The organism is Stenotrophomonas sp. Steno-Z10-BAI (assembly GCF_056393115.1).
This window is the reverse complement of the sequence record NZ_JBWJOZ010000006.1, coordinates 57,672-113,518: the sequence shown is the minus strand read 5'-3', so window position 1 is coordinate 113,518 and position 55,847 is coordinate 57,672. Positions and strand designations below refer to the sequence as shown.

The following is a 55,847-nucleotide window of genomic DNA, read 5'->3' as shown; positions in this document are numbered from 1 at the left end:
GACCGCAACGCGCTGCCGGGCACCGAATCGCTGGCCACCACGCTGGACCGCGTGTTGCCGTACTGGTTCGATGCGATCGCCCCCCAGCTCAAGGACGGCAAGACCGTACTGGTCACCGCGCACGGCAATTCGCTGCGCGCGCTGTACAAGTACCTCAACAATGTTTCGCAGGAAGCGATCCTGGAGCTCAACATCCCGACCGGCATCCCGCTGCTGTTCGAACTCAACGACGACCTGACGGTGCAGTCGTTCCGCTACCTGGGCGACCCGGAAGCGGCACGCAAGGCCGCCGAGGCCGTGGCGAACCAGGGTAAAGCGAAGTAAGAGCGAAAGGCCGGCAAATGCCGGCCTTTCGTTTTGTTCGCCCTTTGATATCGGGCGCTCCACCACAGGTTCGCTCCCTGTGTTCCGGTGGGGCTTCACGGTTCTCGTGGCATCAGTGCAACAATAAACTCTGTGCCAATGGGGAGGGCATCCCGATAATCAGCTTTGATTGCGGAGACGTTCTTGCTGGTGTTGTGCCATGGGTCCATCCAGCCTTGGGGCGTCATCAGCAAATAGTGATCAGATTGGTAGGGCGCTTCGCCTCGGATGCAGACGATCGATCCTACTGGGAACTGCGCAGGTCTACGCCAATCTGCGATGTACCAGAGATCGTGGTCTGCAAGGGACCAGATGATTTCATGAACATCTAGTCCAAGCGGCGCTTCGTCCAGTTTCCCGTCCTTATGGTGCTCAAGCCGTTTGAGGGCTGCGTCGTACTCAATTCCAAGAAGAGAAGCCACGCAAGCGACGCCGCATCCCCACTCATTCTCTTGTTTTACAAGCCTGTATTTATTCATTGCACCTCACATTTTTCACGATTTCTCACCATAGAGCTCCTGCTGCTCTACGAGCAAGGCGTCTCGTCGCTCCCGGTGTGTGACCTTTGGCCGGTCCGCACCGGCCCCTCCCGCGCTACGCTGCCCGATTGCCCGTGGTCCGGGTGATGCATCCATCTGTAGCCGGAGAGTCGAATGAAGTTTTCCAAGCTGGTCCCGCTGGGTCTGACCGCCGCCATCGCCGTGTCGCTGGCCTCCTGTGGCAAGACCGATACCGCGCCTGCCGCCACCGCCGATGCCACGCCGGCGTTTGATCAGTCGCAGATCAAGACCGCGCTGATCTCGCTCAACACTGCCGATCTGGACACCGCCATCGCCGCCTGTACCGACCTCAACGGGTTCGTGAACAGCAAGTGGCTCAAGGCCAACCCGGTCCCGAACGACCAGACCACCTGGGGCAGCTTCGAAATCCTGCGCGAGCGCTCGCTGGAAGTGCAGCACGCGCTGGTCCAGCAGGCCGCCGCCAGCCAGGCCAAGGCCGGCACGGTGGAAGCCAAGATCGGCGATATCTGGAAGACCGGCTCGGATGAAGCCAAGATCGAGGCGGCTGGCATCACCCCGCTGCAGCCGCAGCTGGACAAGATCGCCGCGCTGAACGACACCGCCGCGATCACCCAGTACCTGCGCGACAGCCAGGCGGTGGGCCAGGGCGTGCTGTTCTCGCTGTTCGCCAATGCCGATTACAAAGATTCGGCCAACGTCATCGCCTATGTCGGCCAGGGCGGCCTCGGCCTGCCGGAGAAGGGCTACTACTTCGACGATTCGCAGGCCAAGATCCGCGACGCGTACGTTGCCTACATCGCCCAGGTGCTGACCCTGTCCGGCGTCGATGCCGAGCAGGCCAAGTCCCAGGCCAAGGCCGTGATGGAGTTCGAAACGCGGCTGGCCCAGGCCTCGATGTCGCGCATCGAAATGCGTGACCCGGCCAAGCGTTACAACCCGGTCAGCGCTGCTGATGCGGACAAGCTGACCCCGAACTTCAGCTGGACGGCCCTGTTCGATACCCTGAAGGTGCCGGCCGCGCAGAAGTTCTCGATGGCCCAGCCGGGCTTCTTCGGCGAAGTGGACAAGATGCTGGCCGACGTGCCGGCCGCCACCTGGCAGGCCTACCTGCGCTTCCACACCATCGATGACGCTTCGCCGTACCTGAGCAGCGCCTTCGAAAAGGCCAACTTCGATTTCTACAGCACCACCCTGCGTGGCCAGAAGGAAATGCAGCCGCGCTGGAAGCGCGTGCTGGAGTCGGTCAACGGCGCCATCGGTGAAGGCCTGGGCCAGATGTATGTCGACGCCGTGTTCCCGGCCGACTCCAAGGTGCAGATGCAGCACCTGGTGGAGAACCTCTCGGTGGCGCTGAAGGCGCGCCTGGAGAAGCTGGAGTGGATGAGCGAAGACACCCGCAAGAAGGCACTGGAGAAGTGGGCCAGCTTCACCCCGAAGATCGGCTACCCGGACAAGTGGCGTGACTGGTCGGGCCTGGAAACCAACGGCGACAGCTACCTGGGCAACATGCAGGCCGCGCGCACGTTCAACTACCGCTTCATGCTCAACAAGATCGGCAAGCCGGTCGACAAGACCGAGTGGGGCATGACCCCGCAGACCGTCAACGCCTACTACAACGCCACCAAGAACGAGATCGTCTTCCCGGCGGCGATCCTGCAAGCGCCGTTCTTCGACGCCAAGGCCGATCCGGCGCTGAACTACGGCGGCATCGGCGCGGTCATCGGCCACGAAATGATGCACGGCTATGACGACTCGGGCAGCCAGTTCGCCGCCAACGGCAACTTCGACAACTGGTGGACCGACAGCGACCGTGCGGCCTTCACCCAGCGGACCGACCAGCTGGTCGCGCAGTTCGACGGCTATGAGTCGCTGCCGGGCGTGAACGTGAAGGGCAAGCTGACCTTGGGCGAGAACATCGGCGACCTCGGTGGCCTGACCGTGGCCTACGACGCGCTGCAGATGGCGCTGAAGGAAGACCCGAAGGCCAACGTAGCGGTGGACGGCCACACGCAGGACCAGCGCTTCTTCATGAACTGGGCCACCGTGTGGCGCCGCAACTTCAACGAAGGCGAGTTGCGCGTGCGCCTGAACACCGATCCGCACGCTCCGGCCAACTTCCGTGCCAATGGCGCGCCCTCGAACATGCCCGCGTACGCGCAGGCGTTCGAGTGCAAGGCCGGCGATGCGATGGTGCGGGCCGACGACAAGCGCGTTGTGATCTGGTGATCGCACGCGGTTGAGTGACATGAAAAACCCGGCGAACGCCGGGTTTTTCTTTTCCAGCACGCTCGCGGCAAACCCAAGCGGAGACTACGTAGCGGAGGCCATCATCCGGGTGAACAGGCCGAACACCTCCGGGTCGACCAGGCCACCCTGCTGCTCGGCGAGGATGCCCATCGCCTTGGCATGCGGCATCGGGCCGCGGTACGGGCGGGTGGTGGTCATGGCGTCGTACCCATCGACGATGGTGAGCACGCGTGCGCCCAGCGGAATGTCGCTGCCTTTCAGGCCATCCGGATAACCACTGCCATCGAAGGCCTCGTGATGGCTGCGGATCAACCGCGCCACCTCGGCGGCATCACTGCGCCCGGTGGTGGCGAAGATACGCTCACCACGTTCGGGGTGGGTGCGCATGATCGCGCGCTGAGCGTCGTCCAGGCGCGCGGGATACAACAGCACGTTGTCCGGAATGCCGATCTTGCCGATGTCATGGAAGCGCGCGGCCAGCGCCAGATGCGCGCGCTGCGTGTCGTCCAGATCGCACAGGCGCCCCAGCTGATCGCCGAGCAGGCCGACCCGGTCGCAGTGGAAACGGGTGTACTGGTCGCGCATCTGCAACGACATCGACAGCGCATCGATGGAGCAGACCTGCGAAGGGGCATCGTCGAACATGGGGGCGGTCACGTGGGGTCGGATGGCCGGCCGTCAGTGCCGGGGTCGGGCAGGCCGCCACGTGGCGCCTGCCCCTTGAACGATAGCGCCTGGCGACCGACGCCAGGCGTGAAATCAGCGCGGGGAGAGGGTCAGCAACAGGGCCTTGGCGGCGCTGAAGCGGTCTTCCGGCAGCGGCAACGGGTGCTTGATGCGCAGCTTGTCCGGCCCGTCCATCGCGTACAGCTTGGGCTGCTTCTGGATCAGCTGGATCACCGCCATGGGGTCGATCTCCGGCTTGGGATTGAACACGATGCGGCCGCCGTTCTCGCCCAGCTCCAGCTTGCGGATGCCCAGCACATTGGCCTGCAGCTTGAGCTCGGCGATCGCGAACAGATGCTTGGCCGGGTCCGGCAGCAGGCCGAAGCGGTCGATCATCTCCACCTGCAGTTCGCGCAGCTCAGCGCTGTCACGCGCGCTGCTGATGCGCTTGTACAGGGTCAGGCGGGTATGCACGTCGGGCAGGTAGTCGTCCGGGATCAAGGCCGGCACATGCAGTTCGACCTCGGCACCGCGCGCCTCTTCGCCCGCATCCAGGTCCGGCAGTTTGCCCAGGCGGATGCTGCGCACCGCGCGTTCGAGCAGCTCGGTGTACAGGCTGAAGCCGACCTCGGCCATCTGGCCGCTCTGGTCCTCGCCAAGCAGCTCGCCGGCACCGCGGATTTCCAGATCGTGGGTGGCCAGGGTGAAGCCGGCCCCGAGTTCGTCCATCGAGGCGATGGCCTCCAGACGCTTCTCGGCATCGGGCGTCATCGCGCGCTTGTCCGGCACCACCAGGTAGGCGTACGCCCGGTGGTGCGAGCGACCCACGCGGCCACGCAGCTGGTGCAGCTGGGCCAGGCCGAAGCGGTCGGCGCGGTTGATAATGATGGTATTGGCGTTGGGGATGTCGATGCCCGATTCGATGATCGTGGTCGACAGCAGCACGTTGAAGCGCTGCTTCTGGAAGTCCAGCATCACCCGCTCCAGCTCGCGCTCGGGCATCTGCCCATGGGCGATGCCGATACGTGCTTCGGGTACCAGCTCGGCCAGCTCGCGCTGCATGCGGCCGATGCTCTCCACGTCGTTGTGCAGGAAGTACAGCTGGCCACCACGCGCCAGTTCGCGCTGGAAGGCTTCGCGCAGCAGCGCGTTGTCCCAGGCGGTGATGAAGGTCTTGACCGCCAGCCGGTTCGGCGGCGGGGTGGCGATGATCGACAGATCACGCAGCCCGGCCATGGCCATGTTGAGCGTGCGGGGAATCGGCGTGGCGGTCAGGGTCAACAGGTGCACGTTGGCGCGCATCGCCTTGAGCGCTTCCTTCTGGCGCACACCGAAGCGCTGTTCCTCATCGACCACGACTAGACCGAGGTCCTTGAACTTCACGTCCGGCTGCAGCAGGCGATGGGTACCGATGATGACGTCGATGGTGCCGGCGGCGACCTTCTCCAGTTCGGCCTTGATCTCCTTGGTGGATTTGAAGCGCGACAGCACCTCCACCCTGAGCGGCCAATCGGCGAAGCGATCGCGGAAATTGCGGTAATGCTGTTCGGCCAGCAGGGTGGTCGGCACCAGCACGGCGACCTGCTTGCCGGCGCTGGCGGCGGCGAACGCGGCGCGCACGGCGACCTCGGTCTTGCCGAAGCCGACGTCACCGCAGACCACACGGTCCATCGGCTGGCTGCTGGCCAGATCACGCAGGGTCGCGTCGATCGCGGCCAGCTGATCAGGGGTTTCCTCGAACGGGAACCCGGCCGCGAACGGCTCGTACATCGCGCGGTCCACGTGCAGCGCCAGGCCGGCACGGGCACGGCGACGCGCCTGGATTTCCAGCAGCTCGGCGGCGACGTCGCGGACCTTTTCGGCCGCCTTGCGCTTGGCCTTGGTCCACTGCTCGCCACCGAGCGAATGCAGCGGCGCGGTTTCCGGCGAGGCGCCCGAATAGCGGCTGATCAGGTGCAGCTGGGCAACCGGCACATACAGGCGGTCGCCCTTGGCGTATTCGATTTCCAGGAACTCGCCGGGCATGCCGCCGGCATCGAGCACGATCAGGCCGCGGTAGCGACCGACACCGTGGTCTTCATGCACGATCGGCGAACCTTCGCTGAGCTCGCCGAGGTCGCGGATGATCGCTTCCGGCTCGCGCCCGGCCCGGCGGCTGCGGCGCTGCTGGCCGGCGCGTTCGGGGAACAGCTGACGTTCGGTCAGCACCGCGATCGGCGGGCTTTCCAGCGCGAAACCGTCTTCCAACGGCGCCACGGTGATGCCGAAGCGCACGCTGTCGTCGGCCAGGAAGCCAGGCAGATCGGCGACCACCGGCGGCTTCAGCTCAGCGGCGAGCAGCACTTCCAGCAGGGCTTCGCGGCGGCCGGCGGAATCGGCGGCGATCAGCACCCGGCCCGGGTAATGACCGATGAAGGATTTCAGTGCCTCGGCAGCCGGCGCATCGCGGGCGGCCACCGGCAGTGGCGGCAGTGGCTGGTCGCCCAGCGGCTGTGCATCGCCGATGCGGTCGTGATCCAGCGGCCAGACTTCGACGCGGGCCAGGCCGTTGAGCGTGGCGCGCAGTTGTTCGGGGCTGGCGTACAGCTCTTCCGGCGCCAGCAGCGGGCGCTCGACATCATGACGGCGCTGCTCGTAGCGGTTCTGCGTCTGCGCCCAGAAGGCGGCTGCAGCATCGAACACGTTCGGCGCCAGCACCGGCAGCACGTTGGGCTGCAGGTAATCGAGCAGGGTCGCGGTCTTGTCGAAGAACAGCGGCAGGTAGTACTCGATGCCGGCCGGCGCGATACCGGCCTTGAGATCCTGGTAAAGCGCGCTGCGCCGGGTATCCACATCGAAGCGCTCGCGCAGCGTGTTGAGCACGCGCGAGACGCTGAGATCATCCAGCGGCACTTCACGGCCGGGCAGCATGTGCACCGCCTCGACCTTGTCCAGCGAGCGCTGGGACTCCGGATCGAAGGCGCGGATCGAATCGATATCCTCGTCGAGCAGTTCTACCCGCAGCGGCGCCTCGGCTCCCATCGGGTAGACGTCGAGCAGGCCGCCACGCACGGCGAAATCACCCGGGTCCATCACCTGCGGCACGTTGCGGTAGCCGGCCGATTCCAGGCGGCGCTTTTCCGCGTCCAGATCCAGGCGCTGGCCGACCGTCAGGTCGAAGCTGCCGCCGATGACGTATTTGAGTGGTGCCAACTGCTGCAGCAGCGTCTGCACCGGCACCACCACGATGCCGCGCTTGAGCGCAGGCAGGGCATGCAGCGCGGCCAGCCGCTGGGAAATGATGTCCGGGTGCGGGCTGAAGGCGTCGTAGGGCAGGGTTTCCCAGTCCGGGAAGGCCACGATCGGCACGTCGCCGGCACTGCCGAGCAGGGTGTGCAGATCGGCTTCGATCTGGTTCGCGCCATGGTTGTCGCGCGCGACCACCAGCAACGGCCCGTCGTGCGACTGCGCCGCGCGGGCGATGTACCACGCCAGCGCTGTGGCCGAAGCGGGAGCGCGCCACCAGGCGCGGAGCTGTCCAGGACGTGGCAGCGGCGGAACGGGATAGGAAGTGCGTGACATGAACCGTCGATTTTAGCAGACCGCAGCCTGGCGGCCGCGTCATCCGGCGGCGGCCGGGCAGCGCCCGGCCGCCCGTCATCAGCTGTCGAGTTCAAGCACCATGCGCACCAGGCCCGGCGTACCGTTCGGGTGCGGGATCGGCTGGAAGCCCAGCGAGGCGGCCAGCTGCTTCATCGGCTCGTTCTCTTCGGCAACATCGCCGTACAGACGATCCAGGTACTTGCCGCGCGCCCACTTGACCAGCTTGCGCATCAATTGCCGGCCCAGGCCCTGGCCGACCAGGAAGCGGCTGACCAGGATCGCGTACTCGGCCTCGCGGGTGCCGGGGATGATCGAGGCACGCGCGACCGCACCCACCACGGCTTCACCGGCAGGCAGCGACTCGGCTGCGACCAGGGTGATTTCGCTCTTGGGATTGGGATGGGTCAGGCGCTGCGTCGTTTCCGGCGACAGTTCGGTCACCGACTGCAGGAAGCGGTCGCGGATTTCTTCGGGACCGAACAGACTGAAGGCGGCATGCAGCGGCGGGCCGTCTTCCGGCCGGATGGGGCGGATCAGCAGCTCGTGGCCACTGGGTGCCTTGAAAATCTCGTGCCAGGGCGGCATGCGGTTACGGGTAGCCATACCGGTGATTCCTTGGTGGTCTTCGGATTCTCGCATCCCGGGGGCAGCGTTCCGTGAACGGATCACTCACGCCGCGCCGGACGGGAGGCGCCGGCCAGGCCGGGGTTCCGGCCTGGATTCAGGGGGTCATTCGGCCTGCTTGAGCCACTGCAGGCGGGTCGAGGCGCCGGCCTCGCCCAGGTGCTGCTTGAGCGCCGGCATGGCCGGGGCCAGGACCTGGTCGAACTGCCACGGCGGGTTCAGCAGCAGCATGCCGCTGCCGTTGAGCCGCAGCGGGGAGTCGTCCGGGCGGATCAGCAGCTCGGCCGTCAGTACCGATTTCACCGGCAGGGCACACGCCTTGCGCAGGAAGTGCAGGATGGTCCGGCGCTGCTTGATCGGGAACCAGATCGCAAAGCTGGCCTGCGGCCAACGGCCCAGGATCTCGGTCACCGAGGCCAGGATGGCCTGGTATTCGGCGTCCTGCCCCTCGTAGGGCGGGTCGATCAGGACCAGCCCACGGCCGATCTTCACGCCGTTGGCCTTGGGCGGCAGCAGCTTCCTGTTCTGGGCATAGCCATCGGCGTGATACACGGCCACCCGGCTGTCATGGGCGAACAGTGCCTTCAGCGCCGTGGCTTCGGCATCCTGCACTTCGCACACGGCCATGCGGTCCTGCTCGCGCAGGGTCTGGGCGGTCAGCAGCGGCGAGCCGGGGTAGCTGATCATCGCCCCGACCGGGTTGTCGGCCTGGACCGCCTTGAGGTAGCGCTCCACCACCGCGGGCAGCTGCGGCTGGGCCATCAGGCGCATCACGCCGTCTTCGGCCTCCAGCGTCTTGCGGCTTTCCTCGCTGGCCAGCAGGTAGCGGCCAGCGCCGCCGTGGGTGTCCAGCACGAAGAACGGGCTGTCCTTGCGCTTGAAGGTGTCGAGCAGGGCAAGCTGCACGATGTGCTTGAGCACGTCGGCATGGTTGCCGGCATGGAAGGCGTGGCGGTAATTCATCGGCGCAGTGTACGGGGCGGCGGGCCCAGCGGCTATGCTGCGCGCATGAGCCACCCCCTGCACAACGTCCTGGTGGTCGAGGACGAAACCGCCATCGCCGATACCGTTCTGTATGCACTGCGCAGTGAAGGCTACGGCGCCCAGCATTGCCTGCTCGGCGGTGAGGCGCTGGCCCGGCTGCGCCAGCACGCCTTCGATGTGGTGGTGCTGGATGTGGGCCTGCCGGACATGAGCGGCTTCGAGGTCTGTCGCACGCTGCGCACCTTCAGCGAGGTGCCGGTGATCTTCCTGACCGCCCGCAATGACGAGTTCGACCGGGTGCTCGGCCTGGAGCTGGGGGCGGACGACTATATGGCCAAACCCTTCTCGCCGCGCGAGCTGGTGGCGCGGGTGCGCGCGCGCCTGCGCCGGTCCGCGGCCCCTGCCGACACCACCGGCTGGCAGCAGCTCGGGCGCTTCTCGATCGACCGCGAGGGCAGCCGGATCCGCTTCGGTGACCAGCCGCTGGACCTGACCCGCTACGAATACGCGCTGATGGCGGCCCTGCTGCAGCGCCCCGGCGCGATCCTCAGCCGCGCCCAGCTGATGGACCGCGGCTGGGACAGTGACGCCGACAGCGCCGACCGCACCGTCGATACCCACGTCAAAACCCTGCGCGCCAAGCTGCGTGCCGCCGGTGCCGAGACCGACCCGATCCGTACCCACCGTGGCCTGGGCTACGCACTGGAGGTGTAGGCATGCGGCTGGGCCTGAAACTGTTCCTGGGCTTCTTCCTGATCGTGGGTATCGCCGCGTTCTTCGTGATGCGCATTTTCGTCAACGAAGTGAAGCCCGGCGTGCGCCAGGCGATGGAGTCCACGCTGGTCGATGCAGCCAACGTGCTGGCGGAAATGGCCGCGGCCGACCTCAAGGCCGGGCACATCCGCGACGGCCGCTTCGTCGCCGATCTGGCGCGTGCCAAGCGCCGCGACCCGAAAGCGATGGTGTGGCGTTTTCCCAAGCGCACGCTGGATTACCAGGTCACCATCACCGATGCCAAGGGCATCGTGGTGTACGACTCGACCGGCCGCGATGTGGGGCGCGACAACTCACGCTGGAACGATGTCTACCGGACGCTGCGCGGCGAGTACGGCGCGCGCTCCAGTCCGGAAACCCCCGGTGACGACACCCACTCGGTGATGCACGTGGCCGCGCCGATCTTCGATCCGGCCGATGGGCGCCGCTTGATCGGTGTGCTCAGCCTGGCCCAACCCAACCGCAGCATCGATCCCTTCATCGCCGCCAGCCAGCGCGCCATCATGAAGCGCGGTGCCTGGCTGATCGGTCTCTCGGCGCTGATCGGCCTGCTGATGACCGCGTGGCTGATGCACGGCGTGAACCGGCTCAATCGCTATGCCAAGGCGGTCAGCGCCGGTGAGCCGGTGCCGCCGCCGAAGCCGCGCCGCGATGAGATCGGCGATCTGGGCCAGGCGCTGGAAACCATGCGTCGCAAGCTGGAAGGCAAGGCCTACGTCGAGCAGTATGTGCAGTCGTTGACCCATGAAATGAAGAGCCCGCTGGCCGCGATCCGCGGCGCGGCCGAACTGCTGCAGGAACCGTTGCCGGACGCGGATCGGGCGCATTTCGCCCGCAGTATCGAAGGCCAGGCGCAGCGCCTCACCGAAACCATCGACAAGCTGTTGGCGCTGGCCGAGGTGGAGCAGTACGGCTGGCTGCAGAAGCACGAGCGGCTTGCACTGGCGGCGTTGCTGGAGTCCGCCGCCGACGCGGTGGCGGTGCGTGCGCAGGCCGCCGGGGTCACGATCGCGGTGGAGGCGCAGGCCGAGAGCGTGCAGGGCGATGGCTATCTGCTGCGCCAGGCACTCAACAATCTGCTGGAGAATGCCGTGGCCTTCTCACCGGCCGGCAGCACTATCACGCTCGGTGCTGGTGCGGAAGGTGAGGGCATCGCACTGACCGTGGCCGACCGCGGCAGTGGCGTGCCGGACTACGCGCTTGATCGCGTGTTCGAGCGCTTCTATTCGCTGGCACGGCCCGGCACCGGCCAGCGCAGCTCCGGCCTGGGCCTGTCGTTCGTGCAGGAAGTGGCCCGCCTGCACGGCGGCCGTGTGAGCCTGCGCAACCGCGATGGCGGCGGTGCGCAGGCGGTGTTGTGGCTGCCGTTGCGGCTGCCTTCGGTACCGCCGCGGCGCTGACCGCCGCCGCACTTCACACAGACTTCAAACTCGGCACAAACCCCGCACACCGGCGCGCGGGAAGCTGGCCCCCTCCCAACCGAGGACGGGTCATGAAATCCCTGAAGATGCTGTTGCGGTTCGCCATTGTCGGCGGGCTGATCCTGTTGCTGCTGATTCCGCTGAGCCTGATCAAGGGCGTGATCCGCGAGCGTGAGGCGTACCGCGACGAGGCTTACCAGCGCGTGGCGCAGAGCCGCGCCGGCGCGCAGATTCTGACCGGCCCGATCCGGGTGGTGCCGTGGACCGAGACCCGCGAGGTCGAGGTGGTGGATGCGGCCGGCACCAAGAAGAAGGAAAAGCAGGTCGAGCAGGGCCAGTGGCTGCAGATGCCGGCCACGCTCACGGTGGACGGCGTGATGCAGCCGGACGAGCGCCGTGTCGGCCTGTTCCGCGTGCCGGTCTATAGCTGGAAGGCCACGATCAGCGCCGCGTTCGCCGATGACGACTACCCGGTGAAAGCAGGCCGCGTGTATGGCACGCCCTTCCTGACCGTGGGCATCGCCGATGTGCGCGGCCTGGTCGGTTCGCCGAACCTGCGCGTGGATGGCAACGCGGTGACGCTGTTGCCCGATGCCGGCGGCGTCAGTGGCATCGGCACCGGCCTGCATGTCGGCTTGCCGGGCCTGGCGGATGAACGGGGTGGCGTGCTCAATGGCAGCAAGGTCGAACTGGAGCTGGTGCTGGATGGCACCCGGTCGCTGTCGGTGGTGCCGGTGGGCGATGACAGCCGCATCGCGCTGCGCTCGCCGTGGCCGCACCCGCTGTTCGGTGGCAGCTTCCTGCCCAACGAACGCAAGGTGGACGCGCAGGGTTTCGACGCCCAGTGGGCGGTGTCTTCGCTGGCCTCGCGTGCCCAGCACCAGCTGCGCAACCGCCCGGACATCGACGCTGAAGCGGTGAGCGTGGAGCTGGTCAATCCGGTCGATGTGTATACCCAGGCCGACCGCGCCAGCAAGTACGGCATCCTCTTCATCCTGCTCACCTTCGTCGGCTTCATCCTGTTCGAGCTGATCAAGCAGCTGCGCATCCACCCGCTGCAGTACCTGATGGTCGGCCTGGCGCTGGCGATCTTCTTCCTGCTGCTGCTCAGCCTCTCCGAGCACATCGCGTTCTGGCAGGCCTATGCGCTCTCGGCACTGGCGTGCATCGGCATCCAGACCGTGTATCTGTCCGGCGTATTGAAGAGCTGGAAACGCGGGCTGGGCTTCGCGGTGATGCTCAGTGCCCTGTATGGCGCGCTGTATGGGCTGCTGATCTCGGAGAACAACGCGCTGCTGATGGGCTCGCTGCTGCTGTTCGGCGTGCTGGCCGCGGTGATGTGGGTGACCCGCCGGGTCGATTGGTATGAACTCGGCGCGCGGCTGAGCTGAGGAACGGACATGAGCTTGCACCGCTGTCTGCACGAACGTGTGCGCCGGGCGCTGCCCGCCCGGCTGGAGGTGGCCTCGCTGCTGGAGGGCGAGGCCTCGGGATGGCCGTCACCGCTGAGGGCACTGCCTGGGGTGCCGGCAGCGCCGGGGCTGCTGCGTTTCGGCTTGGCACCGGCCACCTGCGAGGCGATCACCGTGCACGGGCTGCGCTTTCTGGAACAGGCACGGCAGGCGCGCGGACGCCTGCCGCTGCCGCACTGGTGTGGCGACTATCGGCCGTGGCGTGAGGGTGCACAGGCGTTGCGTGAGGTCGGCATCCGCGGGTTGCCTGCGGGCTGGCCGGCGCATGCAGCGGTCTACGCCAGCGCCTCGGAAGACCGCAGCCGCTGGTTGCTGATCCTGCCTGGCCGTGGCCAGCTCTGGTACGGCTGGATGGCGTGACCATGACTCTTGGCCCGGGGGCACCGGGACAACGCCCGATAGACTCGGGGATTGTTCGTGGTCTGGCCGAGAGGCAGGGGTAATCGTGTTCAAGTGGGGCATGTTGAGCGTGGCATTGGCATTGAGCGGCGTCGCCGATGCACAGACGAAGGAAACGGTGGACCTGGACATGGTCAGCCGCATCCGCCAGGAAGCCTTCCACCGGTCGCAGGTGATGGCGACCTTCAGCCACCTGACCGAGCAGATCGGCCCGCGCCTGACCAATTCGCCCGCGATGGGCGAGGCCAACGCCTGGACCCGCAGCAAGTTCAATGAGTGGGGCCTGGTCAACGTCCATGACGAAGCCTTCGATGCGTTCGGCCGCGGCTGGGAGTTCAGCAACGCCAGCGTGGAACTGCTGAGCCCGCGCGTGGCGCCGCTGTATGCGCTGCCGAAGGCCTGGACCCCGGGCACCAACGGCCCGGTCGAGGGCGAGGTGATCAAGGTCGAGATCAAGAAGCTCGCCGACCTGGATCAGTACAAGGGCAAGCTCGCCGGCAGGATCCTGCTGCTCAACGATGCACGCGATTACGAACGGGCCACCAAGTCCGATTCGCATCGCCACGATGATGCCGGCCTGGCCGAGCTGCAGGTGTTCGCGGTGCCCAAGGACGTCGCCGATGCCAAGGCCGACCGTGCCAAGAAGGCCAAGGAATACCTGGAGAAGCAGGAACTGACCCGCGCCACCAACGCCTTCTTCGCCGAGCAGGGCGTGCTGGCCACGATCAGCATCAGCGGCTGGGACAACGGCATCATCCGTGTCGGTGGCGGTGGCTCGCGCAAGGCCGGTGAACCGGTCGGCGTGCCCGAGCTGGCGATGATGGCCGAGCACTACAACCAGCTGGTGCGGGCGGTCGACCAGAAGCAGGCGGTCAAGCTGCGCGTGAATGTCGAAGCCCGCTTCACCGATACGCAGGACCAGCCCGGCTACAACACGCTGGCCGAGATCCGCGGCAGTGGCAAGGCCGATGAGATCGTGATGCTCGGCGCGCACATGGATTCCTGGCACACCGGCACCGGTGCGGCCGACAACGCTGCCGGCGTGGCGGTGATGATGGAAGCCATGCGCATCCTCAAGGCGGTGGGTGCCAAGCCCAAGCGCACCATCCGCGTGGCGCTGTGGAGTGGCGAGGAGCAGGGGCTGATCGGCTCGCAGGACTACGTGTCCAAGCACTTTGCGCGCTACCCCGAGCCGACCGACCCGGCGCAGCTCACGTTGCCGGCCTCGATGCGTGAACCCACCGGCGCTTTGCAGCGCCAGCGTGATTACGACAAGTTCTCGGCGTACTTCAACATGGACAACGGCTCGGGCCGCTTCCGCGGCATCTACGCGCAGGAGAACCTGGCCGTGGTGCCGATCTTCGAAGCGTGGCTGGCCCCATTCCACGATGTGGGCGCCACCACCGTGGCCACCCGCAACACCGGCAGCACCGACCATATCGCATTCGATCGCGTCGGCCTGCCCGGGTTCCAGTTCATCCAGGACCGCCTGGACTACTTCACCAACGTCCACCACAGCAACCTGGACACCTGGGACCACGCCGAGCCGGAAGACCTGAAGCAGGCCGCCGCCATCGTGGCCTCGTTCGTCTACAACGCGGCCATGCGCGATGAAAAGCTGCCGCGCAAGCCGTTGCTGACGCCCTGAGGGCTACCGCGTGGGCGGCCTGGAAAGGGCTGCCCACGCCATGCCGGGCAGGGAGTGCCCGGTTTGCGGCCGGGGCGGGGTAAAATTGCCGGGATTCCGTTTCCCGCCCTGAGCCCTCCATGACCTGCCGCACCCGTTTTGCCCCCAGTCCCACCGGCTACCTGCACATTGGTGGCGCCCGCACGGCGCTGTACTGCTGGCTGGAGGCCCGTCACCGTGGCGGCGAATTCGTGCTGCGCATCGAAGACACCGACCGCGAGCGCAGCACCCAGGGCGCGATCGACGCGATCCTGGAGGCGATGGAGTGGCTGGGCCTGGGCTACGACGAAGGCCCGATCTACCAGACCCAGCGCGTGGCCCGTTACCTGGAAGTGGCCGAGCAGCTGGTCGCCGATGGCAAGGCCTACTACGCCTACGAGACCCGCGAAGAACTGGATGCGATGCGCGAGGCCGCCATGGCCAAGCAGGAAAAGCCGCGTTACAACGGTGCCGCGCGCGATCTGGGCCTGCCGTACAAGGATGACCCGAACCGCGTGATCCGCTTCAAGAACCCGCTGGAGGGCACGGTCGTGTTCGACGACCTGATCAAGGGCCGTATCGAGATCGCCAACAGCGAACTGGACGATATGGTCATCTTCCGCCCGGACGGGTTCCCCACCTACAACTTCGCGGTGGTGGTGGACGATTGGGACATGCGCATCAGCGAGGTCATCCGCGGCGACGACCACATCAACAACACCCCGCGCCAGATCAATCTGTATGAGGGCATCGGCGCCCCCGTGCCGAAGTTCGGCCATATGCCGATGATCCTGGACGAGCAGGGCGCGAAGCTGTCCAAGCGCACCGGCGCGGCCGACGTGATGCAGTACAAGGACGCCGGCTACCTGCCTGACGCACTGCTCAGCTATCTGGCCCGCCTGGGCTGGTCGCATGGCGACCAGGAGCTGTTCAGCCGCCAGGAGCTGATCGATCTGTTCGATGTGACCCACTGCAACTCCAAGGCCGCGCGCCTGGACATGGCCAAGCTGGGCTGGGTCAACCAGCACTTCCTGAAGACGGAAGCGCCGGCCGACATCGCCCCGCACCTGGTCTACCAGCTGAACAAGCTGGGCCTGGACCTGAACGCTGGTCCTGCGCCGGCGGACGTGGTGGTGGCGCTGCGCGACCGCGTGCAGACGCTGAAGGAAATGGCCGAGAAGGCGGTGGTCTGGTACCAGCCGCTGACCGAGTACGACGAAGCCGCGGTGGCCAAGCACTTCAAGCCCGGCGCGGAACTGGCGCTGGGCAAGGCCCGCGAGCTGTTGGGCGCGGCCGGCGAGTGGACGGTGGAGAGCGTGTCGGCGGCGCTGCATGACGTGGCCACGGCGCTGGAGATCGGCATGGGCAAGGTGGCGCAGCCGCTGCGCGTGGCCATCACCGGCACCCAGGTCAGCCCGGACATCTCGCAGACGGTCTTCCTGGCCGGGCGTGAAGAGGCCTTGAAACGCATCGAGGTCGCACTCACTAAAGTACCGACGGCCTGACCACAGGAGACCGCGCATGTCCGCAAAAACCGCTTGTACCGCTCCGCACCATCACGTTCACGACGCTTCAGACTTCGTGAAGGTGGTCGAGCGCGTGTGCTCGGAACGCGGGCTGCGGCTGACCCCGATCCGCGCGAACGTACTGCGCCTGATTGCCGAGGCCGGCAAGCCGGTGAAGGCGTATGAATTGCTGGAGTGGGTGCGCAACGGCAAGGGCGTCGGTGCCGACGCCCCGCCGACGGTGTACCGCGCGCTGGATTTCCTGATGGCCAATGGCTTCGTGCACAAGCTGGAATCGGTGAATGCGTTCGTGGCGTGCCACCATCCGAGCAGTGCGCAGCATTCGGTGCCATTCCTGATCTGCAACAGTTGCCACAGTGCGGTGGAGCTGGAGGACAAGGAGATTGTCAGCCAGCTGGAGAAGCGGGCGAAGGAGCTCGGTTTCCAGCCGCAGGCGCAGACGCTGGAAGTGCATGGGTTGTGCGCGCGGTGTGCGGGGTAGGTACCGACCGTTGGTCGGTACGCTGTTGATGTTGAAAAGCCGCGCATCTGCGCGGCTTTTTCGTTTCTGCTGCGAAAGCAGCCACTCTGTTTCCCGCTGCGGAAGCGAGCCGGGCAACCTGGAGCGGGACGCGCCGTAAACCCATCCTTGGGGGCTCGTGAGCGGCATCCATGCCGCTCCAACGGTCCCGTTCCAGGCTGCCCAACTCGCTTCCCGACGGTTCCGGACTGGGGTGGGGAAAGGCGTTGGCGTTCTGCGCGCAGACGCATCACGGCTTCGCATCGGCCGGCTCGTGCCCTTCGGCGGCGGTATCCACTTTGACGATCACCGACATGCCTGGACGCAGACGCGGTGCCAGCGGCTGATCGGGGTCTATGGAAATGCGGATCGGCAGGCGCTGGACGACCTTGGTGAAGTTGCCACTGGCGTTGTCCGGACGCAGGACACCGAACTCCGAGCCGGTCGCTGGGGCGATCTGTTCGATGTGGCCGTGCAGCTTCTGGCCATCGAAGGCATCCACGGAGAAGGTGGCCGGTTGCCCGATGCGCATCTTCCACGTCTGGCCTTCCTTGAAGTTGGCGACCACCCACAAGGCATCGGGCACCAGGAACAGCAGTTGCGAACCGGCGGTGACGTATTGGCCCAGGCGCACCGAGGCTTCGCTGACCTGACCGTCGCGCGGCGCCTGGATCACGGTGTTGGCGAGGTCGATCTTCGCCAGTTCCAGCTGCGCCTGGGCGGTCTCGACGCGGGCTTCCAGGCCTTTGCGGGCGACCTGGGTAGAGGTCAGGGTTTCTTCGGCGATGCGGATCTGGGCCTGCGACTGCAGCACGCTGGCCTGCGCCGATTGCGTGGTGGTGCGGAACTTGTCGCGGTCGTTGAGGGCGACCAGTTGCTGGTCGGCGAGTTCTTCGTAGCGCTTGAGTTCGGTCCGCGAGCGCGAGAGCTCGGCCTGGCCAGCAGACAGGTTGGCCTGCGCGGCCTGGATCTGCGCGCGGTTCTGCGCCTGGGATTGGTCGGAGTTGGCCAGCGCGGCCTTGGCGCTGTCCAGGTCGGCTTCGGCCTGGACGACCTTCTCGCGGTAGATGCGGTCGTCGATGCGCAGCAGCGGTTCGCCTTGTTTGACGTGCTGGAAGTCCTTGACCAGCACCTCGGTGACATAGCCGTTGACCTGCGGCGCGAGCACGGTGATCTGGCCGCGCACGTAGGCGTTGTCCGTGGTCACCCGGGAGGTCTCGAACGGCCACAGTGACCAGGCACGCAGGATCAGCGCGATGCCGATCAGGGCGATCACAATCATGATGATCACCGCACGCAGGCTCGGCTTGAGGTACTTGGGCACGCCAGAGGGGGCCGCCGCGGGTGGTGGCGCAGGGGCGGGCGCAGCGTCGGTCGGCGGCGGTGGGTTGACGTTTTCCGGGGCGGTATCGTCGTGCGGGGGTTGGGTCGACATGGGCGGGCTCATCGGGGCGCGACGCTGGCGGGCGTCGGCGCGGAATGGGGAGGTGTCGGCGCGTGGCGTTTGCGCCACTGCTTGAGCACGGCGGTGCGCACCGCCAGCAGCAGCAACCAGCCAAGGAAGACCAGCGCCACGCGGCCGCTGAGCGCGAACACGTCATTGAACGCGCGCACGTTGGCTTCGCGACGGGTGATCTGCGCCAGCTGCGCGGTGCCCTGCGCGCTGCGCTGCACCGGGTCGGTGATCAGCCTGGCGTAAAGCTGCTGTTGCTGTTTCAAGCGCTGGGCAACCACGTTGTCAGCCGGATCCAGCTGGCCGACCAGCGCACCGGAGTACACCTGCTCGCGGTGCAGCTGGTAGGTGCCCAGCACGGCCGAGCCGGCCAGGCCACCCAGGGTCTGGGTGATGGAGAGCGTGACCAGGAAGGTGATCATGTGGTCCACGCCCTGCTTCAGCGCCTGGGTGATGCCGAGCATGATCAGCGGCCCCATGAACATGCCGGCGCCGACGGACGCCAGGAACTGGCTGGCGAAGAAGTCGTGCGGGCGATCCAGGCTGGTGCGGCTCTGGTCGAGCAGGGCCGCGCTGCCCAGCAGCAGGATGGCCATCAACAACTGCGGAATGAGTCGCTTCGGGCCGAAGGTGAGCGAGCTGGCGGCCATGCCGGTGATCACGCCGGCCAGGATCACCGCGAACAACGGGCGCATCTGGTCCGGGCCCATCCCGAGCGTACGCATCAGGCCGACCACGCCATAGGACTGCTCGGTGGTCAGGAAGCGGATCAGGAACGCACCGATGATGAAGTGGATCACCGGCAGGCTGGCCAGCCAGCGCGTCTGCAGCAACGGGTTGCGGCGGTAGTGCTCGATGATGAAGCCGGTGGTGGACAGCGCGATCGAGGCGACCAGCGCCCAGCCCAGCCACGGCGTATCCAGCCACCAGCGGGTGTAGCCCTGCGCCAGCACGACCACCAGCAGGCCGACGGCAGGGGCGAGCAGCGCGAAGGTGAGGAAGTCGAGCGGTTCGAACGCCTTGATCTGCGCCCCCGGCGGCAGCTTGAGCACCACCACGGCGGCGAACGCGCACAGCGCCAGCCCGGCCTCGAACAGATACAGGTTGTGCCACTGCCCGGTGTCGACCAGGCCCGGCGAGACCAGCCACGCGATCGGTACCGCAAGTTGGGAGATGCCCACGCCGATCACCAGCAGGTTGCCGGTGTATTTGCGCGGCAGCGACTGCAGCATGTACAGCGTGCCCAGGGTGCTGCAGGCGGCACCGGCGAAGCCGCTGGCCGCGCGCATCAGCACGGTGGTTTCGAAGGTGCCGACGAACAGATGCAGCACCGCCAGCGCGGCGTACAGGCCCAGCCCGATCTCGGCGAACAGGCGGATGCCGTATTGCTGGCGGAACTTGAAGGCGAGCAGGTTGGCGGTCACGTTGACCATCGCATAGGCGGCCACCAGCCAGCTGCCCTGCGCCGGAGTGAGCCCGAGCTGGCCCTGCAGGAACGGCAGGTTGGCGCTGACCAGGGCATTGCCCAGGCCGCCGGTGATGCCGACCAGCAGCGCGACCAGGGCGTAGGCGAGGCGGCGGTGCGGCGGATGCCACGGCATCGACGCCGAGCCCGGCAGCGTCGGTTTTTCGTGCTCCTCCCAGTCCGGAACCGGCTTGAGGTACTGCGGCATCATCCCTCCCCGTCGGCAGGCCCCCGCAATCCGCCACGCAGCAATTGCAGGGCGCGCGTGGCCAGCCGGGCGCGTTCGTCACGCGTCTTGCCACGCAGCGCGGCTCCCAGCATGCCTGAGATGAGTGAAATGTCCGTCGTTTCCAGATCGGGGCGGCACAGGCCGGCGGCGATCGCGCGGGCGATCGGTTCGCGCAGCAGTTCGACGATCGTTTCGCGGGCGGCGCGGATCGGGATCTGATCAGGATCGACCGCGCGCCAGTAATCGGAGAGGGCAGGCGATTGGACGATGCGGTTGGCCATACCTTCGAGGACGTCGAACAATGCGTCGTCGCGGTCGCCGAGGGTCTGCACCTGCCGCGCAATGCGGTTGACCGTGCGCTGGAGCAACGCCTCGACCAGTGCGGCGCGGTCAGGGAAGTTGCGGTACAGCGTGGCCCGGCCGACCTGGGCACGCTCGACCACCAGGTCCAGCGGGGCGGTTACGCCATGCTGACCGAACACGGCATCGGCAGCGTCGAGGATCTGGGCGCGGCGGGCGGCCGCGTCGGCACGTTGGGTAGGCATACGCGCATCATCGGACAGAACTGTCCGGCGGGAAAGGGCCTGCGTCGCTTTCAGCGCACCGCGGTTGGCGCGCGCTGGGCAATGTCGAGGGCGGGTGAGCTCAGCGCGGCGCGGGCACGCCGTGACAGCCGCCCATCCGGGCTTCGCGGATGGGCAGATTGATCAACGCGGCGAGCACGGCCAGGCCCATGTCGGCGTACCACATCCACAGGTAGTTGCCGGTGTGCGCCAGCGCCAGGCGGCCGAGCCATGCACCAAAGAAACCGCCCAACTGGTGCGAGAGCAGGGTCAGGCCGAACAGGGTGCCGAGGTAGCGCGGGCCGAACAGCTTGCCGACCAGCCCGGCGGTGGGCGGAACGGTCGCCAGCCAGGTAAAGCCGAGCGCGGCGGAGAACACGTAGAAGGTGAGCGGGGTAGGCGGCGCAACGAGGTAGACCCCGATCATCACGGCGCGGCTGGCGTACATCCAGAACAGCAGGTACTTCATGCGGTAGCGCTGGCCGAGGGCGCCCACGATCAGGCTGCCGGCGACGTTGAACAGGCCAATCAGCGCGATGGAGGACGAGGCGACGGTGGGCGAGAGCCCGCACAGCGCGATTTCGCCGGGGAGATGGGTGACCAGGAAGGCGATGTGCAGGCCACAGGTGAAGAAGCCCAGATGCAGGTACCAATAGCTGCGATCGCGCACCGCGACGCGCAACTGTGCGCGCAGCCCGCCTTCATCGGTGGCGCCGGCGGTGGGCGCATGGTCGCCCGCGCGACGTCGCAGCGGCCAGGCCAGCGGCACCGAGAGCAGGGTGATGACGGCCATCGTGATCATGGCGCGGGCCCAGCCGGCGGTGCCGATGATCCATTGGACCAGTGGCGCGAACACGAACTGGCCCAGCGAGCCGCCGGCATTGATGAGGCCGGCGGCGAACGAGCGCTTTTCGGCCGGCAGGCGGTGGGCGGTCGCGCCGATCAGCACGGAGAAACTGCCGGCGCCGGCACCGGCGGCCATCAGCAGGCCGAGGGTGAAGGTCATGCCCAGCGGGCTGGTCAGCAGCGGTGCGAGCAGCAGCCCGGCCGCCAGCAGCAGGGCACCGAAGATGAGCACGGGCAACGCGCCGCGCTGGTCGGCGATGGCCCCGAACACGGGTTGCACCGCGCCCCAGACGAATTGGCCGATGGCCAGTGCGAAGCTGATCTCGACGATGCTCACGCCGGTGCCGCGGTGGATCGGGTCCACGTAGAGGCCGGAGGTCTGGCGCACGCCCATGGTGACCATGAGGATGGCGGAGGCTGCGACCAGCAGGCCCCAGTGCATTGAGGGTGCGCGGGTGGCAGTGGTTGACGTGCTCATGCGTCGGCTCCGGTGGGCAGGGCGTGGTCGAGTTGGTCGAGCAGGGCGTTGAGCCGGGCGGTCGGCGTGGGCCCGAAGGTGGTTTCCACTTCGTGTTGCGCCCGTTGCCACAGGGGGCGCGCGCGACGAAGGCAGGCCTTGCCGGCAGCGGTGATGACGATCAGGCGTTGCCGGGCATCGTCGCCGCGGCGTTGTTCAAGCCAGCCGGCGGTGAGCAGCGGTTTGAGGTTGCGGGTGAGCGTGGTGCGGTCCATGCCAAGCGCCTCGGCCAGATCGCCCAGTTGCCGCGGTGCGGGGGCGCGACGCAGGATGGAGTAGGCGTTGAGGCTGAGCCCGGCGGGGGCGAGGTGGGCGTCATAGATCTGCGAGAGCCGGCGTGCCGCGCGACGCAGGCGGAAGCAGGTGCAGGGGCTCTGGGTCAGCGGGTCCATGGGCGTGTGCCGGGGTGGGTGGCTGGATGATACGTGCATATGCACGTAGTGCGTCAAGCTCAAAAAAAGGGGGCCTTTCGGCCCCCTCGGGTCAAGCAACCACCCAGTGAATCGATCAGAAGTACGCGCGGATCCCGAATGCCACGCCGCGGCCCGGCAGCGGGGAGTAGTCGCGCAGCAGGGAGGTGTGCGGGCGGACCTCGCGGTTGGTCAGGTTGCTGCCGTCAAGGAAGACTTCGTAGCTGTTGCTGTCGGTCCGGTCCCAGCGGTAGGCGACGTGGGCATCGACCAGGGTGTAGCCGTTGCTCGGCTCTTCATTCTGGGCGACGTCCTTCTGGCTGCTGTAGCGCACGGCACCGACCGAGGCGCGCCAGCCATCCTTGGCCCAGCGCAGGTCCGCGCCGACCCGGCCCGGGGCGATGCGTGGGAGGTAGCCGGTGTTGGCCAGATCCACCGTGTAGTTGTGGTTGTGGTCGCCGTGCGGGACGGCGATGTCGACGCTGCGGCTGCCGCTGCCATCCAGTTCGGCTTTGACGTAATCGCCGAACACGCGCAGGTCCCAGTCGCCGGCGTTGCCTTCGAAGAGATGGAACAGGGCTTCGGCTTCGGCCCCCTTGAAGGTGGCGTCCTGCTGGGTCCACAGCCGGACCGGCAGCGATTCGACCACGCCGGTGTCGGCCAGGTAGATGAAGTCCTTGAACCTGGTCTGGTAGATGGAGGCGGAGAAATCGACGCGCTCGCTGTGGGTGTGGATGCCCAGCTCGACGCGCTGGCCGCGTTCGGTCTTCAGGTTCGCATCGCCGATCTCCAGCGAGCGGGTGGCGATGTGCGCGCCGGCGGCGTAGAGCTCTTCGTTGGTCGGGGCGCGCTCGGAGCTGTCGATGCCGAAGCGCAGGTCGACGGCGTCGTTGAGCGTCCAGATACCGGCGGCGGAGAGATTGGTGGCGTCGAACGTGCGGGCGCGGTAATCACCGGTCGGGTCCAGCTTGACCTGGTCATGGCGGCCGCCGAGCTCCAGCTTGAACGGGCCGAACTGCTTTTCCTGCAATACGAACAGGCCGATGTTCTTGGTCGCGGTATCCGGCACGAAGGCTTCTTCGCCCTTGGCGCCGAAGTCGCTGTTGCCGAACTGCAGGCCGAAGGCGCCATCCCAGCCGCCGATTTGTTCCTGCACGGCTTCCAGGCGGCCTTCGATGCCCCGGTTGGTGAAGCGCGTGGCGGGCGTGCCGGCTTCGAGTTCGGTGTGCTCGTAATCGGTGTAGGCGGTGCGCAGGCTGATGTTCTTCAGGAACGAGGTGGGCTGGTAGATGCCGCCCTTGGCTTCGAAGCGGTTCTGCACCATGTCGATGCGGACGTCATGCTCCTCGCCCTCTTCCTCATCGCCATGGTCGTGATCGTGGTCATGACCATGGTCGTCGTCGGCATGCACGTGCGCGCCGTTGGGAATGCCGTAGTTGGTGCGGTAGGTGCTGGCGGATACACCGAAGTAGCCTTCGTCGCCCAGCCATGTGGCACCGACGCCGCCGGCGCGGGTGCGGATCGAACTGTTGTCCAGACGGCCGCGGCGCGGTTCGTCGGTGTCGCCTTCCTCGTAATCGTGGCCGCTGTGATCTTCCAGGCCATCGATCACCGCGTAACCGGGAATGCGGTAGTCATCGCCGTTGCGGACCAGGCCGTCCACATGCAGCACCACGTTGCCGCTGACACCATCCAGGCGGAACATGCCGCTGCGCTCGTCGTTGACCGAGTTGCCGCGCAGTTCGGCGCGGCCGCTGAGCGGACGGTCCGGCAGTTCGCGGGCGATGCGGCCGTCGACCACGTTGACCGCGCCGCCGATCGCACCGCTGCCGAACAGCAGGGTGGCCGGGCCCTTCAGGACCTCGATCTGATCGGCCAGGAACGGCTCGATGCTGGTGGCATGGTCGGCGCTGACGGTGGAGGCATCCATGTTGCCCATGCCGTTGGACAGCACTGCCACGCGTGGCCCTTCCTGGCCGCGGATGATCGGGCGGCCGACGCCGGGGCCGAAGAAGGTGCTCTGCACGCCGGGCAGCTTGGCCACGGTGTCGCCGAGGGTGCCGGCCTTCTGCTCGTCCAGGCGCTCACCGGCCAGCACATCCACCGGGCGGGCCAGCGATTCGGCATCGCCCTGCAGCGGCGAGGCGGTGACCTTCACGGTGGAGAGCTCGGTCAGGTGGCGGTCGCGGTGGTTGCCGGCATCATCGGCGGCCATGGCCAGCGAGGGCAGCATCGCGGCGGCAAGGGCCAGGGACAGGGCGTGGGGTTTGAGCAGGAGGGAGCTGGAGCGCATAGGGCAAGGGCCTTCGGTCAATTGTTACAATGTATCAATGGTGGGGCGCGCGAATCCCGTAACGGGACGGGGGGAAGGGAAGTCAGGGGGGGAGGCAAGGGTGCGCGTCAGGATTGATGTTATATTATTCCATAACGCTTCGCCGACCCTGCTGGAAGTCATGCCCCTGTTCGCTCGTGTTCGCCATCTGCTGGATCGTTTCGGTGCCACCGGCTCGCTGCTGTGCGCCGTGCATTGCGCTGTGCTCCCGGTGCTGCTGGCGGCTGCGCCGTCGCTGGGTCTGTCGGTCTGGATGAGTGACGGCGTGGAGCTGGCGCTGGTGAGTTTCGTCACCCTGCTGGGCCTGTTCAGCCTGGTCTGGGGCTGGCGCCGCCATGGCGCGCTGCGCGCGCTGGGCTTCCTGATCCCGGGCCTGACCGCGTTGTGGGCGGGCCTGTTGTACGGCCCGCTGCACCACTCGGCGGTGCCGCATGCGGTGGTGATGACCTTGGGCGGCGTCCTGGTTGGCGTGGCCCATCTGGTGAATCTGCGCCTGAACCATGGCCACGTCCATGACGCCAGCTGTGCTCATTGAGAGCGCGCATGGTAGGCTTTCCGATCGTGCGCGGGGGCGCCTGAGAGGGCGGCCCCGCCGAACCCGTGTCAGTACGGGGTAATCAGATTTCGCAGCATTCAGACTAAGGAGTTACGACATGGGTAAGGGTGACCGCAAGACCGCCAAGGGCAAGCGCTTCAATGCCAGCTACGGCAATTCGCGTTCGCACGTCGTGAGCAAGGCGGCCGTGGGCGCAGCTGCGCCGGTTGCCAAGAAGACCGTGACGAAGGCGCCGGCCAAGAAGGCCGTTGCCAAGAAAGCGGTGGCCAAGGCCGGCTGATCCAGCCAGGCAGGTCATGAAAACGCGGCGCTTGCGCCGCGTTTTTTTTGCCTGCGCGACGGGATCGCCTCAGCGCAATGCGGGGAGCAGGCGGTCCGGATCGCCATCGTTGGGGGCGGCCGGGACACCCAGCAGACGGGTCAGCAGGGGATAGACATCCACGTTGTCGAACCCAGGCAGGGTCTTGCCCTGCTGGAACGACGGCCCACGGGCAATGAACACCGCGCGCATCGAGGGCAGTGCGTTGTCGTAACCGTGCGAACCGCGGTTGCCGGGTTTGCGTGTGGCGATGCGGTCGCGGGTCAACGCATCCCAGCCTTCGTGCATCTGGCACAGGATCGGCGGAATGCGCGGATGGCGGCCGTATGCCCAGCGCGCCGGCAGGGCCTCGCGGCGCCAGCAGTCGTAGTGTGCGTGCGCACCGAGCAGGATCTTCTCGGCCTGGCGCTGCTTGCCCGGCAACGGCGCGAAGCCGACTGACTGGCCGACCGATACGTCCTTGGCGATCGACGGATCGACCATGTCTTCGGTGGCGATGACCTGGCCCTCGGGCACGCTGGCCATGCCGTGGTCGGACACCACGATGAGATTGGTGCTGTCGGCCAGACCGCGTGCCTGCAGCCCGTCCAACAGGCGGCCGATCGCGGTGTCGACCTCGCCGATGGCGGCGGCGTATTCGGACGACTCCGGGCCGTGGTCATGCCCGGCGTGATCCACCTGTTCCATGTACAGGGTGACCAGGCGTGGTGCCTGCGCGTCGGTCTGGCCGAGCCAGCTCAACACCTGATCGACACGGTCAGGCAGAGTCACCGTGCTGTCGTACACCCGCCATTGGCTGGGCCGCACGCCCTGGATGGCCGCTTCGCTGCCGGGCCAGGACAGGGTCGCGGTATGCACGCCGGCTTTTTCAGCGCCCACCCAGATCGGTTCGCCCCCCCACCAACGGGCATCGGTGACGGCCTCGCGCAGATGCAGGCGGAAGCTGCCCAGTTCGGCTTCTTCCATGCTGTTGTGGATGATGCCGTGGTGGTCCGGACGCAGCCCGGTCACGATCGTGTAGTGGTTGGGGAAGGTCAGCGCCGGGTATGAGGGCGTCATCCAGTCCGCACGCACGCCGCCGGCGATGATCCGCGACAGGTTGGGGCTGAGGCCGCGGTCGAGCATGTCCGCACGCAGGCCGTCGATGGAAACCAGCAACAGTTTGGGCGTAGTGGCTGGCGCCGTCGGGACAGCAGTCGCCGCGACGGCGTCAGGTGGAGTGGAGGGTGCGGTCGCGCACGCGGCCAGCGAAAGAGCGGCGGCAAGCGCCAGTGGAAGGCGGACGGAAATCATCACGACATGATAGTGCGTGGCGGTGACGCGTCGAAGACAACCGATGGCATACGCCACCCCACGGCGTATGCCCGGTTACGCGAACAGCGAATCGTGCCGTGCTTCCAGTTGCAGCAGCGCAGCCTTGGCTTCCAGGCCACCACCGAAGCCGGTGAGCGCACCACTGCTGCCGATCACGCGGTGGCAGGGCAGCACGATCGGCAGTGGATTGCGGCCATTGGCGGCACCGACCGCGCGGCTGGCGGTGGGGTGGTTGATGTGCCGCGCCAGTGCCACGTAACTCCAGGTCTGGCCGAACGGAATATCGGCCAGCGCCTTCCACACCCGCAGCTGGAACGGCGTGCCGTATGGGGCAAGCGGGAGATCGAAGCGCACGCGCTCACCGCGCAGGTACTCCAGCAGTTGTCCGCGTGCGTCCCGCAGTGCATGGGCGTCGCGTTGCCAGTGTTCGCGCCCTTTGGCGTCGTAACGGTTGTTCTCGAACAGGATGTGGTGGATGCCCTGGCTGTCACCGGCCACGGTGAGCGCGCCGATCGGGCTGTCGAAGGTGTCGTAGAGCAGGGTCATGAGGTAACTCCCGAAGACGGTGTGGCCAGATGCCACAGATGCAGAACGGCGTAGGCACGCCACGGTCGCCACGGCTGCGAGCGGGCCTCGGTGGCGCGTTCGCTCAGTCGCGTATCACCACCGAGCACCTGCTGCAGCACCAGATCGCCGGCCGGGAACGCATCGGGCAGCGCCAGCGCACGCAGTGCCATGTAATGCGCGGTCCATGGGCCGATGCCGGGCAAGGCGACGCAGCGCGCCACGAAACCAGCCAGCGACTGGCCGGCGCGGAAATCGAGCCGCCCATCGACCACCGCCTGCGCAACCGCACGCACGGTGGCCGCGCGGGTGCGCGGCAGCCCGATGGTTTCCAGCGGTGCCTGTGCCAGCACCTCCGGCAAGGGGAACTGACGGTCCAGTCCCTCCGGCATGCCCTCCAGGGTGGCGCCGAAGCGGTCCACCACCCGGCGTGCCAGCGTGGCGGCGGCCGCCACGCTGACCTGTTGGCCAAGCACCGCGCGCACGGCCACTTCAAAGCCATCCCAGCCGCCGGGTACGCGCAGCCCGGGGCGTTGTGCGATACCCGTCGCCAGCAGTGGTTCCTGCGCCAGCGTCGCGTGCACCATGCGCAGGTCGGCATCGAGATCGAAGATGCGGCGTACGCGGCGCACGATGCCCGGAATCGCACGCGGATCGACCTGGCCCAGGTGCAGCAACAGCTCCGGGCGCCGTGGATCGGCGGTCACGCGCAGCAGTGAGGGGCGCTCGGGCGGCCCGATCACGCGCTGGTAGCTGTCCGTGTCGATCTGCTCGATGACGGGAATGGCGCGGCGGCGCAGGAAGCCGAGCATCGCGGTGAAATCCAGCGGCGGCCGGTAGCCCAGGCGCAGGGTCAGTGCGCCCTCGGTCAGCGTGCCGCGCTGGCGGCGGATCGCGGTCGGGGGCATCCCGCAGCCATCCAGAAAGGCCGCGTTGAAACGGCGCAGGCTGTTGTACCCCGAGGCCATCGCGACATCGGTGACCGGCAAGGCGGTTTCGGTGAGCAGTTGCTTGGCCAACAACAGCCGGCGGGTGGCGTGGATCTGCGCCGGCGCCGCACCGAGCCGGGCCACGAACAGGCGCTGCAGCTGGCGGGCGCTCAAGCCGACGTGGGTGGCCAGATCGGCGACCGGCTGGTCCTGCAGATAGCCATCGTGGATCAGGGCGAGCGCGCGCTGCAGCGTTTCATTGTTGAGTGCGTCCTGCGCCTCGGGGGCCAACTCGGGGCGGCAGCGCAGGCAGGGACGAAAACCCGCGGCCGCGGCTGCGGCAGCCGTGGGGTAGTAAGTGACGTTGGACGGCTTCGGCGCCGGTGCCGGGCAGACCGGTCGGCAGTAGATGCCGGTACTGCGCACGGCAGTGAAGAACACCCCATCAAAGCGCGCATCGCGGGCAAGGCGGGCGCTTTCGCAGGCGGCGTGGTCCAGGGGCAGGGCGGTCTCCATGGGGGCCAGTCTATGCCCGGTGAGCAGGGCTGGCTCGCCATTTTCGGACGCCAATGCCAGCCCCGGGTCGCCCGGTTCAGGACAGGTTGCCGCGCCGCGGCGGTCGCGCACTAGACTGTGCCTCTGCGCTGGTTTTGCCGCGCATTCCCCCTCGCAAGGATTCCGGGTTGTCCATGTTGCTCAAGTCGTGGTGGTTGCCGTTGTTGTGTCTGGGTCTGGCCGGTTGCAGCCAGCTGGAAAACCCGGGCAATGTCACCGCCGCCGACAAGGCCGTGCGGGCACAGACCGCCGATGGCGACCACATGGTCTCGATCAACGCGGCCGATGCGCCGCCACCGCCACCGCCCGCGCCCAAGCGCGGTGACCTGCGCTGGCCGGACGCGGCCCTGGAAAACGGCAAGGCGTGGATCAGCTGCGATACCGACTATGCCGGCGACGCGGGCGATGGTGCGCCGCTGGAGGCGCTTGATCGGGCCAGCATCGATGCCGCGCTGCAGCCGTGCGCCGAACGTGGCCTGCTGCGCGTGCGCTATGTGGGCAAGATCAATCCCGGTTTCTCCGAGCTGGTCGCGCGGCTGGCCGTGGTCGCCGATGCGCAGCGTATTTCCCGGCGCATCCTTGATCTGGATTCCAGTGGTGGCCAGGTCGAAGCCGCCATCGTGGCGGGGGATCGCATCGGCGAATCCAACTGGACCATCTGGGTGCGCGAAGGCTCGGTCTGCCACAGCGCCTGCGTGTTCGTGCTGGCTGCCGGCGACAACCGGCTGGTATCGGGCAAGGTCGGCATCCACCGCATGATGCGGATCAGCTCCAAGGCCACCTCGCGTGCCGAGCTCAACCGCGAACTCCATGAGGTGTACGACAACGTCAAGGATTACCTGCAGCGCAACGGCGTGGCCGTGGGCGTAGCCGATCTGATGATGACCGTGCCCAACCGCAGCCTGCGCCTGCTCACCGCCGAGGAGCTGCGTCAGTTCGGGCTGGATGGCACCAACGCGGTGCAGGATGACCTGGAACGGATCAAGCAGATGCGCAAATGCGGCGATGCGTTCGTCCGCCGCAAGGACGCGTTCCTGGTCGCTTTCGATCAGGAGTGCAAGCGCGAAGGCAGTGAATTGGAGGCCGTCAACAGCTGTGGGCAGGCTCTGAAGCAGCGCTTCGGTTTCCCGGATGAAACCTGTCCGGACGAGAGTCCGCTGTCGGAGATCGATGTCTCCACGCTGCTGCCGGCCACCACCGCGCCCGGTCAGCCGGATGCCGTGGAGCAGACGCTGGGCGATGCCCGGCCGGCGCCGGCCGAGGCGGCCGAGCGCAACTGACGGAGGACTCACGCCCTTCCCGTAGACTGGAGCGCAGTTCCTTCCAGCCAACGGTGTCCTGATGCGTGTTCCGCTGCTGCTGTTGTCCGCTCTGCTGCCTTTCGCCGCGCTGGCCCAGACGCCACCGCCGCCGGCCACGCCTGCACCGGCCCCGGCGCGCCCCGCGCCTGCCGCCCGCCCGGCACTCAGCCCGGCGCAGCAGGCGCAGGTGCAGAAGCAGGATGCGGAAATGACCGCTGCTGCATTGCAGGTCGCGAAGCTGGTCGATGCCAACCGTGCCGGCGAGGCATGGAAAGGCGCTTCGGCCGTGGCGAAGAAGTCAGTGACCGAGCAGGCCTTTGTCAGCCAGCTCACCGCCGATCGTCAGCGCCTTGGCGCGCTGGCCTCGCGTGGCCAGCCGGTGGTGACCCGGGTCAAGTACGCCGCCGGGGCGACCGTCCCGGAAGGCCTGTACATCAACGTCAGTTTCCCCACGCGCTTTGCCAACAGTGCCCAGCCGGTGCGCGAACTGGTGTCCTTCCGGTTCGACGAAGACCGCGTCTGGCGCCTGGCCGGTTACAGCGTGCGCGCCGCCACCCCCTGATCGCCGGAGACTGCGCAGATGAGTATCGAGATCCAGATGCTGGTGTGGTCGATGGTGCTCGGCCTCGTGCACGTGTTTGCACCTTCCACGTTGATCACCCGCGAGCGCGGGATCGGCTGGAATGCCTCCGCGCGCGATCAGCCGATGCCGGCGCCGAGTCCGCTGGCTGGCCGCCTGCAGCGGGCGCAGAGCAACTTCATGGAAACCTTCCCCTTCTTCGCCGCCGCGGTGCTGGCGGTGGTGCTGACCCAGCGCCAGGACGGGATGACGGCCGTGGCCGTGCAGCTGTACTTCTGGGCGCGGCTGATCTATCTGCCGCTGTACGCCGCCGGCGTGCCGTATGTGCGCAGCCTGGTGTGGCTGGTGTCGCTGCTGGGCATCGTGATGCTGCTGTGGGCGTTGCTGTGAACCCGCGCTGGCGCACCTGATCCAGATCAAGGACGGCGCCGGCGCTGCGGCGTTAAGCTGCGCTGGACACGCAACGGCAGGATGGGATCATGCAGTCAGTGGATGTGGTGGTGGTGGGCGCCGGCCCGACCGGGCTGTGCTTCGCGCGCGCGCTGGCCGATACCGGCCTGAGCGTCACCCTGATCGAACAGCAGCCGCGTGCCGCGTTGGCGCAGGCCGCCTTCGACGGCCGTGAGATGGCGCTGACCCATGCCTCCCGCCAGATCCTGGCATCGCTGGGGCTGTGGGCGCAGCTGGATCCCGCCGAGATTTCCCCGTTGCGCGATGCCAAGGTGATGGATGGCGGCTCGCCGTTCGCGCTGACCTTCGCCGCGCACCAGCGCACCGGGGACGACCTCGGCTGGCTGGTGCCCAACCATCTGATCCGTCGCGCCGCCTGGCAGAGCGTGCAGGGCCAGGCCGGTCTGGAAATCCTGGACCAGGCCAGCGTCACGGCCGTGAGCCCGGGCCCGGCCCACAGCGTGGTGACCCTGGCCGATGGCCGCCAGCTGGCCGCGCGGCTGGTGGTCGCTGCCGACAGCCGCTTCTCCTCCACCCGCCGCCTGCTGGGGATTGGCGCGCAGCTGCGTGATTTCGGCAAATCCATGCTGGTCTGCCGCATGCAGATCGAGGTGCCGCACCAGCACACCGCCTGGGAGTGGTTCGGGTATGGGCGCACGATGGCCCTGCTGCCCCTCAATGGCGACCAGGCCTCGGCCGTCATCACGCTGCCGCCGCGTCAGATCGCGGCCTTGATGGGCCAGGACGAGGCCGACTTCGGCCGCAGCATCAGTGGCTTTTTCGAGCATCGGCTGGGCGCGATGCGGCCGGTGGCCACGCCGGTGGCGTATCCCCTCGTGGGGGTGTATGCCAACGCGTTCGCCGGCGATCGCTGTGCGTTGATCGGCGATGCCGCCGTCGGCATGCATCCGGTCACCGCGCATGGCTTCAATCTGGGGTTGCAGAGCCAGCATCGACTGGCCGGGCTCCTGCGCAAGGCCGCAGGGCAGGGACGCGACATCGCCGCACCCGCCGGGCTGGCCGCTTACGAGCGCGGTCACCGGCTGGCCTCGCGGCCGCTTTATGAGGCAACCAATGCGATCGCTTCGCTGTACACCGATGACCGCCTGCCGGCGCGGCTGCTGCGCCGGGCCGGACTGCGGCTGGCGCACGGGGTGGCCCCGTTCCGCCAGCTGATCACCGCCCATCTGACCCAGCGCGATACACTGCGCTGAGTCCGGCCGGGAAGATCAGGGCGCGTCGCTGTCGGCGATCACGTGAATGACCGTGTCGGCGAACTGAACCTGCTGGCCCGCGCGGATCTTGCATGCCTTGCGCAGTTCCACTTCACCATCGACCAGCACCTGGCCGTCGCCGATCACGGTCTTGGCCTCGCCGCCGCTGGTGACCAGGTCGGCCAGCTTGAGCAGCTGCTTGAGCTCGACGTAGTCGCGGTCCAGTTCAAATTCGAGGGTCTGCATGGAGCGGGTATCCTGGGAAGAGGCGCGGACGTGGGGCCGGGCCGGGAAAGGGCGCGTATTGTGCGCCAGCCGGCGGCGCAACGGCATCCATCCGGGAATCTGTATGCGTTGTTCAGGAACGATGCGGTATCATCGCCCCCTGAGTGAGTGAATTCTCCTCCGACCGAGCAGCGCCAGGGCACGCGATAAGAAAGGGCGCCCAAAGCGCGGACCATCCCCCTTTTTTATCTCACTGCCCTCTAGAACGGCGGTGTTTCGGAGTTTCCCATGTCCCAAGAATCCCCCGCGCCGCTGCTGTTTGCAGATCTCGGCCTGTCCGACGCTGTGATGCAGGCCGTCGCCACCGTCGGTTACGAAACCCCGTCGCCGATCCAGGCCGCCACCATTCCGGCGATGCTGGAAGGCCGTGACGTGCTCGGCCAGGCCCAGACCGGTACCGGCAAGACCGCCGCCTTCGCGCTGCCGGTGCTGTCCAACCTCGATTTCAACCAGACCAAGCCGCAGGTGCTGGTGCTGGCCCCCACCCGCGAACTGGCCATCCAGGTCGCCGAGGCGTTCCAGACCTATTCCTCCGGCATCCCCGGCTTCCGCGTCCTGCCGGTGTACGGCGGCCAGCCCTATGGCCAGCAGTTGTCGGCCCTGCGTCGTGGCGTGCACGTCATCGTCGGCACCCCGGGCCGCGTGATCGATCACCTCGAGCGCGGCACCCTGGATCTGTCCGAGCTGAAGACGCTGGTGCTCGACGAAGCCGACGAAATGCTGCGCATGGGCTTCATCGACGACGTCGAAGCCGTGCTGAAGAAGCTGCCGGAGACCCGCCAGGTCGCCCTGTTCTCGGCCACCATGCCCTCGCAGATCCGCCGCATCGCGCAGACCTACCTGAAGAACCCGGCCGAAGTCACCATCGTCAGCAAGACGACGACCTCGGCCAACATCCGCCAGCGTTACTGGTGGGTGAGCGGCATGCACAAGCTGGACGCGCTGACCCGTATCCTGGAAGTGGAACCGTTCGACGCGATGATCATCTTCTCGCGTACCAAGGCAGCCACTGAAGAGTTGGCCGAGAAGCTGCAGGCGCGCGGCCTGGCCGCCGCCGCCATCAACGGCGACATGCAGCAGGCCCAGCGCGAGCGCACCATCGGCATGCTCAAGGAAGGCAAGCTGGACATCCTGGTCGCCACCGACGTGGCCGCCCGTGGTCTGGACGTGGAGCGCATCAGCCACGTGCTGAACTACGACATCCCGTACGACACCGAAAGCTATGTGCACCGCATCGGCCGTACCGGCCGTGCCGGCCGCACCGGTGACGCGATCCTGTTCGCTACCCCGCGCGAAAAGGGCATGCTGCGTGCCATCGAGCGCGCCACCCGCCAGCCCATCGAAGAGATGCAGCTGCCGAGCGTGGACGCGGTCAACGACACCCGCATCACCAAGTTCATGAGCCGCATCAGCGATGTGCTCGATGCCGGTGGCACCGAGTTCTACCGCGACCTGCTGCAGCGCCTGGAAGGCGAGAAGAACGTGCCGGCGATCGAGATCGCCGCCGCGCTGGCCAAGCTGTTGCAGGGCGATTCGCCGTTCCTGCTGACCCCGCCGGTCCGTGGTGCCCGTGAAGAGCGTGCCCCGCATCAGCGCAACGAGCGCAGCAACGACCGTGGCGAGCGCCCGGCCCGTTTCGAGCCGCGCTTCGAGCGGGGTCCGCGCCGTGAAGACGACCGTGGCCCGCGCCCGCCGCGTCCGGAAGGCGACTTCGGCAACAGCGAAGGCGGCGCCGAGCGCGCCCCGCGCCGTGACATCGCCCCGCGCGGTGCCGCCGAGCCGGGCATGGAAACCTTCCGCATCGAAGTGGGCCACGTCCACGGCGTGAAGCCGGGCAACATCGTCGGCGCGATCGCCAACGAAGCTGGCCTGGAAAGCCGTTTCATCGGCCGCATCGACATCCATGACGACTTCTCGGTGCTGGACCTGCCGGCCGAAATGCCGCAGGACCTGCTGACCCACCTGAAGAAGGTGTGGGTCTCGGGCCAGCAGCTTCAGATGCGCAAGGTCGAGCCGGGTGAAGACCTGACCCCGTCCGCGCGTCCGCCGTTCAAGCCGAAGTTCGGCCAGGGCAAGCCGCGTGGTCCGGGCGGTCCGGGTGGCCCGCGCAGCGGCCCGGGCGGCAACGACCGCCCGCCGCGTCGTGACGGCTTCAAGCCGCGCGGTCCGCGCAACTTCTGATCGCCCCAGGGTGATCAACGCGACGCCAGCCTCCGGGCTGGCGTCGTCGTATCCGGCCTGCGCGTCCCGGTCCGCCGGTTTCGCACCGTCTCAACAGTGCTGGCCCTAGCCTGCGGATTGGACCATGCTCCAATGGAATGAGTTTCCACATCCGCAGCCCCGGGGGGATCGGCGATGTCTGGAGGTCGCAGGGAGAGTGGCGGCACCGCGATACCGTATTCGATGCGGGGGCTGACCCTGCGCTTTGTGTTGTTGACCGGCATGGCCATCGGCCTGGTCGGGATTTCCGCGGTGATCCAGGAGCTGCAGGCCGCCTCCACGGCATGGATCATGGGCCAGAGCCACTGGTCGCGCGGCCAGCAGCAGGCCACTCACGCGCTGTCGCGGTACATCGCCTCGGGTGATGCCGTTGACCTGGGCGCGACCCGGCAGGCGCTGCGGGTGCCACTGGGCGACCTCACCGCCCGCCGTGCCCTCGAGCAGGCCGACCCGGACATCGCCGCAGCACGCCAGGGCTTCATTGAAGGCGGCAACGCCCGTGGCGACATCAACCGTTTGATTCTCTCGTATCGCTACCTGCGCGATCAGCCGTATTTCCGCGATGCGGTACGCCTGTGGCGCGACACCGATGACGATCTGCTGCAACTGGTGGCCATCACCGACCGGGTCCAGGCCGGGCATGCCGCCGGCACACTGACACCGGCGGTGCAGCAGGCCCTGCTGCGCCGGGTGCAGGCGCTGGATGTGGGCATGCAGAACCAGGCGCGTGCGTTCTCCAGCGCGTTGCTGCACACCGCGGCGATGGTGCGCATGACGACCTTCATCGTCGGTGGCCTGTCGGTGCTGGCGATCACCCTGGTCGCGGTGCTGCTGGCGCGCCGCGTGCGCAACGACCTGACCGAACAGGAGAGCCGCTTCCGCGCCGCGTTCTACCAGGCCACGGTGGGCATGCTCAAGCTGGATGAGGACGGCGGCATCATGGAGGCCAACCAGGCCATGGCCGATATCCTGGGCCAGCGCCGCGAGGCCCTGCTCAGTCTGTCGCTGGCCGATCTGCTGGTGGAGGGCGAGCTGATCCTGGACGAGCGCGGCCGGATCGACTGGCCGCGCCAGTTGCGCCCGGGCGAGCTGCGCTTCCTGCGCGCTGACGGCAGCCTGATGTGGGGGCGCTGGAGCGGTACCGTGGTGCACACCCGGGCGCGGGCGCCGGCGGTGTTCGCGCTGGTGGAAGATGTTTCGCAGAACCATGCCCTGGCACGCGAGGTGGAGCACCACGCCAGTCACGACCCGCTGACCGGGCTGATCAACCGCCGCGAGATCGAGCGGCTGCTCGAACAGGCGCTGGTGGCGGTACGGGCCGAGGGCGGCACCCACTCGCTGTGCTACATCGATCTGGACTACTTCAAGCTGGTCAACGACGGGTTCGGCCACGCTGCCGGCGATCAGCTGCTGCGCAGCTTCGCCGATTACCTGGTGGGGGCGGTGCGTGATGGCGACTGGGTCGGCCGCCTGGGGGGCGACGAGTTCGCCTTGTTCCTGGCCAATGCCGGGCAGGATGAAGCCAAGCAGGTGCTGCAGCGGGTGGTGCGCACGCTTGGCCAGGTCAGCATCCAGCAGGGCGACGGCGCACCCCGGGTGAGCTGCAGCATCGGGGTGGTTGAGATCAGCCCGGATGCGCCGGATGTCAACTGGTTGATGAGCGCCGCCGATAGTGCCTGCTACGCGGCCAAGGAGGCCGGCCGCAACCGGGTGCACTGCTACAACGAGAGCCGCATGGCACTGGATGAGCGGCGGCGCGAAGCGGAGCGGTTGGCCAATGTCTCCAGCGCGATGGCCGAGAACCGCATGCTGTTGTATGCACAGCGCATCGAGCGGGTCGGCGATCCGGAGTTCCTGCATTACGAAGTGCTGGTGCGCATGCGCAGCCCGGAAGGCGCGCTGCAGGGGCCGGCCGAGTTCATGGGCGCGGTGGAGCGATACGGCATGGGCATGGCACTGGACCGGCATGTGCTGTCCCTGCTGTTCCGGCACCTGCAGGTGTGCCCGAGCCATGTGCAGCAGCTGGGCCTGTGCAACGTCAACGTGTCCGCGCAGTCGATCGCCGAGCCGAGCTTCCTGGCCTTCGTCACCGATCTGCTCGAACGCAACCGCGGCCTGGCGCGCAAGCTGTGCTTTGAAATCACCGAGACCGCGGCGGTCAGCAACCTGGATCAGGCACGCGCCTTCATCGACGCGGTGAAAGCGCGTGGCTGCCGCATGGCGCTGGACGATTTCGGCTCGGGGCTGTCCTCGTTCGGCTACCTGCGGCAACTGCCGGCGGACATGCTCAAGATCGACGGCGTATTCGTGCGCGACATGAACCTGGATCCGGTCAACCGTGCCGCCGTGCGGGCGATCACCGAGGTCGGCCGCGAGCTTCACATGATGGTGGTGGCCGAATGGGTGGAATCGGCGGTGGTCGCCGATCAGCTGGCCCAGATGGGCGTGGAGGGCCTGCAGGGGTATGCGATCGAACGGCCGATTCCGCTGGAGCGGATGACCCAGCTGGCGATCCGGCCGGTGGGCGCGGGCCGGCCCTCCGAGGCCTGGCGGGGCGTGCCATGATGCGATAATCGCCGCCGACGGTTGCGGACACGGTGTGCGCGGACGAACACGGGCGGGCAGGGCGCAGGTGTGAGCAACGGGGGCGGGTATTCAATCGGGTGGATGGCGCTTGCGCTGGTGCTGCTGTGGCTGTTGCCCTGGAGCCTGCAGGCCGCGCCGCGCGTGGGGCAGGACTTCCTGTTGCTGGGTGGGGCCACCGATGAGGTGACGCCGCAGCGCGCCTGTACGCCGGATGTGCTGGCACGCCACCAGGAAGTGCTGTCGATTCCGGCGCCGGCCGCCGGCTGGTCGGGCAAGCCCCAGGCCGTGGATGTGTTCGGCGTGCTCACCGGCGAGGTCCGCATCAGCCACGGCGACCGCGAGATCTGCGGCAGCATGCACGATGCGCGGACCCGTGATTCGCGCTTCCGTGCGGGGGTCGGGCTGGTGGTGGTGCCCGAGGCCGGCGATCACGAACCGATCGTGGTGTCCTGGACCCGCCCGCTGAAGGACCGCTGGGTGCCGACCATCCAGCTCGGCGCCCCCAGCCCGGTGCAGCAGAACGACACCGCCCGGCTGCTGATGCGCGCGGCGTGCATCGCGGTGGCGATCGCGCTGGCGCTGTCGGCGCTGATGGGCTGGGCCACCACCCGCGACCGCTCGTTCCTGGTGTATGTGGGTGCCTGTCTGGTGTTCGTGCTCTGGCAGGCGGTCCTTGGTGGGCTGAGTGGCTATCCCGAGCCGTGGTTGCCGGTGCAGGACCGTGCCTCCTGGTGGCTGATCGCACTCACTGCGTTCAGCCAGGCGCTGCTGCTGCCGATCCTGTGGCGGCTCAATGGCGGCGACCGGCGGTGGCCACGCTCGCGCCCGGCGCAGCACCTCGTGCTCTGGGGGCTGATCGCGCTCGGCCTGAGTGTGCCGCTGTGGGGGCTGACCGGGCTGGGCATCGTGGCGCTCGTACTGGAGTGGAGTTTCCTGGGGGCCTGCACGCTGTGCCTCGGCGCAGGCCTGTGGGGGCTGTGGCAGCGCGATGCGCATGCACTGCCGGGGCTGGCCGCGCTGGCCCCCTGGTGGATCATGATCGGGGCCGATGCGCTGGATGCGCAGTGGCTGGTGGCCTATCGGATCGAAGCGTTGCAGCTGTCGGCGACCTGGTTCCTGATGATGGCCGCCTATGCCCTGAACCTGCGGCTGGGCCGGCTGCGCCGCCAGCGCGATGAAATGCGCCAGCTCGCCGATACCGACATGCTGACCGGCCTGCCCAATCGCCGCGCCGGCCTGCGCCTGCTCGCCGAATACCTGGAACGGGCGCGCCAGGAACCGCACGCACTGGCGATCGGCTTCCTGGATATCGATCTGTTCAAGGACATCAACGATCAGTTCGGCCACGACGTCGGCGATCAGGTGCTGGTCGCGGTGGCGCGCGCGCTGCGCGGTTCGGTGCGCAATCACGACGATGTGATCCGGATGGGCGGTGAAGAATTCCTGGTGCTGCTGCCCGGCGCCGGCCATGCCGCCGCGGTGGCGCGGCTGGAGACGGTGCGCCAGCAGGTGGCGGCCGTCACCCAGGCACTCGGCATTGCCGGCCTGACGGTCTCGGCCAGCATCGGCCTGGCCGTGCTCAAGCCGGGCAGCGACGACCTGGCCGGGCTGCTGCGCCGGGCCGACCACGCCATGTATTGCGCCAAGCGCAACGGTCGCAACCAGATCCATGACGGCGAGCGCACCACGACCGCCGGCGATCCGCTGCCGGCCTGAACCGCCGGCACGCGGAAAAACGCAGCAGCGGCCGCCTTTTGCCCGATAATGGGCCGATGACAACCCGACTCAACAAGCATATCGCCGACACCGGCTTCTGTTCCCGGCGCGAAGCCGACCGCCTGATCGGCGAACGCCGCGTCACCGTCAATGGCCATCCGGCCGGTACCGGTGCGGTGGTGGGCGAACAGGACGTGGTGCTGGTCGACGGCCAGCCGCTGCGCGCGCGCGAAGCGAAGAAGGCCGGCGGCCGCAAGCATGTCTATATCGCGCTGAACAAGCCGGTGGGCATCACCTGCACCACCGAAAGTTCGGTCAAGGGCAACATCGTGGAGTTCGTCGGCCACGAACAGCGCATCTTCCCGATCGGCCGCCTGGACAAGGATTCCGAAGGCCTGATCCTGCTGACCAGCAACGGCAACATCGTCAACCAGATCCTGCGCGCCGAGAACGGGCACCAGAAGGAATACATGGTGGCGGTCAACAAGGCCGTCACCGACGAGTTCCTGCGTGGCATGGCCCGCGGCGTGCGCATCCGCGATGAGGTCACGCTGCCGTGCCGGACCAGCAAGCTGGCCAAGTTCGGGTTCCGGATCACGCTGCAGCAGGGCTTGAACCGGCAGATCCGCCTGATGGCGGCCGCGTTCGGCTTCCGGGTCACCCAGCTGCGCCGCGTGCGCATCGACAACATCAAACTCGGTGCGCTCAAGCCGGGGCAGTGGCGCAATCTCACCGATGCCGAGCTCAACGGCCTGCTGCCCAAACAGCTGGACTGGTGATGCTGTGCGTCACGCCGTGACGCCGTACCCGGGCTAGACTGATCCGGCACACGCCACCGCCTGCCACGATGATCAAGCCGTCCAAGCCGGACAACGAAGCACAGCGCCTGCTGGCGCTGCAGCGGTATCAGATCCTGGATACGCCGCGCGAGCGGTCCTTTGATGATCTGGTCACGATCGCCACCGCGCTGTGCGGCACCCACATGGGCGCGGTGACCCTGGTCGACCAGGACCGCCAGTGGTTCAAGGCGCGGCAGCTGCTGGACGCACCCGAAACCACCCGGGACATCTCCTTCTGCGGTCACGCCATCCTGCAGCCGGACCAGGTGATGGTGGTCGAGGATGCGCGAACCGACCCACGCTTTGTCGACAACCCGATCGTGGTCGATGAGCCGCATATCCGTTTTTATGCGGGCGCGCCGCTGCTGAGCAGTGACGGCCTGCCCTTGGGCACGCTGTGCGTGTTCGATGCCGCCCCCGGGCAGCTCAGCCCCGGCCAGCGCGATGCCCTGTCGGCGCTGTCGCGGCAGGTTTCGCTGGTGATGGAGCTGCGCCGGTACGCGCATGAAATACAGCAGCACATGACCGATCGCGCCTGGTACGAGCAGCGTCTGGCCGAGTACAACGAACTGCTGGAACAGCAGAACGCCGATCTGGCCGAACAGAGCCGCACCGATCCGCTCACCGGCCTGCCCAACCGCCGCGCGATGAGCACCGCGCTGGAGGCGGCGGTGGTGGATGCCGAGGGTCACCCGCGCGCGACCGCGGTGGCGCTGCTCGACATCGACCACTTCAAGACCGTCAACGATCTGTACGGTCATGCCACCGGCGATCACGTGCTGGCCGAACTGGCCCGCCTGCTGCGCGCGCATTTCGCCGGGCATGGCCTGGCCGCGCGCTATGGCGGCGAAGAGTTCGTGGTGCTGATGCCCGACACGCCGTTGGCCACGGCAGAGCTGCAGTGCGATTTCCTGCGCATGGCGGTAGCCGATCTGCCGCTGGGCCTGCCGTTGACGATCAGCATCGGGGTGGCCGCGCACCGTCACGGTGATGCGATCGAGCAGACCCTGGCCCGCGCCGATGCGGCGCTGTACCGGGCAAAGGGCGAGGGGCGCAACCGGGTCATCCGCGCCGACTGATGTGCACGGGTCGTATCCGCGGCAGGGACCGGGTGTTGGCGGGTACGCCCGCTCAATCGGCGATGTTGCGTGCCTCGGACGTCGCCATCAGTTCCGGGTGCTGCACCTTCCGGCGGCGGTTGAGCAGCGGGTGCAGGAACACCGCCCCGACGATGATCGCCACGCCGGCATAGAACAGCGGGGTCAGCTCCCGTTGCTCGCTGAGCAGGACCATCGCCAGCAGGATGGCGTAGACCGGCTCAAGATTGGTCACCAGCTGCGACGTGTAGGCGCTGATGTGGCGCAGCGCGACCAGCGCGAGCGCGAACGGCAGCAGCGTGCACAGCCCGGCCAGGGTCAACAGCAGCAGGCCGTCGTGCAGGTCCGGGATCACCCACAGGTCGCTGGCCAGGGCGGGCAGCAGGAAGGGCAGTACCGGCGCCAGCAGGGTCAGGGTGAGCGTGCCCGCACCGAGTTCCAGCGCGGTCACGGTGAGTGGGTCGGCATGGCTGACCAGGCGCTTGTTGAGTGAGCCGAAGATCGCCACCAGCAGCGCCGACAGCGCGCCGATCAGCACGCCCAGGCGCATGCCATCGGGCACGCCGCCCACCACCAGCGCGACGCCCGGCAGGACCAGGATCCCGAAGGCCAGCTCACGGAACTGGAAGGGGCGCTTGGCCACCCAGGGCTCGATCACCGCGGTGAACACCGGCGCCAGCGCGATGCAGGTGGCCGCCACCGAGGCATTGGCCAGCTTGACCGCGCCATAGAACGTGAGCCAGTGCAGCGCGACCAGCGCGCCCACACCGCAGTAGCCGGCCACCAGCCGCGGCGACAGCTGGCGCAGCCCGCGCCACACGCGCGGCACCAGGGCCAGCATCGCCACCACCAGCAACATGCGCCACCACACCAGCGGCAGCGCGGGCAGGGTGATCAGCTTGCCAAGGATGGCGGTGACGCCCCACAGCAGCACACAGAAATGGATTTGCAGCAGGGCTCTGCGGGTATCGGTCATCGGCATCCGCCTATTGTGCGACACGCCGCGCCGCGAAGGATGCTTTCCACGCGATCCAGCGCGGGGGCGTGGCATTCTGCAGCGATGACACGCCTGCCTATCGCCCCTGTCCCCGCCGGACTGCCCCGCACCCTTCGCACCTTGGCCGGCCTCACTGCGGTGATCGCCGTGGCGGCACTGCTGCTGCAGTACACGTTGCTGCTCGACACACCGGGCCTGGGTGCTGCGGACGCGACGCTGCGCTACCTGGGCTACTTCACCATCCTGAGCAACATCGGCGTTGCCGCCGTCTGCCTGGCACTGGCCCGCGGCGGCCGTGACGGGCTGGCCGGCCCGGTCCCACGCGCGGCGGTGGCGCTGTTCATCGGCATCACCGGGTTGATCTACGTGACCCTCCTGGCTCCGTTGTGGGACCCGCAGGGCGCACAGTGGTGGGCCGATACGGGTCTGCATTACGCGGTGCCGGTGCTGTATCTGCTTGGCTGGCTGGCCGGGCCGCATGGCAGCCTGCATAGGCGTGGGTTGCTCAGCGCACTGGCGTTCCCGACGGTCTACCTCGGCTGGGCCCTGCTGGTCGGGTGGCTCAGTGGGCAGTACCCGTATCCCTTCCTGGACCTGGGCGCGCTGGGCATCGCGCTGGTCGCGCGCAATGCGCTGTCCGTGGGGGTGGTATTCGTCGTGGGCGGTGCGCTGCTGTGGTGGCTGGATGGAGCCTTGGCCGCGCGCCGCCGGAACCGGTAGCGCATCAGCTGCCGCCGAGCAGCTCCAGCTGATCGCGCAGCGCCATCGCCGCGCCGGGATTGCGCTGTTTGGCCGCACCGATGAACAGCACATACACCTCGCGCGGTGGCTGCGCGGGGAGTTCGGCAGCCAGGTGGGGAAGGTCCGGATTGTCTTCGCCGCGGGCCCAGCGCATCGCGCGCAGGCACCATTGCTCCATGGCCCTGGCCGGGTAGCCGGCGCGCAGGTTCGCGCGTGAGTGCATCAATCGCGCATAGATGAAGTCGGCGGTGGGGTCGGCGAAACTGGGGTACTCATCCGAGCCGCTGAACACCAGCGCGGCACCGTGGGCGCGGGCAGCGGTCAGCAGCGCCGGCGTCCACGCCGCGGGGTTGCGCACCTCCAGTGCGTGCTGCAGGCGGTGGCCGTCGACCTTGCGCGGCAGCATGCCCAGGAACCGATCGAATTCGGCCGCACCGGCGGGATGGCTGTCGCTGAACTGCCAGATCAGTGGCCCCAGCCGGTCCTCCAGAACGCGGATGCCCTCGATGAAACGTTCGGCACGTTCGCCCACCGTGGTCAGGTCATGGGTCTGGGTGATCGTGCGTGGCGCCTTGGCCGAGAAACGGAAGCCCTCGGGCGTCTGCGCGCGCCACTGGGCATAGATGGCCGGCTTCTGCGCGCGGTAGAACGTGCTGTTGATCTCGATGCAGCCCAACTGCTGGCTGGCGTAGGCCAGTTCTTCGCGCTGCGGCAATCCAGCCGGATAGAACGTGCCGCCGCGCCACGCCGGGAAGACCCAGCCACCGATACCCGTGCGGATGGAGCCGGCCGCAGCGCTCATGCGCCGTCCGCGCGGTCGACCCATGGGTCGTAGCTGCCGAACCACCACAGGTAGCCTTCCAGATCGCGGCAGGCATAGCCGCGGCCGCCATAGGGCTGGTCGGCGATGTCCATGACGATCTGCGCGCCGGCGGCAACCGCGCGCGCATGATGCGCATCGGGATCGGCGACGATCACGCAGGCGCTCTGGGTCTGGCGACCGCCGAGCTCGTCCGGATGGACGCTGTAGCGGCCCCACTCACTGCCGTTGTCGACCGAGCCGAGCATGATCATGCCGTGGCCGTAGACAAGCTGGGCGTGGTGAACGGTATCGCCATCGGCATACACCGCCTGTTGCTGGAAGCCGAATGCGCGCTGCAGCCACGCAATCGCGGCGTGCGCATCGCGGTAGCGCAGGCAGGGAATGATCGTGGCGGTGGTCTCGGCGGGCGCGGTCATGGCGGGCCTCCTTCTGGCACAGGCGAGCCTGATCCGGGCCGCGTTACCATCGTGCGAAACCGGGGCATCGGCACGCTCGACGCCCCCGCCACACGCAACCGGAGACACTGCTTGAAGACATCCTGGATCGGAGGCGCCGTGCTGCTGGCATGCGCACCCTTGGCATCGGCCGCCGTGCCGGCCGAACTGCAGCGGCTGGACGCCACCATCGAACGCGCCCGCAGCGAGTTCGACATCCCCGGCATCGCCGTGGCGGTGGTCAAGGATGGCAAGGTGGTGATGGAGCGCGGCTACGGGGTGCGCGAGCTGGGCAAGCCGGACCCGGTGCAGGCCGATACGCTGTTTGCGATCGCCTCCAATACCAAGGCGTTCACCGCCACCTCGCTGAATCTGCTGGCCGAGCAGGGCAAGCTGAAGATGGACGATCGCGTGATCGATCATCTGCCCGGCTTCCGCATGTCCGATCCGTACGTGACCGGCGAAATGCGCATCCGCGATCTGCTGTCGCACCGCAGTGGCCTCAGCCTGGGCGCGGGCGACCTGCTGTTCTGGCCGACCACCTCCTACAGCAACAAAGAGGTGGTGCAGCGGCTGGGCAAGGTGCCGTTGAAGGCCGGCTTCCGTGATCGCTATGCCTACGACAACATTCTCTACGCGGTCGCCCAGCAGGTGATCGAACAGGTGTCCGGGCAGACCTATGCGGACTTCCTGCAGCAGCACATCTTCACCCCGGTGGGCATGCAAGGCACCCGCTACAACGCCGATCATCTGCAGCCCGGCGACAACGCTGCAGTGGGGCACGCCAAGTATGATTTCAGCCAGCTGCGCACCGTCGCGCCGCTGACCTGGTCCAACAACGCCGGCGCCGGCGGCATCTATTCCAGCGTGCACGACATGGCGCGCTGGATGAACGTGCAGCTGGCCCAGGGCACGCTGGAGAACGGGAAGCCGCTGTTCACCGCCAAGACCCAGCAGGCGATGTGGCAGATGATCACCCCGCAGGTGGTGCCCGAGCCGAGCGTGCCGCAGCTGGCGGCGGCACGGCCGAACTTCGCCGGCTATGGCGAGGGCTGGAGCCTGAGCGATTACCGGGGCCAGAAACTGGTCTGGCATACCGGCGGCTGGCCGGGCATGGTCTCGCGCGTGACCCTGGTGCCGGCGCAGAAGCTGGGCATCGTGGTGTTGACCAACCAGGAAGTGGGCGCGGCCTTCAACGCGATCACGATGGAAGCGCTGGATGCCTATCTGCAGGCACCGGCCACCGACTGGGTCGCCGCGTACGCAGCCGCCGTGGCCAAGTCGCAGGAGAAGGCGGACGAGGGCTGGGCCAAGCACCTGGCCGCACGCGATGCGACATCCAAGCCGTCGCTGCCGCTGGCACGCTATGCAGGCGGCTACCGCGACGCATGGTACGGCGAGGTATTCGTTGAGCAGCAGCGCGGCAAACTGCGCCTGCGCTTCGGCAAGACCGCGCAGTTGATCGGCACGCTGGAACATTGGCAGCACGATACTTTCCTGGTGCGCTGGGACGACCGGTCACTCAACGCCGATGCGTTCGTGAACTTCAGTCTCGATCCGGACGGCAAGGTCCGCGAGGTGCGCATGCAGGCGGCATCTTCGCTGACCGATTTCAGCTTCGATTTCCAGGACCTGCTGCTGACGCCGATCGCGCCGGAGGCCAAGGGCTGAACCCCGTCGCCGGCGTGTGAGGGAGGTGAGAGTAAAACAGCAGGCCGCGGTGGGATAATCGCGGCCTGTTTTGTTTTCGGTGCACTGCGATGTTCCGCTGGTTCGAATCGCTGATTCCGGTTTTCCCGCCGATCGATGCGCGCATGCCACCGCGCAAGGTGGTGCCGTTCTATATCCACTATCTACGCCCGGTGTGGCCGGTGCTGCTGGCCACGCTGATCGCCGGCCTGCTGTTGGCGCTGGTCGAAGTGGCGATGTTCGATTTCCTTGGCCGCATCGTGGACATGGTCGCCGAGCAGCCCGGCAGCGATTTCTTCGCCCGGCATGCGAATACATTGATGTGGATGGCCGGCATCACCCTGATCGCGCGGCCGCTGCTGGTCTCGCTGCACAGCCTGCTGGTGAACCAGGCGATCGTACCGGGCCTGAGCAACCGCTCGCGCTGGTTGATGCACAACTATGTGGTGCGGCAGAGCCTGAGCTTCTTCCAGAACGATTTCGCCGGCAGCATGGCCAACCGGGTGATGCAGACCGGCACCTCGCTGCGCGAATCGGCCGTGCAGATGGTCGATTCGCTCTGGTACATCATCGTCTACACCGGTACTGCGCTGTACCTGTTCGCGCAGGCGGACTGGCGGCTGATGATCCCGCTGGGGCTGTGGATGGCCGGGTACGCGGTGATCATGTGGTACTTCGTGCCGCGGGCGAAAGAGCGTGCGTGGATCGCCTCCGAAGCGCGCTCCAAAGCGATGGGCCGCATCGTGGATGGTTACACCAACGTGCCCACGCTGAAGCTGTTCGCCCATGGCGGGCGCGAGCAGGCCTACGTGGCCGAGGCGATCGACGAACTGGCCACCAAGCACCGCGGCCAGACCCGGGTCACCACCGGGCTGGAAGTCACCATCGCCATCGTCAACGGCTTCCTGATCGTGGGCACCTGCGGCCTGGCGCTGTGGTTGTGGAACGGCGGCCACATCAGCGTCGGTGCGATCACCCTGGCCACCGGCCTGGTGATCCGCATCCACAACATGTCCGGCTGGATCATGTGGACGATCAACGGCATCTTCGAAGATATCGGCACGGTGCAGGACGGCATCACCACCATCTCCCAGCCGCTGACGGTGCAGGACCGCGCCGATGCCGTGCCGTTGGTGGTCAGCCAGGGCGGCGTGCATTTCGATCACATCCATTTCCATTACGGCAAACGCGGAGGCGTGATCGCCGGCTTGGACCTGCAGGTGAAGCCCGGTGAGAAGATCGGTCTGGTGGGTCCCTCGGGTGCCGGCAAGTCGACCCTGGTCAATGTGCTGCTGCGGCTGTACGACCTGGAAAGCGGGCAGATCCGCATCGATGGGCAGGACATCGCCGGGGTCACCCAGGAAAGCCTGCGCCGGCAGATCGGCGTGGTCACCCAGGACACCTCGCTGCTGCACCGCTCGATCCGCGACAACCTGCTGTACGGGCGTCCGGATGCAACTGAGGAGCAGCTGCATGCCGCGGTGGCCAAGGCACGCGCCTCGGCCTTCATCGATACGCTGGTCGATGGGGAAGGGCGCCGTGGTTACGACGCGCATGTCGGCGAGCGCGGGGTAAAGCTGTCCGGTGGCCAGCGCCAGCGCATCGCGATCGCGCGGGTGCTGCTCAAGGACGCTCCGATCCTGGTACTGGACGAGGCAACCTCTGCACTGGATTCGGAAGTGGAAGCGGCGATCCAGGACAACCTGGATGAATTGATGACCGGCAAGACGGTGATCGCGATCGCGCACCGCTTGTCCACGATCGCGCGCATGGACCGGCTGGTGGTGATGGATCAGGGCCGCATCGTGGAAACCGGCACGCACGCCGAGCTGATCACGGCCGGCGGGTTGTATGCGCGGCTGTGGGCACGGCAGACCGGGGGCTTCGTGGCTGCCGACGCGTAAGTCGCGTCATGCCCGTCCCGCAGAAAAGAAACGGCCCGGGTCACCCCGGGCCGTTTGCCTGTCTGACGAGGAACGAGGCAGTGCTTACTCGATCGGCTGGTCCAGCATCAGCTGGCGCGCGAAGCGCACCGGCGGGGCGCCGTAGGACAGCATCTGGTCGTGGTAGGCCTTCAGGTTGAACTTGGCCCCCTGCTTGTCCTGCACGGCCTTGCGGGTATCGAAGTGTTCCTGCGCGCCGACGAAGTAGGTCGGCAGCTGCGCGGAGGTCAGCTGCGCACGTACCCACTTGCCCGAGGCTTCGCTCTCCTGCTGGAAGGCGTCGTGGGTCATCAGGTGCATCGCCTGCTCACGCGTCCAGTTGTCCACGTGCACGCCCTGGTCCAGGATCGCGTTGGAGATGGTGCGCAGGTAGAACTTCAGCTGCACCAGGTGGAACAGCGGATCGTTGTCCAGATAACCCTGCTCCTGCATCATCCGCTCGGTGTAGACCGCCCAGCCTTCGGCGAACAGGCCCGAACGCAGCACCGCGCGCAGCGTGGAGGGGAACTTGCCCGAGTGCCAGCCTTCCAGGTAATGGCCCGGAGTGCCTTCGTGGATGCTCAGCAGGTGGATCATGCGGCTGTTGTATTCGCGCAGGAACGAATCGACCTGCTTGTCCGTCCAGTCGTCCGGAATCGGCGAGACCGCATAGAAGGTCTTCAGGTTCTTGTCGAGCGGGCCCGGCGAATCGCAGTAGGCCACGGCCACGCCACGCTGGAATTCCGGCATCAGGATGATGTCGACCGGAGAATCGGGCAGGGTCATCAGGTCATGCTTGCGCACGAATTCGGTGGACTGCTCCAGCGCGGCCTTGGCGTCTTCAACGACCTTGTCGCGTGCCGGCTTGTCGGCATAGGCCAGCTCCAGCGCGGCTTCGATCGCGGCCTGCTGCTGCTCGTCGCTCGGGTTGGCCGGCAGCGCCGGGGCGCCGGGCTTGTCCTTGAGCACGGTCTGCGCGATGCCATACATGTCCTGGCGCACTCGCTTGAGCTCGGCACGCGCGCGCTCGCCGATCTCGGCGCGCGAGAGCGAGGAGTTCAGCGCGAACTTCAGCTTCTGGTCGTACAGCTCCGCACCGATGCGGAAGTCCCCCTTGGCGTTGGGCACCAGGGTCTTGTCCAGCCAGGTCTGCTGTTCGTCGACGGCCTTCTTCAGGCCCTCGATCGCAGCCTGCAGGCGCTTCTGGTCTTCGGCCGGCAACTCACCGATGTGCGGGGTGATGAAGGTATCGACGATGCTCAGGATGCCGCGGTTCTGCTTGGCCACGGTTTCGGCATGGATCTTCGGCACGCGGGCCGGGTCCAGGTTCTCGCGGGCCTGGGCGAAGATCTGCGGCAGCTTCTCCATGCGCGCGGTCGCCGACTTCAGGCGGTCGGGCAGCGGCGCGAACTCACGCGCCATCAGGCCGTAGAGCGCGCTGCCGGCCATGCCGTTGTACATCTGCGGGTCCCACTTGGGCGACTGCAGCACTTCCGCAGTCCAGACCTCGGACTGCAGCTGGTTGCGCAGGATCGCCGCGTCCACCTGGTTCTCGCGCGAGAGCTTGCTGACGTCGATCTTGTCCAGATCGCCCAGCAGTGCCTTGTACGCGGTGAGCACCTTCTGCTGGCCGGCCGCGCTCAGGTCGTCGATCTCGCTGTCGTAGCGGTGGTCGCCGATCTGCGTGGCGCTGATCGGGGAGAGCTGCATCCAGGTGTCCAGGGCGCGCTTGGACAGGTCGGCGAAGGCCGCATCGACCGCGGCATCGCCAGCCGGGGTGGCCGCTTCGGTGCCGGTGGTGGGCGTCGGGGAGTCGGCCTGCTGGCAGCCACCAAGGGCGGCGATCAGGGCGAGGGCAAGCAGATGCTGGCGCATCGGTGTTCCTGTACTGGGGACAATCCCCGAGCATAGGGCCGATGGCCCCCGTTGTCCCCGTGCCATTGGATTACCATGCGCCGTGAAGATCGCCGTATTGACTGGAGTTGCACTGTGACTGGATGGACAGGACGGGCCCGCGCCGGGCTGGCAGGGATGCTGTTGTTGGGCCTGGTGGCCTGTGGCCGCAGCGGGCCGAACTACGCCGCCGACGCGGCCGCCGGGGCCGTGGCATCTCCCGAGGGCGCGTTCCTGGCGTATGAACACGACATCCGCATCCAGCTGGATGCCAAGCGCATCAGTGAGCGGGTCAAGGCCGTGTCCGCGGCCTGCCAGAGCAACCGGTTCGGTGATTGCGCGGTGCTGCAGGTGGGCGAGGAAGGCGGTGAAACCCGCTCCGGCTCCATCCGCGTGCGCATCGCGCCCAAGGGCGTCGAGCCGATCATCGCGCTGGCCGGTGAAGGCGGCGATGTGGCCTCGCGCAATACCCATGCCGAAGATCTGGCCCAGCAGGTGGCCGACACCGCACTGACCCAGACCCGGCTGCAGAAAGAGCATGCGCAGCTGCAGGCCTATCAGCAGCGCAGTGACATGAAGGTGGCCGACCTGTTGGCGGTCTCGCAGCGCATGGCGGAGATCGAGGCCGGGCTGGAGCAGGCCAACAAGGAGGCTGCGCAGCAGCGTCGCCGGATCGATACACAGCTGGTCACCCTGCACTTCGAAGGTCCGGCGGGGCAGCGCAGCCGCAGCGACATCGGCAGGGCGTTCAGTGAGTTCGGATCGATCTTCACCACCAGCATCGCGTTCGTGATCCGCGCGGTGGCGGCACTGCTGCCGGTCGGCGTGGTGGCGTGGGCGGTCGGTGCCGTGGGCCTGGCGCTGTGGCGCCGCCGCAAACGTCGCAAGGCCGCGGCGGCCGCGCGCTGACCATGCCGGTCGTGCCGCGCGCTAAAGCGCGGCACGACGGTTGACTCAGCCTTCGTCCTGCTCGTATTCCACGAAGACATCCAGCTCCAGCGCCAGTTCCTGCACCGCGTCACGCACGCGCTGGGCGCCGAGTGCGTTGCCTACTTCCACTTCCAGTTCGTGCGTGCCCGGGCCGATGTCATCGGACAGGCCGGCCGAGCTGGAATCGTCGTCGTCCATGTGCGGCATCAGGTCGTCGGTTTCCTCGACGTGTTCGATCCCCTCGATGCTCTGCAGCAGGTCGGTGATGGCACGTGCATCGTCTTCGGTGCCGGTGATTCGCAGTCGCAACAGGGCCATGGGTCGAGCCTCGGGGGAAAGGGACTCCAGCCTAGCCAGCACGCGGAAAAGGTCGGGTGAGGATGCGCGCCGGGTCGTGGCGCCCGGTTCAGTCGTGCGTGCGGTCCGCAGGCGGCAGGCCCAGCAGTTCATCGGGCAGGGCGGGCAGCGGGGTGCGCTCATCCAGTGCTTCGCGCTTGAGCCAGTCCATGAACGCCTGCGCGGTCGGGCTGAGCGGCCGGTGTTCGGCGTGGACCACATAGTAGGCGTAGCGCGCCTTGAGTGCGGGGCCGGGCAGGCGCACCAGCTCATAGCGCTGCAGGTAGGGCTGGGCGATGTGCTTGCGCGCCAGCACTGCGCCGATGCCGTAGACCGCGGCGCGCATCGCATCGGTGCTGTCGCTGAAGGTGTGCAGCGAGGGCAGGTCGAGCCCGCGCACACCCGCCGCCCGGAACCAGTCGCGCCAACCCTGCGGCGACATGTCGCTGAGCAGCGGCAAGGTGGCGATCTGTGCCGGTTCGCGCAGCGTCGAGACGCCCGCCAGGGAAGGTGAGGCCACCGGGCAGAGTTCATCGTCCATCAGGTGATGCGCGGTCATGCCTGGCCACTGGCCAAGACCGTAACGGATGCCCAGTTCCGGACCCGTCTCGTCGAAGCGCACCAGCTCGGTGCTGGTCTGCAGCTCGATACGCATGCGCGGATGCTGTTGGGTGAAGCGCGGCAACCGCGGGATCAGCCAGCAGTACGACAGCGAGCGGATGGTGGTGACCCGCAGCGGCACGATGTCCGCCTGGGGATGCAGGTTGCCGGCCACTGCGTTGAGATCACTGAGCGCGGCCGCCGCCGCGTCGGCCAACTGGCGGCCTTCGGCGGTCAGCCGCACGCCGCGCGCATGGCGCTGGAAGAGGATGGTTCCAAGCAGGTCTTCCAGCCGTCGCACGTGGTGGCTGACCGCGCTGGCGGTGAGGTGCAGCTCCTGGGCGGCGTGGGCGAAATTCTGGTGGCGTGCGGCAACCGCGAACACCCCCAGCGCGGGCAGCAGGGCAGGGCGAAGGATCATGGTCGAGACCCAAATCATATTTGTGGCTTGCACGGATACTACGCGCTTGTGGGCGCGTGACGGCAGGCGGATGCTGTTGCCCTTCCTCCCCCGGATTCACGCGCATGTTGCCGTCCCTTACCGCTCGCCCTGCGTGTCAGCTTCCCTGCGGAGGCCCACCGTGAGCGGGGCGCCGCTGGCCGCAGGTACGGTGGAGCGCGATTGGCGTACCCCGCTGGAACTGACCGTACTCGGCGCGATCTGGGGCTGCTCATTCCTGTTCATGCGGGTGGCCGTGCCGGCCTTCGGACCGTACGCACTGGTGGAGGTGCGGTTGCTGCTCGGCGCGCTCGTGCTGCTGCCGTTCCTGTGGCAGGCGCGCGCCCAGTTCCCGGCGCGTCGCTGGCTGTGGCTGGCACCGATCGGCCTGATCAATTCGGCCATCCCGTTCGTCCTGTTCGCCTGGGCCGCACAACGCGCCCCGGCCGCGATCGGGGCGATCTGCAATGCGATGACCGTGCTGTTCGCCGCGCTGATCGCGTTCCTGTTCTTCGGCGAAAAGATCGGCATGCGCCGCGCGATCGCCCTGCTGGTCGGCTTCGCCGGCGTGGTGGTGCTGGCCACGGCCAAAGTGTCCGGTCTGAGCATCGGTGCGGCGGTGATGGCCGGTGCCCTGGCCGCGCTGTTGTATGGCCTGGGCGTCAATCTGGTGAAGCGCCACATGACCGGCCTGCCGCCGGCGGCCTCTGCCGGTGCCACGCTCGGCTGCGCGGCGATCCTGCTGCTGCCGATGGCGCTGACCCATTGGCCGACCGCCCCGATCCCGATGCTGTCCTGGGCCTGCGCGATCGCCTTGGGCGTGGTCTGCACCGGCCTGGCGTTCCTGATGTTCTACCGCCTGATCGCCCGCATCGGCCCGGCTCGTGCCTCGACCGTGACCTATCTGGTGCCGATGTTCGGTGCGCTGTTCGCGTGGCTGTTCCTGGGCGAACCGGTGACCGGGGCGATGGTCGTGGCGGGCGTGCTCATTCTCGGGAGTGTGGCGGTGTCCCAGAAGCGATAGAGATCGCTTCTGCGAAGGCGATCAGCCGGCCAGCGGCCGGCACGACCGAGACGTGCATATCCAATCCCATGCACGTTCAACGCGCCAGTGGCTCGGCCTTATCGCACCGGCACCGGGATGTTGCACAGGTCGATGTGGCCGGCCGGCCGCTTGTAGAAATCATCGACGCGGTTGCGGCGCGCTTCGGTCGCATCGGCAAAGGTCCTGGAGTCGGTGCGCAGCACCTGCAGCTTGGGGCGCTGCGCAGCCGGTACATCGCTGGCCCGCTGGATCGACTGGATCGCGGTGCGCTGCGCCGGATCGGCGTAGAAGCCCATCGGGGCCGGTCCACGCGGCAGCGCGCTGAGCAGCTCCATGCCCTGCAGCACGCGGCCGACCACGGTGATGTTGCGGTCCAGCTGACGCGGTGACTGCCCGGTCACCACGTACAGCTCCGCGCCGATGCTGCTGTCTTCCTCGTTGCTGCGGCCGGCGCCCAGTGCACCGTAGCAATGCGCCAGCCAGGTCTTGCCGTCCTCGCGGTCCTGGCCCACCGGGAAGCCGTCGACGAAACCGGTCTGGTCGGCCCAGCCGTCACGGTCGGGCAGGGGGCTGACCTTGAGCCCCTTGCTGTCGCGCTGGAACTCCGCCGGGAGCTTGCGCGTGGCGCTGCCGAGCGGCTTCGCCTTGGCGGCATCATCGGCGTCGGCATCGCCGAACTGCACCACGAAATTGTCCTGCGCGCGGTAGATGCTCTGGCCATCCCAGAAATGCTCGTGGGCAAGCGTCTGGATGTTGGCCACGTGCTGCGGCGCGAACGCCGGGGCCAGCTCGATGATGACGCGGCCGGCGGGCAGGTTCATGTACAGCAGGTTGGCCGGGTCGGGCGTGCGCCAGTCACTGTCCGGCGAGGCGTCCAGAATCTGCTGCGGGCTGCGGTAAGGCGTGGCCGCGCTGGCAAGGCTGGGCAGCAGGCAGGCCAGGGCGAGGGTGAGCAGGGCAGGACGACGTGGCGACATGGCAGACCCGTTCAGGAAGGGAGTGCCCGATTGTGCGCGAAGCGCACCGGCTACGGCCAGCCAGGGGATGTCCTGCGACAGGGTGACTAACGACACATCCGCTATAGCGAAGTTCGGACTAGTGTGGACTCCACGCTAGCGGAGACCGCCATGAGCGACCACGAGGTCCACCTCAAGAAGTTCCAGAAAGAGCTCAGCTCCGGCACGGTCTCCCTGGCCTTGCTGGCGGTGCTGGCAAAGGCCGGCGAGCCGCTGTATGGCTACCTGATCGCCAAGGAGCTGGAGCGGGTCGGCGAGGGCGTGCTGAGCGGCAAGCAGAGCGCGCTGTACCCGGTGCTGCGCAACCTGGAAGGGGCCGGGTTGCTGGAAAGCCATGTTGAACCGTCGGTGGCCGGGCCACCGCGCCGCTATTACCGCATCAATGACACGGGGCGTGAAGTGCTCAGCCAATGGACCGCCGCGTGGCGTGCCACCCGTGATTCCGTCGATTCCGTCCTGGAAGGGGTAACCGCATGAACATCGAATCCGTGGCCGGTCGGGCCTTGCCGACCACCATTCCCGCGTATCTGGCACAGCTGCGCGCGGCGCTGCACGACGCCGATCCGGCGATGGTGCAGGACGCCCTGTATGACGCCGAGGAATACCTGCGCTCGGAGCTGGCCGCCCAACCGGGGCGCAGCGAGGCCGAGGTGATCGCCGATGTGGCCGGCAGCTACGGTGCGCCGGAAGAAGTGGCCGAGATCTACCGCGAAACGGAAATCACCGTGAACCGTGCGCTGCGCACGCCGAGCGCGGGTGCTGCACCGATCCGACGTGCAGCGGCCAGCAGCCCCGGCATCGCCTCGGTACCACCGCCGCAGGCGCCGCCCAAGCCACGCTCGGCCGTGGCCCGCTTCTTCGGTGTCGCCCTGGAGGCACGCACCTATGGCGCGCTGTTCTACATGCTCCTGTCGCTGGCCACCGGTACGTTCTTCTTCACCTGGGTGGTTACCGGCCTGTCGCTGTCGCTGGGCCTGATGGTGCTGATCATCGGCATTCCGGTGGCAGTGTTGTTCTTCGGCTCGGTGCGCGGTCTGTCGCTGCTGGAAGGGCGGTTGGTCGAAGCCCTGCTCGGCGAGCGCATGCCGCGCCGGCCGACGTATTCCGACCGCAGCCGCAGCTGGCTGCAGCGCATCGGCGACATGTTCACCGATGGCCGCACCTGGCTGACGCTGCTGTACTTCGTGCTGATGCTGCCGCTGGGCATCGTCTACTTCACGATCGCCACCACGTTGTTGTCGACCTCGATCGGCTTCATCTGGGCACCGGTGGCGGCGCTGTTCTCCAGTGACTACGTGGGCATCCACATCGACGGCATCCAGATGCTGCCGCTCTGGGTCACACCGCTGCTGGCGATCATCGGTGTGCTGCTGCTGTTCGCCACGCTGCACCTGGCGCGTGGCATCGGCCACCTGCACGGGATGATGGCCAAGCATCTGCTGGTGCGGCTGTAACCCACGGCCACAGGTTGGAACCCGAGGATCCGGTAGTGCCGGCCGCTGGCCGGCTCCCCAAGCTGCTGGATGAAAGCGCAGCCGGCCAGCGGCCGGCACTACCCACAGCGTAAGCCCCCTGGTCGGGGGGCAGTCGCCAAGCGGGCGTCAGCCCGCTTTACGGCGCAACGGGGTCACGTTGCTCGCGATCTTCGCGGCTTTTTTCGGCTTGCTGGCCACGCTCTGCGCATGGGCCGCGAAGAAATCGCGCACCTTGGGGTAGACCGTTTCGCGCCAGCGGCGGCCGCTGAAAATGCCGTAGTGGCCGGCGCCTTCGACGATGAAATGCTCGCGATGCGCGGCCGGAATGCCGGTGCACAGGTCCTGCGCCGCTTCGGTCTGGCCGAGGCCGGCGATATCGTCCAGCTCGCCTTCGATGCTCAGCAGTGCGGTGCCGGTGATCGC

The 55,847-nt window shown here is 67.5% G+C and carries 50 protein-coding genes (2 of these 50 cut by a window edge); 27 read left to right on the top strand and 23 right to left on the bottom strand.

Going from position 1 to position 55,847, the window contains the following annotated elements:
* Positions 1–324, top strand: the 3' portion of a protein-coding gene (gene gpmA, locus AC06E9_RS15120) for a 2,3-diphosphoglycerate-dependent phosphoglycerate mutase (RefSeq protein ID WP_038689579.1). Its footprint begins 426 nt before the window's first position; the window shows 324 of its 750 coding nt (coding positions 427–750); its start codon lies off the left edge, out of view; its stop codon occupies positions 322–324.
* 95 nt (positions 325–419) lie between these two features.
* On the opposite strand, the gene AC06E9_RS15115 is transcribed toward gpmA, so the two are convergent.
* On the bottom strand, positions 420–842 hold the full coding sequence (locus AC06E9_RS15115; protein ID WP_147433893.1) for a hypothetical protein: 423 nt from the start codon (positions 840–842) through the stop codon (positions 420–422).
* Positions 843–1,016: 174 nt separating this feature from the next.
* Here AC06E9_RS15115 and AC06E9_RS15110 point away from each other — a divergent pair, with 174 nt between their 5' ends.
* Positions 1,017–3,110, top strand: a complete 2,094-nt coding sequence (locus tag AC06E9_RS15110) for a M13 family metallopeptidase (protein ID WP_478056336.1) — start codon at positions 1,017–1,019, stop codon at positions 3,108–3,110.
* Positions 3,111–3,194: 84 nt separating this feature from the next.
* On the opposite strand, the gene AC06E9_RS15105 is transcribed toward AC06E9_RS15110, so the two are convergent.
* From AC06E9_RS15105 to AC06E9_RS15090, 4 genes are all read right to left on the bottom strand, one after another.
* On the bottom strand, positions 3,195–3,776 hold the full coding sequence (locus tag AC06E9_RS15105; RefSeq protein ID WP_478056335.1) for an HD-GYP domain-containing protein: 582 nt from the start codon (positions 3,774–3,776) through the stop codon (positions 3,195–3,197).
* 114 nt (positions 3,777–3,890) lie between these two features.
* Complete coding sequence (gene mfd, locus AC06E9_RS15100; RefSeq protein WP_461770862.1) at positions 3,891–7,358, bottom strand: transcription-repair coupling factor; 3,468 nt, start codon at positions 7,356–7,358, stop codon at positions 3,891–3,893.
* Positions 7,359–7,436: 78 nt separating this feature from the next.
* Entirely contained in the window at positions 7,437–7,982 is a 546-nt protein-coding gene (locus tag AC06E9_RS15095) for a GNAT family N-acetyltransferase (RefSeq protein WP_019184458.1), read from the bottom strand.
* 126 nt (positions 7,983–8,108) lie between these two features.
* A complete protein-coding gene (locus AC06E9_RS15090; protein WP_121041383.1) occupies positions 8,109–8,966 on the bottom strand; it encodes a 23S rRNA (adenine(2030)-N(6))-methyltransferase RlmJ in 858 nt (285 codons plus the stop codon).
* 45 nt (positions 8,967–9,011) lie between these two features.
* On the opposite strand from AC06E9_RS15090, the gene creB reads away from it, so the two are divergent.
* The 7 genes from creB (at position 9,012) to AC06E9_RS15055 (ending at position 16,726) form a co-directional block, all read left to right on the top strand.
* Complete coding sequence (creB, locus tag AC06E9_RS15085) at positions 9,012–9,701, top strand: two-component system response regulator CreB (protein WP_121041385.1); 690 nt, start codon at positions 9,012–9,014, stop codon at positions 9,699–9,701.
* A gap of 2 nt (positions 9,702–9,703) precedes the next feature.
* The gene (gene creC / locus AC06E9_RS15080; RefSeq protein ID WP_152151690.1) at positions 9,704–11,161 is read left to right on the top strand and encodes a two-component system sensor histidine kinase CreC; all 1,458 of its coding nucleotides are present in this window, start codon (positions 9,704–9,706) and stop codon (positions 11,159–11,161) included.
* A 92-nt stretch (positions 11,162–11,253) separates the two neighbouring features.
* Positions 11,254–12,573, top strand: coding sequence for a cell envelope integrity protein CreD (gene creD / locus AC06E9_RS15075; RefSeq protein WP_478056334.1), 1,320 nt, complete (start codon positions 11,254–11,256; stop codon positions 12,571–12,573).
* Positions 12,574–12,582: 9 nt separating this feature from the next.
* The gene (locus tag AC06E9_RS15070; protein WP_478056333.1) at positions 12,583–13,014 is read left to right on the top strand and encodes a hypothetical protein; all 432 of its coding nucleotides are present in this window, start codon (positions 12,583–12,585) and stop codon (positions 13,012–13,014) included.
* 100 nt (positions 13,015–13,114) lie between these two features.
* On the top strand, positions 13,115–14,701 hold the full coding sequence (locus AC06E9_RS15065) for a M28 family metallopeptidase (protein ID WP_121042183.1): 1,587 nt from the start codon (positions 13,115–13,117) through the stop codon (positions 14,699–14,701).
* Between the two features lie 119 nt (positions 14,702–14,820).
* Positions 14,821–16,224: a glutamate--tRNA ligase gene (gene gltX / locus AC06E9_RS15060; protein ID WP_121041393.1), complete on the top strand. Its 1,404-nt coding sequence runs from the start codon at positions 14,821–14,823 to the stop codon at positions 16,222–16,224.
* Between the two features lie 16 nt (positions 16,225–16,240).
* Positions 16,241–16,726: a Fur family transcriptional regulator gene (locus AC06E9_RS15055; RefSeq protein WP_019184450.1), complete on the top strand. Its 486-nt coding sequence runs from the start codon at positions 16,241–16,243 to the stop codon at positions 16,724–16,726.
* Between the two features lie 268 nt (positions 16,727–16,994).
* Here the strand turns inward: AC06E9_RS15055 and AC06E9_RS15050 are convergent, their stop codons facing one another.
* The 6 genes from AC06E9_RS15050 to AC06E9_RS15025 all read right to left on the bottom strand — a co-directional run bounded on the left by AC06E9_RS15050 (position 16,995) and on the right by AC06E9_RS15025 (position 24,520).
* A complete protein-coding gene (locus tag AC06E9_RS15050) occupies positions 16,995–18,179 on the bottom strand; it encodes an HlyD family secretion protein (RefSeq protein ID WP_478056332.1) in 1,185 nt (394 codons plus the stop codon).
* An 8-nt stretch (positions 18,180–18,187) separates the two neighbouring features.
* Positions 18,188–19,873 carry an MFS transporter gene (locus AC06E9_RS15045; RefSeq protein WP_121041397.1) on the bottom strand — a complete coding sequence of 562 codons (1,686 nt, stop codon included), beginning with the start codon at positions 19,871–19,873 and terminating at the stop codon, positions 18,188–18,190.
* Positions 19,870–20,436, bottom strand: a complete 567-nt coding sequence (locus AC06E9_RS15040) for a TetR/AcrR family transcriptional regulator (protein ID WP_121041399.1) — start codon at positions 20,434–20,436, stop codon at positions 19,870–19,872. Before AC06E9_RS15040 ends, AC06E9_RS15045 begins: the two co-directional genes overlap by 4 nt.
* 100 nt (positions 20,437–20,536) lie before the next feature.
* Positions 20,537–21,778: an MFS transporter gene (locus tag AC06E9_RS15035; protein ID WP_478056331.1), complete on the bottom strand. Its 1,242-nt coding sequence runs from the start codon at positions 21,776–21,778 to the stop codon at positions 20,537–20,539.
* The gene (locus tag AC06E9_RS15030) at positions 21,775–22,209 is read right to left on the bottom strand and encodes a MarR family winged helix-turn-helix transcriptional regulator (RefSeq protein WP_478056330.1); all 435 of its coding nucleotides are present in this window, start codon (positions 22,207–22,209) and stop codon (positions 21,775–21,777) included. The genes AC06E9_RS15035 and AC06E9_RS15030 overlap by 4 nt, the downstream gene beginning before the upstream one ends.
* Before the next feature lie 115 nt (positions 22,210–22,324).
* Complete coding sequence (locus AC06E9_RS15025) at positions 22,325–24,520, bottom strand: TonB-dependent receptor (RefSeq protein ID WP_478056329.1); 2,196 nt, start codon at positions 24,518–24,520, stop codon at positions 22,325–22,327.
* A gap of 160 nt (positions 24,521–24,680) precedes the next feature.
* On the opposite strand from AC06E9_RS15025, the gene AC06E9_RS15020 reads away from it, so the two are divergent.
* Positions 24,681–25,094: a MerC domain-containing protein gene (locus AC06E9_RS15020; RefSeq protein WP_121041406.1), complete on the top strand. Its 414-nt coding sequence runs from the start codon at positions 24,681–24,683 to the stop codon at positions 25,092–25,094.
* A gap of 118 nt (positions 25,095–25,212) precedes the next feature.
* Positions 25,213–25,395: a 30S ribosomal protein THX gene (locus AC06E9_RS15015; RefSeq protein ID WP_019184443.1), complete on the top strand. Its 183-nt coding sequence runs from the start codon at positions 25,213–25,215 to the stop codon at positions 25,393–25,395.
* A gap of 69 nt (positions 25,396–25,464) precedes the next feature.
* On the opposite strand, the gene AC06E9_RS15010 is transcribed toward AC06E9_RS15015, so the two are convergent.
* The 3 genes from AC06E9_RS15010 to AC06E9_RS15000 form a co-directional block, all read right to left on the bottom strand.
* Positions 25,465–26,727: an alkaline phosphatase family protein gene (locus AC06E9_RS15010; protein WP_121041407.1), complete on the bottom strand. Its 1,263-nt coding sequence runs from the start codon at positions 26,725–26,727 to the stop codon at positions 25,465–25,467.
* Positions 26,728–26,802: 75 nt separating this feature from the next.
* Entirely contained in the window at positions 26,803–27,294 is a 492-nt protein-coding gene (locus AC06E9_RS15005) for a methylated-DNA--[protein]-cysteine S-methyltransferase (RefSeq protein ID WP_121041409.1), read from the bottom strand.
* Positions 27,291–28,757 (bottom strand): AlkA N-terminal domain-containing protein, encoded by a 1,467-nt coding sequence (locus tag AC06E9_RS15000; RefSeq protein ID WP_478056328.1) that lies wholly within the window; start codon positions 28,755–28,757, stop codon positions 27,291–27,293. The genes AC06E9_RS15005 and AC06E9_RS15000 overlap by 4 nt, the downstream gene beginning before the upstream one ends.
* A gap of 176 nt (positions 28,758–28,933) precedes the next feature.
* Between AC06E9_RS15000 and AC06E9_RS14995 the strand changes: the two genes are divergently transcribed.
* The 4 genes from AC06E9_RS14995 to ubiM all read left to right on the top strand — a co-directional run bounded on the left by AC06E9_RS14995 (position 28,934) and on the right by ubiM (position 32,341).
* Positions 28,934–30,076: a COG3904 family protein gene (locus AC06E9_RS14995; RefSeq protein WP_193222759.1), complete on the top strand. Its 1,143-nt coding sequence runs from the start codon at positions 28,934–28,936 to the stop codon at positions 30,074–30,076.
* 61 nt (positions 30,077–30,137) lie between these two features.
* Positions 30,138–30,659, top strand: coding sequence for a DUF4019 domain-containing protein (locus AC06E9_RS14990; protein WP_478056327.1), 522 nt, complete (start codon positions 30,138–30,140; stop codon positions 30,657–30,659).
* Between the two features lie 18 nt (positions 30,660–30,677).
* Positions 30,678–31,067 (top strand): MAPEG family protein, encoded by a 390-nt coding sequence (locus AC06E9_RS14985; protein WP_121041417.1) that lies wholly within the window; start codon positions 30,678–30,680, stop codon positions 31,065–31,067.
* Positions 31,068–31,156: 89 nt separating this feature from the next.
* Positions 31,157–32,341, top strand: a complete 1,185-nt coding sequence (ubiM, locus tag AC06E9_RS14980; protein WP_478056326.1) for a 5-demethoxyubiquinol-8 5-hydroxylase UbiM — start codon at positions 31,157–31,159, stop codon at positions 32,339–32,341.
* Positions 32,342–32,356: 15 nt separating this feature from the next.
* Here ubiM and AC06E9_RS14975 read toward each other — a convergent pair whose 3' ends face one another.
* A complete protein-coding gene (locus AC06E9_RS14975) occupies positions 32,357–32,587 on the bottom strand; it encodes an RNA-binding S4 domain-containing protein (RefSeq protein WP_019184435.1) in 231 nt (76 codons plus the stop codon).
* A 267-nt stretch (positions 32,588–32,854) separates the two neighbouring features.
* On the opposite strand from AC06E9_RS14975, the gene AC06E9_RS14970 reads away from it, so the two are divergent.
* The 5 genes from AC06E9_RS14970 (at position 32,855) to AC06E9_RS14950 (ending at position 41,066) form a co-directional block, all read left to right on the top strand.
* Entirely contained in the window at positions 32,855–34,807 is a 1,953-nt protein-coding gene (locus tag AC06E9_RS14970; protein WP_121041421.1) for a DEAD/DEAH box helicase, read from the top strand.
* A gap of 174 nt (positions 34,808–34,981) precedes the next feature.
* Positions 34,982–37,411: a putative bifunctional diguanylate cyclase/phosphodiesterase gene (locus AC06E9_RS14965; RefSeq protein ID WP_478056325.1), complete on the top strand. Its 2,430-nt coding sequence runs from the start codon at positions 34,982–34,984 to the stop codon at positions 37,409–37,411.
* A gap of 102 nt (positions 37,412–37,513) precedes the next feature.
* Positions 37,514–39,148: a sensor domain-containing diguanylate cyclase gene (locus AC06E9_RS14960; protein ID WP_121041425.1), complete on the top strand. Its 1,635-nt coding sequence runs from the start codon at positions 37,514–37,516 to the stop codon at positions 39,146–39,148.
* 56 nt (positions 39,149–39,204) lie between these two features.
* Entirely contained in the window at positions 39,205–39,927 is a 723-nt protein-coding gene (locus tag AC06E9_RS14955; RefSeq protein ID WP_121041427.1) for a pseudouridine synthase, read from the top strand.
* A 68-nt stretch (positions 39,928–39,995) separates the two neighbouring features.
* A complete protein-coding gene (locus AC06E9_RS14950; protein WP_152151710.1) occupies positions 39,996–41,066 on the top strand; it encodes a GGDEF domain-containing protein in 1,071 nt (356 codons plus the stop codon).
* A gap of 52 nt (positions 41,067–41,118) precedes the next feature.
* Here AC06E9_RS14950 and AC06E9_RS14945 read toward each other — a convergent pair whose 3' ends face one another.
* Positions 41,119–42,066: a DMT family transporter gene (locus AC06E9_RS14945; protein WP_121041431.1), complete on the bottom strand. Its 948-nt coding sequence runs from the start codon at positions 42,064–42,066 to the stop codon at positions 41,119–41,121.
* A 78-nt stretch (positions 42,067–42,144) separates the two neighbouring features.
* On the opposite strand from AC06E9_RS14945, the gene AC06E9_RS14940 reads away from it, so the two are divergent.
* Positions 42,145–42,801 (top strand): Pr6Pr family membrane protein, encoded by a 657-nt coding sequence (locus AC06E9_RS14940; protein ID WP_478056324.1) that lies wholly within the window; start codon positions 42,145–42,147, stop codon positions 42,799–42,801.
* Between the two features lie 4 nt (positions 42,802–42,805).
* Here AC06E9_RS14940 and AC06E9_RS14935 read toward each other — a convergent pair whose 3' ends face one another.
* Entirely contained in the window at positions 42,806–43,624 is an 819-nt protein-coding gene (locus AC06E9_RS14935) for a DUF72 domain-containing protein (RefSeq protein WP_478056323.1), read from the bottom strand.
* Positions 43,621–44,061, bottom strand: coding sequence for a VOC family protein (locus tag AC06E9_RS14930; RefSeq protein WP_478056322.1), 441 nt, complete (start codon positions 44,059–44,061; stop codon positions 43,621–43,623). The genes AC06E9_RS14935 and AC06E9_RS14930 overlap by 4 nt, the downstream gene beginning before the upstream one ends.
* A gap of 111 nt (positions 44,062–44,172) precedes the next feature.
* Between AC06E9_RS14930 and AC06E9_RS14925 the strand changes: the two genes are divergently transcribed.
* Both AC06E9_RS14925 and smrA read left to right on the top strand, forming a co-directional pair.
* Positions 44,173–45,750 (top strand): serine hydrolase, encoded by a 1,578-nt coding sequence (locus AC06E9_RS14925; protein WP_152151729.1) that lies wholly within the window; start codon positions 44,173–44,175, stop codon positions 45,748–45,750.
* Positions 45,751–45,839: 89 nt separating this feature from the next.
* On the top strand, positions 45,840–47,672 hold the full coding sequence (smrA, locus tag AC06E9_RS14920) for a multidrug efflux ABC transporter SmrA (protein WP_121041442.1): 1,833 nt from the start codon (positions 45,840–45,842) through the stop codon (positions 47,670–47,672).
* 84 nt (positions 47,673–47,756) lie between these two features.
* Here the strand turns inward: smrA and AC06E9_RS14915 are convergent, their stop codons facing one another.
* Positions 47,757–49,565, bottom strand: a complete 1,809-nt coding sequence (locus AC06E9_RS14915) for a DUF885 domain-containing protein (protein ID WP_121041444.1) — start codon at positions 49,563–49,565, stop codon at positions 47,757–47,759.
* Between the two features lie 156 nt (positions 49,566–49,721).
* On the opposite strand from AC06E9_RS14915, the gene AC06E9_RS14910 reads away from it, so the two are divergent.
* A complete protein-coding gene (locus AC06E9_RS14910) occupies positions 49,722–50,492 on the top strand; it encodes a DUF4349 domain-containing protein (RefSeq protein ID WP_478056321.1) in 771 nt (256 codons plus the stop codon).
* 45 nt (positions 50,493–50,537) lie between these two features.
* On the opposite strand, the gene AC06E9_RS14905 is transcribed toward AC06E9_RS14910, so the two are convergent.
* Positions 50,538–50,831 carry a hypothetical protein gene (locus tag AC06E9_RS14905; RefSeq protein ID WP_019184421.1) on the bottom strand — a complete coding sequence of 98 codons (294 nt, stop codon included), beginning with the start codon at positions 50,829–50,831 and terminating at the stop codon, positions 50,538–50,540.
* An 88-nt stretch (positions 50,832–50,919) separates the two neighbouring features.
* Positions 50,920–51,870, bottom strand: coding sequence for a LysR substrate-binding domain-containing protein (locus AC06E9_RS14900; protein ID WP_152151734.1), 951 nt, complete (start codon positions 51,868–51,870; stop codon positions 50,920–50,922).
* 160 nt (positions 51,871–52,030) lie between these two features.
* Here AC06E9_RS14900 and AC06E9_RS14895 point away from each other — a divergent pair, with 160 nt between their 5' ends.
* On the top strand, positions 52,031–52,912 hold the full coding sequence (locus tag AC06E9_RS14895) for a DMT family transporter (protein WP_478056320.1): 882 nt from the start codon (positions 52,031–52,033) through the stop codon (positions 52,910–52,912).
* A 98-nt stretch (positions 52,913–53,010) separates the two neighbouring features.
* Here AC06E9_RS14895 and AC06E9_RS14890 read toward each other — a convergent pair whose 3' ends face one another.
* Positions 53,011–53,910: a peptidylprolyl isomerase gene (locus tag AC06E9_RS14890; RefSeq protein WP_478056319.1), complete on the bottom strand. Its 900-nt coding sequence runs from the start codon at positions 53,908–53,910 to the stop codon at positions 53,011–53,013.
* A gap of 150 nt (positions 53,911–54,060) precedes the next feature.
* Here AC06E9_RS14890 and AC06E9_RS14885 point away from each other — a divergent pair, with 150 nt between their 5' ends.
* Both AC06E9_RS14885 and AC06E9_RS14880 read left to right on the top strand, forming a co-directional pair.
* On the top strand, positions 54,061–54,426 hold the full coding sequence (locus AC06E9_RS14885) for a PadR family transcriptional regulator (RefSeq protein WP_121041452.1): 366 nt from the start codon (positions 54,061–54,063) through the stop codon (positions 54,424–54,426).
* Complete coding sequence (locus AC06E9_RS14880; RefSeq protein WP_121041454.1) at positions 54,423–55,403, top strand: sensor domain-containing protein; 981 nt, start codon at positions 54,423–54,425, stop codon at positions 55,401–55,403. Before AC06E9_RS14885 ends, AC06E9_RS14880 begins: the two co-directional genes overlap by 4 nt.
* A gap of 147 nt (positions 55,404–55,550) precedes the next feature.
* Here AC06E9_RS14880 and AC06E9_RS14875 read toward each other — a convergent pair whose 3' ends face one another.
* Positions 55,551–55,847 carry the end of a polyhydroxyalkanoate depolymerase gene (locus AC06E9_RS14875; RefSeq protein WP_478056318.1) on the bottom strand. Its footprint extends 1,059 nt past the window's final position, so only the last 297 of its 1,356 coding nucleotides appear in the window; its start codon lies beyond the right edge, outside the window — the gene reads right to left on this strand; its stop codon occupies positions 55,551–55,553.

Excerpts from the sequence above, each read along its gene's own strand:
- AC06E9_RS14970 (WP_121041421.1), top strand. The coding sequence starts at position 32,855 with ATGTCCCAAGAATCCCCCGCGCCGCTGCTGTTTGCAGATCTCGGCCTG.
- AC06E9_RS15115 (WP_147433893.1), bottom strand. The coding sequence starts at position 842 with ATGAATAAATACAGGCTTGTAAAACAAGAGAATGAGTGGGGATGCGGC.
- AC06E9_RS15055 (WP_019184450.1), top strand. The coding sequence starts at position 16,241 with ATGTCCGCAAAAACCGCTTGTACCGCTCCGCACCATCACGTTCACGAC.
- creB (WP_121041385.1), top strand. The coding sequence starts at position 9,012 with ATGAGCCACCCCCTGCACAACGTCCTGGTGGTCGAGGACGAAACCGCC.
- mfd (WP_461770862.1), bottom strand. The coding sequence starts at position 7,358 with ATGTCACGCACTTCCTATCCCGTTCCGCCGCTGCCACGTCCTGGACAG.
- AC06E9_RS14885 (WP_121041452.1), top strand. The coding sequence starts at position 54,061 with ATGAGCGACCACGAGGTCCACCTCAAGAAGTTCCAGAAAGAGCTCAGC.
- AC06E9_RS15065 (WP_121042183.1), top strand. The coding sequence starts at position 13,115 with ATGTTGAGCGTGGCATTGGCATTGAGCGGCGTCGCCGATGCACAGACG.
- AC06E9_RS15025 (WP_478056329.1), bottom strand. The coding sequence starts at position 24,520 with ATGCGCTCCAGCTCCCTCCTGCTCAAACCCCACGCCCTGTCCCTGGCC.
- AC06E9_RS14900 (WP_152151734.1), bottom strand. The coding sequence starts at position 51,870 with ATGATCCTTCGCCCTGCCCTGCTGCCCGCGCTGGGGGTGTTCGCGGTT.
- AC06E9_RS14975 (WP_019184435.1), bottom strand. The coding sequence starts at position 32,587 with ATGCAGACCCTCGAATTTGAACTGGACCGCGACTACGTCGAGCTCAAG.
- AC06E9_RS14990 (WP_478056327.1), top strand. The coding sequence starts at position 30,138 with ATGCGTGTTCCGCTGCTGCTGTTGTCCGCTCTGCTGCCTTTCGCCGCG.
- AC06E9_RS15035 (WP_478056331.1), bottom strand. The coding sequence starts at position 21,778 with ATGAGCACGTCAACCACTGCCACCCGCGCACCCTCAATGCACTGGGGC.
- AC06E9_RS14945 (WP_121041431.1), bottom strand. The coding sequence starts at position 42,066 with ATGCCGATGACCGATACCCGCAGAGCCCTGCTGCAAATCCATTTCTGT.
- AC06E9_RS14905 (WP_019184421.1), bottom strand. The coding sequence starts at position 50,831 with ATGGCCCTGTTGCGACTGCGAATCACCGGCACCGAAGACGATGCACGT.
- AC06E9_RS15000 (WP_478056328.1), bottom strand. The coding sequence starts at position 28,757 with ATGGAGACCGCCCTGCCCCTGGACCACGCCGCCTGCGAAAGCGCCCGC.
- creC (WP_152151690.1), top strand. The coding sequence starts at position 9,704 with ATGCGGCTGGGCCTGAAACTGTTCCTGGGCTTCTTCCTGATCGTGGGT.
- AC06E9_RS15095 (WP_019184458.1), bottom strand. The coding sequence starts at position 7,982 with ATGGCTACCCGTAACCGCATGCCGCCCTGGCACGAGATTTTCAAGGCA.
- AC06E9_RS15070 (WP_478056333.1), top strand. The coding sequence starts at position 12,583 with ATGAGCTTGCACCGCTGTCTGCACGAACGTGTGCGCCGGGCGCTGCCC.
- AC06E9_RS15020 (WP_121041406.1), top strand. The coding sequence starts at position 24,681 with ATGCCCCTGTTCGCTCGTGTTCGCCATCTGCTGGATCGTTTCGGTGCC.
- AC06E9_RS15015 (WP_019184443.1), top strand. The coding sequence starts at position 25,213 with ATGGGTAAGGGTGACCGCAAGACCGCCAAGGGCAAGCGCTTCAATGCC.
- AC06E9_RS14915 (WP_121041444.1), bottom strand. The coding sequence starts at position 49,565 with ATGCGCCAGCATCTGCTTGCCCTCGCCCTGATCGCCGCCCTTGGTGGC.
- creD (WP_478056334.1), top strand. The coding sequence starts at position 11,254 with ATGAAATCCCTGAAGATGCTGTTGCGGTTCGCCATTGTCGGCGGGCTG.
- AC06E9_RS15090 (WP_121041383.1), bottom strand. The coding sequence starts at position 8,966 with ATGAATTACCGCCACGCCTTCCATGCCGGCAACCATGCCGACGTGCTC.
- ubiM (WP_478056326.1), top strand. The coding sequence starts at position 31,157 with ATGCAGTCAGTGGATGTGGTGGTGGTGGGCGCCGGCCCGACCGGGCTG.
- AC06E9_RS15010 (WP_121041407.1), bottom strand. The coding sequence starts at position 26,727 with ATGATTTCCGTCCGCCTTCCACTGGCGCTTGCCGCCGCTCTTTCGCTG.
- gltX (WP_121041393.1), top strand. The coding sequence starts at position 14,821 with ATGACCTGCCGCACCCGTTTTGCCCCCAGTCCCACCGGCTACCTGCAC.
- AC06E9_RS14930 (WP_478056322.1), bottom strand. The coding sequence starts at position 44,061 with ATGACCGCGCCCGCCGAGACCACCGCCACGATCATTCCCTGCCTGCGC.
- AC06E9_RS14960 (WP_121041425.1), top strand. The coding sequence starts at position 37,514 with ATGGCGCTTGCGCTGGTGCTGCTGTGGCTGTTGCCCTGGAGCCTGCAG.
- AC06E9_RS14890 (WP_478056319.1), bottom strand. The coding sequence starts at position 53,910 with ATGTCGCCACGTCGTCCTGCCCTGCTCACCCTCGCCCTGGCCTGCCTG.
- AC06E9_RS14985 (WP_121041417.1), top strand. The coding sequence starts at position 30,678 with ATGAGTATCGAGATCCAGATGCTGGTGTGGTCGATGGTGCTCGGCCTC.
- AC06E9_RS15050 (WP_478056332.1), bottom strand. The coding sequence starts at position 18,179 with ATGTCGACCCAACCCCCGCACGACGATACCGCCCCGGAAAACGTCAAC.
- AC06E9_RS14880 (WP_121041454.1), top strand. The coding sequence starts at position 54,423 with ATGAACATCGAATCCGTGGCCGGTCGGGCCTTGCCGACCACCATTCCC.
- AC06E9_RS14940 (WP_478056324.1), top strand. The coding sequence starts at position 42,145 with ATGACACGCCTGCCTATCGCCCCTGTCCCCGCCGGACTGCCCCGCACC.
- AC06E9_RS15045 (WP_121041397.1), bottom strand. The coding sequence starts at position 19,873 with ATGATGCCGCAGTACCTCAAGCCGGTTCCGGACTGGGAGGAGCACGAA.
- AC06E9_RS14965 (WP_478056325.1), top strand. The coding sequence starts at position 34,982 with ATGTCTGGAGGTCGCAGGGAGAGTGGCGGCACCGCGATACCGTATTCG.
- AC06E9_RS14935 (WP_478056323.1), bottom strand. The coding sequence starts at position 43,624 with ATGAGCGCTGCGGCCGGCTCCATCCGCACGGGTATCGGTGGCTGGGTC.
- AC06E9_RS14955 (WP_121041427.1), top strand. The coding sequence starts at position 39,205 with ATGACAACCCGACTCAACAAGCATATCGCCGACACCGGCTTCTGTTCC.
- AC06E9_RS15030 (WP_478056330.1), bottom strand. The coding sequence starts at position 22,209 with ATGGACCCGCTGACCCAGAGCCCCTGCACCTGCTTCCGCCTGCGTCGC.
- AC06E9_RS15105 (WP_478056335.1), bottom strand. The coding sequence starts at position 3,776 with ATGTTCGACGATGCCCCTTCGCAGGTCTGCTCCATCGATGCGCTGTCG.
- AC06E9_RS14910 (WP_478056321.1), top strand. The coding sequence starts at position 49,722 with ATGCTGTTGTTGGGCCTGGTGGCCTGTGGCCGCAGCGGGCCGAACTAC.
- AC06E9_RS15110 (WP_478056336.1), top strand. The coding sequence starts at position 1,017 with ATGAAGTTTTCCAAGCTGGTCCCGCTGGGTCTGACCGCCGCCATCGCC.
- AC06E9_RS15005 (WP_121041409.1), bottom strand. The coding sequence starts at position 27,294 with ATGACCCTGCTCTACGACACCTTCGACAGCCCGATCGGCGCGCTCACC.
- smrA (WP_121041442.1), top strand. The coding sequence starts at position 45,840 with ATGTTCCGCTGGTTCGAATCGCTGATTCCGGTTTTCCCGCCGATCGAT.
- AC06E9_RS15040 (WP_121041399.1), bottom strand. The coding sequence starts at position 20,436 with ATGCCTACCCAACGTGCCGACGCGGCCGCCCGCCGCGCCCAGATCCTC.
- AC06E9_RS14950 (WP_152151710.1), top strand. The coding sequence starts at position 39,996 with ATGATCAAGCCGTCCAAGCCGGACAACGAAGCACAGCGCCTGCTGGCG.